This window comes from Candidatus Binatus sp. (genome assembly GCF_030646925.1).
GTDB lineage: Bacteria > Desulfobacterota > Binatia > Binatales > Binataceae > Binatus.
On sequence record NZ_JAUSKL010000004.1, the window covers coordinates 1 to 57671 of the forward strand.

45 protein-coding genes are annotated in these 57671 nt (G+C 60.8%); 28 read left to right on the forward strand and 17 right to left on the reverse strand.

Annotated features, from left to right (window positions below; all coding sequences use genetic code 11):
* Positions 1-80 precede the first annotated feature (80 nt).
* The 4 genes from Q7S58_RS00105 to Q7S58_RS00120 form a co-directional block, all read right to left on the reverse strand.
* Entirely contained in the window at positions 81-854 is a 774-nt protein-coding gene (locus Q7S58_RS00105) for an ABC transporter permease subunit (RefSeq protein ID WP_304819530.1), read from the reverse strand.
* An 18-nt stretch (positions 855-872) separates the two neighbouring features.
* Positions 873-1640 carry an ABC transporter ATP-binding protein gene (locus Q7S58_RS00110; protein WP_304819532.1) on the reverse strand — a complete coding sequence of 256 codons (768 nt, stop codon included), beginning with the start codon at positions 1638-1640 and terminating at the stop codon, positions 873-875.
* Positions 1641-1798: 158 nt separating this feature from the next.
* A complete protein-coding gene (locus tag Q7S58_RS00115) occupies positions 1799-2233 on the reverse strand; it encodes a type II toxin-antitoxin system death-on-curing family toxin (RefSeq protein ID WP_304819534.1) in 435 nt (144 codons plus the stop codon).
* Positions 2230-3012, reverse strand: coding sequence for a hypothetical protein (locus tag Q7S58_RS00120; protein ID WP_304819536.1), 783 nt, complete (start codon positions 3010-3012; stop codon positions 2230-2232). Before Q7S58_RS00120 ends, Q7S58_RS00115 begins: the two co-directional genes overlap by 4 nt.
* A 223-nt stretch (positions 3013-3235) precedes the next feature.
* Between Q7S58_RS00120 and polA the strand changes: the two genes are divergently transcribed.
* The 4 genes from polA to Q7S58_RS00140 are packed head-to-tail and all read left to right on the forward strand — an operon-like array spanning position 3236 to position 7546.
* Positions 3236-5824: a DNA polymerase I gene (polA, locus tag Q7S58_RS00125; protein WP_304819538.1), complete on the forward strand. Its 2589-nt coding sequence runs from the start codon at positions 3236-3238 to the stop codon at positions 5822-5824.
* A gap of 39 nt (positions 5825-5863) precedes the next feature.
* Positions 5864-6442 (forward strand): RNA polymerase sigma factor, encoded by a 579-nt coding sequence (locus Q7S58_RS00130; protein ID WP_304819540.1) that lies wholly within the window; start codon positions 5864-5866, stop codon positions 6440-6442.
* Between the two features lie 7 nt (positions 6443-6449).
* Positions 6450-7022, forward strand: a complete 573-nt coding sequence (locus tag Q7S58_RS00135) for an anti-sigma factor (protein ID WP_304819541.1) — start codon at positions 6450-6452, stop codon at positions 7020-7022.
* 8 nt (positions 7023-7030) lie between these two features.
* Positions 7031-7546 carry a hypothetical protein gene (locus tag Q7S58_RS00140; RefSeq protein ID WP_304819543.1) on the forward strand — a complete coding sequence of 172 codons (516 nt, stop codon included), beginning with the start codon at positions 7031-7033 and terminating at the stop codon, positions 7544-7546.
* A gap of 9 nt (positions 7547-7555) precedes the next feature.
* Here the strand turns inward: Q7S58_RS00140 and Q7S58_RS00145 are convergent, their stop codons facing one another.
* Complete coding sequence (locus Q7S58_RS00145; protein WP_304819545.1) at positions 7556-8212, reverse strand: NUDIX hydrolase N-terminal domain-containing protein; 657 nt, start codon at positions 8210-8212, stop codon at positions 7556-7558.
* Between the two features lie 483 nt (positions 8213-8695).
* Between Q7S58_RS00145 and Q7S58_RS00150 the strand changes: the two genes are divergently transcribed.
* Positions 8696-9556, forward strand: coding sequence for a hypothetical protein (locus Q7S58_RS00150; protein WP_304819547.1), 861 nt, complete (start codon positions 8696-8698; stop codon positions 9554-9556).
* A 790-nt stretch (positions 9557-10346) separates the two neighbouring features.
* Here the strand turns inward: Q7S58_RS00150 and Q7S58_RS00155 are convergent.
* The 3 genes from Q7S58_RS00155 to Q7S58_RS00165 form a co-directional block, all read right to left on the reverse strand.
* Positions 10347-10697: a response regulator gene (locus Q7S58_RS00155; RefSeq protein ID WP_370655428.1), complete on the reverse strand. Its 351-nt coding sequence runs from the start codon at positions 10695-10697 to the stop codon at positions 10347-10349.
* A 248-nt stretch (positions 10698-10945) separates the two neighbouring features.
* Positions 10946-11887: a UDP-glucuronic acid decarboxylase family protein gene (locus tag Q7S58_RS00160; protein ID WP_304819549.1), complete on the reverse strand. Its 942-nt coding sequence runs from the start codon at positions 11885-11887 to the stop codon at positions 10946-10948.
* Between the two features lie 28 nt (positions 11888-11915).
* Positions 11916-13097 carry a DegT/DnrJ/EryC1/StrS aminotransferase family protein gene (locus Q7S58_RS00165; RefSeq protein WP_304819552.1) on the reverse strand — a complete coding sequence of 394 codons (1182 nt, stop codon included), beginning with the start codon at positions 13095-13097 and terminating at the stop codon, positions 11916-11918.
* Between the two features lie 137 nt (positions 13098-13234).
* Between Q7S58_RS00165 and Q7S58_RS00170 the strand changes: the two genes are divergently transcribed.
* Positions 13235-14890 (forward strand): glycosyltransferase family 39 protein, encoded by a 1656-nt coding sequence (locus tag Q7S58_RS00170; RefSeq protein WP_304819554.1) that lies wholly within the window; start codon positions 13235-13237, stop codon positions 14888-14890.
* An 11-nt stretch (positions 14891-14901) separates the two neighbouring features.
* On the opposite strand, the gene Q7S58_RS00175 is transcribed toward Q7S58_RS00170, so the two are convergent.
* Both Q7S58_RS00175 and Q7S58_RS00180 read right to left on the reverse strand, forming a co-directional pair.
* Positions 14902-16059: a L,D-transpeptidase family protein gene (locus Q7S58_RS00175; RefSeq protein ID WP_304819556.1), complete on the reverse strand. Its 1158-nt coding sequence runs from the start codon at positions 16057-16059 to the stop codon at positions 14902-14904.
* 46 nt (positions 16060-16105) lie between these two features.
* Complete coding sequence (locus Q7S58_RS00180) at positions 16106-18292, reverse strand: ATP-dependent helicase (RefSeq protein ID WP_304819558.1); 2187 nt, start codon at positions 18290-18292, stop codon at positions 16106-16108.
* Positions 18293-18389: 97 nt separating this feature from the next.
* Here Q7S58_RS00180 and Q7S58_RS00185 point away from each other — a divergent pair, with 97 nt between their 5' ends.
* Positions 18390-18986, forward strand: a complete 597-nt coding sequence (locus Q7S58_RS00185; RefSeq protein WP_304819560.1) for an RlmE family RNA methyltransferase — start codon at positions 18390-18392, stop codon at positions 18984-18986.
* Between the two features lie 125 nt (positions 18987-19111).
* Here Q7S58_RS00185 and Q7S58_RS00190 read toward each other — a convergent pair whose 3' ends face one another.
* The gene (locus Q7S58_RS00190; RefSeq protein WP_304819561.1) at positions 19112-21535 is read right to left on the reverse strand and encodes an NHL repeat-containing protein; all 2424 of its coding nucleotides are present in this window, start codon (positions 21533-21535) and stop codon (positions 19112-19114) included.
* 66 nt (positions 21536-21601) lie between these two features.
* Positions 21602-22570 carry a HEAT repeat domain-containing protein gene (locus tag Q7S58_RS00195; protein WP_304819563.1) on the reverse strand — a complete coding sequence of 323 codons (969 nt, stop codon included), beginning with the start codon at positions 22568-22570 and terminating at the stop codon, positions 21602-21604.
* Between the two features lie 223 nt (positions 22571-22793).
* Here Q7S58_RS00195 and Q7S58_RS00200 point away from each other — a divergent pair, with 223 nt between their 5' ends.
* Complete coding sequence (locus Q7S58_RS00200) at positions 22794-23621, forward strand: bifunctional nuclease domain-containing protein (protein WP_304819565.1); 828 nt, start codon at positions 22794-22796, stop codon at positions 23619-23621.
* Here Q7S58_RS00200 and Q7S58_RS00205 read toward each other — a convergent pair whose 3' ends face one another.
* A complete protein-coding gene (locus tag Q7S58_RS00205) occupies positions 23622-25343 on the reverse strand; it encodes a DUF6178 family protein (protein ID WP_304819566.1) in 1722 nt (573 codons plus the stop codon).
* A gap of 130 nt (positions 25344-25473) precedes the next feature.
* On the opposite strand from Q7S58_RS00205, the gene thiD reads away from it, so the two are divergent.
* Positions 25474-26280 (forward strand): bifunctional hydroxymethylpyrimidine kinase/phosphomethylpyrimidine kinase, encoded by an 807-nt coding sequence (gene thiD / locus Q7S58_RS00210; RefSeq protein WP_304819568.1) that lies wholly within the window; start codon positions 25474-25476, stop codon positions 26278-26280.
* Between the two features lie 28 nt (positions 26281-26308).
* On the opposite strand, the gene Q7S58_RS00215 is transcribed toward thiD, so the two are convergent.
* On the reverse strand, positions 26309-26770 hold the full coding sequence (locus tag Q7S58_RS00215; protein ID WP_304819570.1) for a nitrate reductase associated protein: 462 nt from the start codon (positions 26768-26770) through the stop codon (positions 26309-26311).
* A gap of 129 nt (positions 26771-26899) precedes the next feature.
* Between Q7S58_RS00215 and Q7S58_RS00220 the strand changes: the two genes are divergently transcribed.
* From Q7S58_RS00220 to Q7S58_RS00270, 12 genes are all read left to right on the forward strand, one after another.
* On the forward strand, positions 26900-27403 hold the full coding sequence (locus Q7S58_RS00220) for a formate dehydrogenase subunit gamma (protein ID WP_304819572.1): 504 nt from the start codon (positions 26900-26902) through the stop codon (positions 27401-27403).
* On the forward strand, positions 27403-29028 hold the full coding sequence (locus Q7S58_RS00225) for an NADH-quinone oxidoreductase subunit NuoF (protein WP_304819574.1): 1626 nt from the start codon (positions 27403-27405) through the stop codon (positions 29026-29028). Before Q7S58_RS00220 ends, Q7S58_RS00225 begins: the two co-directional genes overlap by 1 nt.
* A complete protein-coding gene (fdhF, locus tag Q7S58_RS00230; protein WP_304819576.1) occupies positions 29009-31804 on the forward strand; it encodes a formate dehydrogenase subunit alpha in 2796 nt (931 codons plus the stop codon). The genes Q7S58_RS00225 and fdhF overlap by 20 nt, the downstream gene beginning before the upstream one ends.
* Before the next feature lie 20 nt (positions 31805-31824).
* On the forward strand, positions 31825-32070 hold the full coding sequence (locus Q7S58_RS00235; protein ID WP_304819578.1) for a formate dehydrogenase subunit delta: 246 nt from the start codon (positions 31825-31827) through the stop codon (positions 32068-32070).
* A gap of 4 nt (positions 32071-32074) precedes the next feature.
* Positions 32075-32899, forward strand: coding sequence for a formate dehydrogenase accessory sulfurtransferase FdhD (fdhD, locus tag Q7S58_RS00240; RefSeq protein ID WP_304819580.1), 825 nt, complete (start codon positions 32075-32077; stop codon positions 32897-32899).
* A gap of 114 nt (positions 32900-33013) precedes the next feature.
* Positions 33014-33319: a ribbon-helix-helix protein, CopG family gene (locus Q7S58_RS21930; protein ID WP_370655427.1), complete on the forward strand. Its 306-nt coding sequence runs from the start codon at positions 33014-33016 to the stop codon at positions 33317-33319.
* Positions 33264-33668: a type II toxin-antitoxin system VapC family toxin gene (locus tag Q7S58_RS00245; protein ID WP_304819582.1), complete on the forward strand. Its 405-nt coding sequence runs from the start codon at positions 33264-33266 to the stop codon at positions 33666-33668. The genes Q7S58_RS21930 and Q7S58_RS00245 overlap by 56 nt, the downstream gene beginning before the upstream one ends.
* A 141-nt stretch (positions 33669-33809) precedes the next feature.
* Entirely contained in the window at positions 33810-35564 is a 1755-nt protein-coding gene (locus tag Q7S58_RS00250) for a radical SAM protein (RefSeq protein WP_304819584.1), read from the forward strand.
* A gap of 30 nt (positions 35565-35594) precedes the next feature.
* Positions 35595-36374, forward strand: a complete 780-nt coding sequence (locus Q7S58_RS00255) for a hypothetical protein (protein ID WP_304819586.1) — start codon at positions 35595-35597, stop codon at positions 36372-36374.
* Between the two features lie 131 nt (positions 36375-36505).
* Entirely contained in the window at positions 36506-37744 is a 1239-nt protein-coding gene (locus Q7S58_RS00260; RefSeq protein ID WP_304819588.1) for an MFS transporter, read from the forward strand.
* 185 nt (positions 37745-37929) lie between these two features.
* Positions 37930-39498: a glycosyltransferase family 39 protein gene (locus tag Q7S58_RS00265; protein WP_304819590.1), complete on the forward strand. Its 1569-nt coding sequence runs from the start codon at positions 37930-37932 to the stop codon at positions 39496-39498.
* A gap of 208 nt (positions 39499-39706) precedes the next feature.
* Positions 39707-42889: a hypothetical protein gene (locus Q7S58_RS00270; protein WP_304819592.1), complete on the forward strand. Its 3183-nt coding sequence runs from the start codon at positions 39707-39709 to the stop codon at positions 42887-42889.
* Positions 42890-42938: 49 nt separating this feature from the next.
* On the opposite strand, the gene thiE is transcribed toward Q7S58_RS00270, so the two are convergent.
* From thiE to Q7S58_RS00285, 3 genes are all read right to left on the reverse strand, one after another.
* Positions 42939-43565 (reverse strand): thiamine phosphate synthase, encoded by a 627-nt coding sequence (thiE, locus tag Q7S58_RS00275; protein WP_304819594.1) that lies wholly within the window; start codon positions 43563-43565, stop codon positions 42939-42941.
* Positions 43562-45064 carry a sigma-54 dependent transcriptional regulator gene (locus Q7S58_RS00280; RefSeq protein ID WP_304819596.1) on the reverse strand — a complete coding sequence of 501 codons (1503 nt, stop codon included), beginning with the start codon at positions 45062-45064 and terminating at the stop codon, positions 43562-43564. The genes thiE and Q7S58_RS00280 overlap by 4 nt, the downstream gene beginning before the upstream one ends.
* 76 nt (positions 45065-45140) lie before the next feature.
* A complete protein-coding gene (locus Q7S58_RS00285; RefSeq protein ID WP_304819598.1) occupies positions 45141-46238 on the reverse strand; it encodes a nitrogen regulation protein NR(II) in 1098 nt (365 codons plus the stop codon).
* A 247-nt stretch (positions 46239-46485) separates the two neighbouring features.
* Here Q7S58_RS00285 and Q7S58_RS00290 point away from each other — a divergent pair, with 247 nt between their 5' ends.
* The 7 genes from Q7S58_RS00290 to ispF all read left to right on the forward strand — a co-directional run bounded on the left by Q7S58_RS00290 (position 46486) and on the right by ispF (position 57598).
* Positions 46486-47469: a transglycosylase SLT domain-containing protein gene (locus Q7S58_RS00290; protein ID WP_304819600.1), complete on the forward strand. Its 984-nt coding sequence runs from the start codon at positions 46486-46488 to the stop codon at positions 47467-47469.
* A gap of 680 nt (positions 47470-48149) precedes the next feature.
* Entirely contained in the window at positions 48150-48554 is a 405-nt protein-coding gene (locus tag Q7S58_RS00295; RefSeq protein ID WP_304819602.1) for a hypothetical protein, read from the forward strand.
* Positions 48518-49384, forward strand: a complete 867-nt coding sequence (locus Q7S58_RS00300; RefSeq protein WP_304819604.1) for a hypothetical protein — start codon at positions 48518-48520, stop codon at positions 49382-49384. The genes Q7S58_RS00295 and Q7S58_RS00300 overlap by 37 nt, the downstream gene beginning before the upstream one ends.
* Positions 49385-49429: 45 nt before the next feature.
* Positions 49430-53518 (forward strand): G8 domain-containing protein, encoded by a 4089-nt coding sequence (locus Q7S58_RS00305; RefSeq protein ID WP_304819606.1) that lies wholly within the window; start codon positions 49430-49432, stop codon positions 53516-53518.
* 183 nt (positions 53519-53701) lie between these two features.
* On the forward strand, positions 53702-55366 hold the full coding sequence (locus Q7S58_RS00310; RefSeq protein ID WP_304819608.1) for a thaumatin family protein: 1665 nt from the start codon (positions 53702-53704) through the stop codon (positions 55364-55366).
* Positions 55367-55515: 149 nt separating this feature from the next.
* A complete protein-coding gene (gene glp / locus Q7S58_RS00315; protein ID WP_304819610.1) occupies positions 55516-56799 on the forward strand; it encodes a gephyrin-like molybdotransferase Glp in 1284 nt (427 codons plus the stop codon).
* 319 nt (positions 56800-57118) lie between these two features.
* Positions 57119-57598: a 2-C-methyl-D-erythritol 2,4-cyclodiphosphate synthase gene (ispF, locus tag Q7S58_RS00320; protein ID WP_304819612.1), complete on the forward strand. Its 480-nt coding sequence runs from the start codon at positions 57119-57121 to the stop codon at positions 57596-57598.
* Positions 57599-57671: the final 73 nt, after the last annotated feature.

Here is a 57671-nt window from a genome sequence, read left to right on the forward strand (position 1 = left end):
TAATCGACCAGCCCGAAAGCGAGCAGTACCAGTCCGAGAATTCCGTACAGCGCCGACGATCTCCGCATCCAGATTTCCCGCTAACGCCAGCGCGCCGACTCGACCGAGCGTTGGGTCAAGAACAGCGCGACGAAGATGAGACTTACGAAGTAGACGATATCGCGCGTATCGATAATGCCGGTGACCATCTGCGAGAAATGCTCGGGCAGCGACATGTATCGAAGCAGGCCAAGGAACTGGGTGCCGCCGGCCTGGGCCGGCCATGAGATCACGAACAGCAAGAGCAACGCGCCGAAGCAGCTAATCGCCGCGATAATTTGATTTTGCGTCAGCGAGCTGGTGAAGAGTCCGATCGAGACGAACGAGACCGCGAGAAACGCGAGGCCGAGATAGCCGGAGAACATCACGCCGATCTCGGGATTGCCGAACATCACGAGGATCAGCGGAAAAATTCCCGCGAGCGCAATCATGATCAGCATGAAGGCGGCCGCCGCGATGAATTTGCCGGCGACGATCTCGCCGGTGCGAATCGGCGCAGTCAGCAGCAATTCGTACGTGCCGGTGCGCTTTTCCTCGGCAAAGCTGCGCATCGTGATGGCCGGCACCAGGATGACGAGCACGACCGCGAGGTTATGCAGCATCGGCTCGATCACGCGCTCGTTCAGATTGAGGCGCGAGAGCACGGCCGGATTCTGCATCGCGGAGTACGCCGTCAGCATCACCTCGAAGTACCTGAGCAGGGCGAAGAAAAAGAATCCGCCGAGCAGCAGGAACACCGTCATCACGACGTAGGCGACCGGCTGTACGAAATAGCCCGCGAGCTCCTTGCCCGCGATTGTGAGCGAATTTTTCATGAGCGCGATCCGGCGCGATCAGGCATGGCCGGCGCCAACCTCCTCCAGCGTCTCCTCCGCAGTCGAGCCGTCTTCGTGGCGCTCCTTGGTGATCGCTTTGAGGAAGATTTCCTCGAGCGAAGTCCCGGCGGGCAACTGTTTCAAAAATTCCTGCAGCACCACGTGGCCGTCAGCGATGATCACAACTTTGTCACAAATCTGCGAGACCTCGGGCAGGATATGCGTCGAGAGCACGACCGTGCGATCGCTCGACAAATTACGAATCAGCGTCCGAATCTCGTGAATCTGGCGCGGATCGAGACCGATCGTCGGTTCGTCGAGCACCAGCACCGGCGGATCGTGGATGAGCGCCTGTGCGAGGCCAACGCGCTGCCGATAGCCCTTCGAGAGCTGGCCGCAGATGCGATGCGACATGTCGGTCAGGCCGCATACTTCGAGCACGTGCTCGAGCGCGGACTCGACCCTCGCCTTGGGCACGCCGCGCAATTTCGCGACGAAGCGAAGATATGATTCGACCCGCATATCGGGGTAAAGCGGCGGATTTTCCGGCAGATAGCCAATTTTGCGGCGCGCCTCAAGCGACTGCGAGAAAATATCCAGGCCATCGATCAGCACGGTGCCCGCCGTCGCCGGCATAAAGCCGGTTATGATGCGCATCGTGGTGGTTTTGCCGGCGCCGTTGGGGCCGAGAAAGCCCAGGATCGAGCCGCTTTCCGCCTTGAATGATACGTCTTTTACCGCGACAAAATCGCCGTAAACTTTGGTTAGATTCTTAACCTCGATCATTCAGCTTGCCCGATACCCGCCCAACGCGCGATGCGTCGGCATCTTTCAGATTTTAATGACGTAGATGACTGCCCGTTGATTCAAATGCGCACAAGGCAACCGTCTAATTAAACTCCGCGAGTGGCACTGTCAATACGGCGTCTCGCGAAAGTAGTGTCCTAATTTGAGATTTGTAAGGCGGTGAGCCTAGGTGCGAGCCATACCGCCACATCAACAGCGTTTTTTACTAGGCTAGAGTCGTTCTCAACGACCGCGAGGCAGAACTCTTCAACTTCGTCATCCGTGGCACGTACGCCTAGCTCTAACGCCCGAAGAACTTCCATGCCCGCTGCCCACCCCACCCGCTTATTTCCATCAACGAAACAGTGGTTTTTTATCAGGTAATAAAGCAGGCAACCGGCGAAACATAAGCCTTGAACCGCATCCATATTTTCCGAGTACAGTTCTGCGCTCCACGCGGCCCCGAGGCTTCGTTCCACACATCCTTCCTTTGTCGCTTTGGTTGCGTCGCCGCCAAAACGCGCGATGCAGTCGCTATGGATTTGGCGTATGGTTTGTAGGGAAATCAGGTGCGCCCAAGGGTCGGCATTCACTGAGCGAGCCTCTTCAGGACGGTCTGCCAGCGGTCATATATCGCTGATTCGCGGGTAGAAGGTGTCGCCGCTGTCTTTGTATCTCGAAGTATGAGCAGGCGGTGCGCATTGTCCTGAAAGACGCCAAGTGCGGTCACTTCGGACTCGCGCAGACGGAGGGCCGCATCAACTTGCTCGGCAGTAGCTGCGAAAGTGATGCTTCCCGTTTCGGTCTTTATTCGGACCTCTGGCCTTCCCGGCGCAAATCCGACACCGATAACGTTTCCGGAATATTGAACGAGATACGGCGCTTCCATTGGCAACTCAGGAAGGACAGCTTCGCCAAATGACACCTCCTGCAAAACCGTTCCATTGAGGTGAAGAGAATACGTCTGTCGCGTGATTCCCTTTGGCAAAGCCTGCAAATATCGACGCACGCTGGCATTCTTCGCTACGCCTCGGCCTTCAGAGTCCAAGGCATCGAGAAGTTGCGTGCCAGCACTCTGCGCGAAGTCCAATAGTGGAAAGGTGCTGCCAAGTGGAGTCGAAAATGTAATTACGCTGTCAAATCCAGCGGAACCCTTCACGAGCTCGGCTATCTCAATATCTAGTTGGCGAGCAGCGTTCGCGAATCGACCTCCTCTGGCCTGTCTCTCCTCGAACACGTCGCCGACAAGATTGGTTGCGATCCGCCGCAGGCTGGCAAGCAGCAGCGGCAGCGACTCGCCAAACGCACTAAGACTCAGCCGGTTTTCAGCCAAACCGGGTGCGGTGCCGTCCCACTTAATTTTTAGCTCCACGGCCACAGCAGCTAGCCTAGTAGATGAACTTAATCAAGACCAGCGCCGATATTCGCCACCGCTAGTCGATCAACTGAATCAACCAGTTCTCCGAGCGACCAGGAATGGTCGATAACACCAGCCGCCATCGCTGCTTCATTCGCAAAGTTCGACGCACGCACACGGAATTGTAATGCGCTGCGACGTTTTGGTTTTGAGAACCGTATCGGATACTTTCCTTTGGATGGCCGCCGAGCGCAGAGAATTGATCCTGGTCGATGGCTCCGGGTACATCTTCCGGGCTTTTTTTGCATTGCCGCAGATGAATACCTCGCGGGGGATGCCGACCAACGCGGTCTTCGGTTTCATCCGGATGTTGCTCAAATTGCTGAAAGACGCGCGCCCGACTCATCTCGCGATCGTCTTCGATTCGCCAAAAAAAACCTTTCGCGACGACATGTTCGAGGACTACAAAAAAAATCGGGTCGAGACGCCGAACGATTTGCTGGTGCAGATTCCGTACATCTATCGAGCGGTCGAGGCTTTTCGAATCAAGAGTATCGTGCGCGACGGGGTCGAGGCCGACGACGTGATCGGCACGCTGGCGGGGCGGGCGGCGCGCAAGCAGTTCAACGTCACGCTGATCACGGCCGACAAGGACTTCATGCAGTTGGTGGCGCCGCACGTCACTATTTGGGAGACGATGCGCGACAAGCGGATTGGCGTGCGCGAAGTGCGCGATCGCTTCGGGGTAGAGCCGCTGGCGCTGGTCGATATCCAGGCGTTGACCGGCGACACGATCGACAATATTAAGGGCGTGCCCGGCGTCGGCGAGAAGACGGCGTCGGCGCTGGTGCAGAAATTCGGCTCGATCGCCGGCATCTACGAGAATCTCGATCGAATCGAGGAGAGCGGAATTCGCGGTGCGAAGAAGGTCGCGGCGCTGTTAGCGGAGCATCGCGCGACCGTCGATCTGGCGCGGCGCCTGGTGCGAATCGATACCGAAGTTCCGCTCGACGACGACCCGGAAGATTTCGCGTGGGCGGGCGTCGATGAAGCTGCGGCGGCGGAACTGCTCCGCGAGCTGGAGTTCAATTCTCTGCTGCGTGAGATTTCGCCGTCGCAGACAGAACTTCCGGGGTTTGCGAAGGCGGAAACCAAATCGGTCGCGGCCGGCGATCTCGACGAGGTGCTCGCGACGCTCAAAGCCGCGCCGCGCATCGCGATCGATCTAGGCACAGACAGCAACGGGCTGCCGCGCCTCGAACTTCTTGCTGGCGGGCAGATCTACGCGCTCGAGGGCGAGCGGATCGCGGCTGTCGCGCCGATCCTCGCGTCCGAGACGCCGCCGAAATCGGTGTACGATCTGAAAACGCAGATGCGCGCGCTCGCGAAGCTTGGAAGCGAGCTCAAAGGCGCCGATTTCGACGCGCTGCTGGCCGGCTTCCTGGTAAATTCGGGCAAGGCGGAGCCGACGCTCACCAATCTCTATCACGAATATCTCGCGCCGCTCGGCGGACGCGCCGCGCCCGGCACCAACGTCGAACTAATCAGCAATCTGCGCGAGGCGTTGCTCCCACGGCTCGAGAGCGACGGCCTGATGCCGATGTTCGTCGAGATCGAGATGCCGATAGCCGAAATTTTGGCGAAGATGGAGACCGACGGGATCGCGGTCGATCCGGAGGCGCTGCAGACGATCTCGCGCGAGTTCGCGACCCAACTCGAACGACTCGAGCGCGAGTGCTATCAACTCGCGGGCCGCGAATTTAATCTCAATTCTCCGATTCAACTGCGCGATGTCCTGTTCACCGAACTGAAACTGTCGCCGAAGGGACTCAAGAAAAGCAAGAGCGGGTTTTCGACCGACGCCGACACGCTCGAGAAGCTCGCCGCGATTCATCCGATGCCGCGCAAGCTGATCGAGTACCGCACCATCTCGAAACTCAAATCCACGTACGCCGACGCGCTGTCCGAACTGGTCGATACGAAAACTGGGCGCATCCATACGACGTTTCATCAGGCGCTGACCGCGACCGGACGCGTCAGTTCGAGCGATCCGAATCTGCAGAATATCCCGACCCGGAGCGAAGAAGGGCGGCGGATTCGGCGCGCGTTCATCCCCAAGCGGGGCAGCGTATTCGTCTCCGCCGACTATTCGCAGATCGATCTGCGCGTGCTGGCGCATCTGACCGGCGACAAGACGCTGGTCGATGCGTTCAACAGCGGCGAAGATATCCACATGCGAACCGCGACCGAAGTGCTCGGCGTGACGCCCGACAAGGTCGATGCGGAAGCGCGGCGCCTCGCGAAAGTGATAAACTTCGGCATCATCTACGGGATGGGGCCGCAGCGGCTGGCCGGCGAACTCGGGATTTCGCTGAGCGAGGCGTCGGATTACATCAAGCGCTATTTCGAGCGGCTGCCGGGTGTGCGCGCATGGCTCGATGAGACCGTCCGTAACGCGCGCGAGACCGGCTACGTCACCACGATGTATGGCCGGCGGCGCTATTTGCCCGAGCTGAATGCCGGGCCGGGCGGCGCGCGGGCGCAGGCCGAGCGAATCGCGATCAACACGCCGATCCAGGGGACGGCGGCCGACCTGATCAAGCTGGCAATGATCAAGCTTCACAAAGAACTGCTGCATCGCAAGCTGGATGCGCGGATGATTCTGCAGGTGCACGACGAATTGCTGCTGGAGGTGGACGAAAAGGCTCGCGAGGAGGCGGGCGAGCTGGCAAAACGCCGGATGGAGGACGTCGCGGAACTCAAAATTCCCCTCAAAGTGGACCTGAAATGGGGTCCGAACTGGGCCGAAATGCGCGGCTGGGCATAATGCCGCTGAATTTCGCCGCCTCACACTGCGTCTATTGAATTGAGAACACCGGGCCGCCAGGACGGCGACGAAGCCGAACTTATCGATCGGGCCAGAAACGGCGATTCCGAGGCGTTTGGCGTATTGGTCGAAAGGTATCAGCGCCGGGTGGTTGGGGTGGCCCTGGCGGTGGTGAAGAACCAGGATGATGCAATCGAGCTGGCCCAGGAAACGTTCGTACGGGCATTCGAGAATCTCAAGAACTTTGAATCAAGGTCCAGCTTTTCGACGTGGCTTTATCGGATTGCGGCGAACCTCTCGATTGATTTCTGGCGCCGCGAAGGACGGCATGTGATTCTTCGCGGCGAGGATGCGCAAAACGAGATAGATCGCCTGCCAAGTTTGCAAGGAGATAGCTTCAAGGCCGTCAGCCGCAGCGAGTTATCCGAGCGCTTGAAGAAGGCGCTCGAGCAGTTGACGCCGGAACATCGTGCAGTGATACTTCTACGCGAAGTCGAAGGATTGTCATACGACGAAATTAGCGAAACCTTGCAGTGTCCGCGCGGTACCGTCATGAGCAGGTTGCACTACGCTCGCAATCACCTGCGCGCAATCCTTCAGGACTTGTCCTTGAACTGAGCGAAATATGGCTGAATGTAGTGAAATAAGCCTTCTGCTCGGCGCCTTCGAGGACGGCGAACTCGAACCCAATGAAATGCAGGACGTCGCGTACCATCTCGCGCGATGCGAGCGGTGCACCGGGACGCTCGGCGACTTTACGACGATCGCTCGCGGGCTCCGCGATATTGCGCCGGAGCCGATGCTCGGCGGATTCGCCGCCGCGGTCGTCGCGCGAATCGACGCGTTGCCGCAACCGCCGTGGGCCCGGATTTCGAGATTCTTCGGCGGCAAGGATAGAATCCTCAGTGCCGGGTTCGCGTGGGGCACCGCGGCTGCGGCCGTCGCTGCGATCACGATGGTGCTGACTACGCCTTACGCGCGGCGTTATGCGGCCGAGCGCCCGCGACCGGCAGCTTCCGCCGTGAGCCACGAGATCGCCAAGGTCGAGCAAGACGCGGCATCGATGGCCGAGCAGATCGACGCGCGCGGGGAATCGCGGGCGGTTATCTCCCGTCTCGAAGCTGAGATACCGTCGGTCGCGGTGTGGAGCGAGCCCCGGTCAGATACCACGGTAATCTGGTTACCGGATCAGCCCTAAGGCCCGTGATGACTGGACGGCTGGGTAGTTTTGCAATCGTCGCCCTGACCCTCGCGCTGACGCCGCCAAGCGTCATGTGGGCAGGCTCGCCGCCGCGCCAGATCAATATCCGTGTCGATTCGGTGCTCGCCGCCGATACGCACGAGGGTGTCGATCCGCATCTGGCGTTGCTGAAGCACAAGCTCGAGGGACTTTTCAGCTACTCGACGTACAGCCTCGTCAGCCATCAGGATGGCGTCACAGAAACCGGCAAAATGATCGCGTTCGAACTGCCCGGCGGCAAGATCCTGCATATCCAGCCGCGCGCCGTCGATGGCGACATGATCGCGATGGAGATCGTGCTGTTCGACGGCACCCGGCCGATGATGACGACCGATCTGAAGCTGAAGGACAACGGCACGCTGATCGTCGGCGGACCGCGCTACGAGCAGGGGATGCTGATCATCTCGATCGGCGCGAGCACCGGCGCGCATGCAATCCCAGGGCATCAGATCGGAATTCCCGCCGAAGCCACCACCCGCTAGCGCACACTCTCACAACGGATCGAAATAGGGCGCGATGCGACCCTCGAAGTGAAACTCGCGGGCGAGCGCGATCCATTTGCGATCGACGCCGTGGAGCGGCTCGGGCAATCGATCGAGCGGGAAAAATGCCGCGGCGAGAGTCTCGAGCGGATGCGTCGTGAGCGTGCCGCCGAGGATTCGGCAGTAGAACAGAATCGAGTAGATGTGGCGGCCGGCGGCGCCGCGTTTGCGGCTGTCGATTACGGCGAGCAATCGCTCGGGCTCGACGATAAGTCCGGTCTCTTCCCGCGCTTCCTTGGCGGCATTTTCGGCGGGTGAGATGCCCACGTCGCAAAAGCCGGTCGGGTACCACCATTTGCCGGTCGGGCGCTGGATCATGAGAATTTCGTCGCGCTCGTTAAACGCAATCACGCCGCATCCGACGGCCGCGGTGACGTAGCCTTCGTAGCCGGAGATCACCTGATTGCGCCATCCGTGGCGAAGGAGTTCCGCTTCATCATCGCCGGCGCCGCCGATGACGGCATGCATCCGGGCGGCTTCCTTGAGCAGGGCGTCGTAGCGCTCGGAATCGAAGCCGTCGGGCTTGAAGGCGAGTCCGGTGCGCGCGATGGCGGCGATCTTTTCGACGAAGTGGGCGAGTTCGAGCAGCAGTTCTGAATCGGGCATCGCGCAATAGTCCTTTGTCGATGGCGTCGGGCGAACTGTATCATGGGCGCGCCGCGCGATGCGCCGATAGCGGTGATTGCTGCTGGCGCTCTTTGATTCCTCGACCGCTAGTCGGTCATCTCGCGTGAACGTTTCGTGTCATCCCGAGCGAGCGAAGCGACGAGGCGTGAAACCCGGATCCGGGATTTCTCGCTGCGCTCGAAATGACACGGAGGTGATCAGGTATCGGCGGCAGGTCGGAGGCCGTGCATTGACTGGCGGAGCGGCGGCACCCTCGTTCCGTCATCTTGAGCGGAGGCTGCCGGAGTCGAAAGATCCCGGACTTTTTCACTAGCGGGAGATCCGGCACCCTAACCTACCCGCCGCAGGAGCGGCGGGCCTCCTTGTATGTTGCCGAAGAGTGGGAAAGTGGTCTAGTCACGAGCTAGCGAAAATTCGTGGGCTCTCGGCATGCGCTTGAGCGACTGGCGATAGTGACTATCGATGAAGCTGATATTCAGCCGCAAGGGATTCGACGCGAAGTACGGCGGATGCGCGAGCCCGATCCTCGAGGATGGCTCATTATGTTCATTGCCGATCCCGGACCCAAATGCGCCGACGCGATTTCGCGACATCCAGCTCAAGGGTGCGTCGATCGCGCCGATGGTCGAGGCGCTGACGCGCGCAAGGATCACAGCGTCGGACGGCGCGCATCTCGATCCTGATTTGCGCGGGGAATCGATCGTGCGCGCGCCGGGATGGCGGCCAATCTTCGGACAGGCGGATGCGGCCGCGAGTCATCTGGCGAATAACGGGGTTGGTGCGGGCGATCTGTTTTTGTTCTTCGGATGGTTTCGACAAACGACCGGCGCCGGCTGCGCCATTTCGTTTGTGCCGGGTGCGCCGAATCTGCACGTGATCTTCGGCTGGATGGAAGTAGGGGCGGTTCATCCGATGAGTGATCGACTGATCGAGGCGATGCCGTGGGCGCGGATGCATCCGCATTTTGTGGAGCGCGAGCGTTATCGCAACAACACGGTTTACGTCGCGAGTGAGCGACTCGATTCGCTCGGCCTTGCGAGCGCGGGTGCTGGAGCATTCGATTGTATTCGGCCGGAGCTGATTCTTACGCAACTCGAGCCGTACCTCGGCAGATCGACGTGGCGGATGCCTGCGTGCTTCGAGCCGCGCGGACGCACTCTACTCACGCGGCATCAGGCTGGGCGATGGTCCTCGAATGGCGCGACTGTTCAATTGCGCTCGGTGCCGATCGGGCAGGAGTTTGTGCTGGATATCGGCGAGTATCCCGACGTGAAGTCTTGGGCGTGCAACCTGTTCACTTCCTTCACTTCGAAACAGTCGTAAATCAAAATCGAGACGCTGCAAACTGACAGAGTCAATGCGCTAGCTCTCTTGATTCCGCATGGCCGCTCCCAGAGCCATCGTCCGGGTTTCCAAGTTTGCGCGAAACATTGAGCCAATCGCGTGTCGTTCGCCTTCGGGCAAAATTTCCTTTTCGATCCAAGCGCATAACTGAAAGTTTTTTCATGCGCTTGTCACTATCGCCAAAAATGTTTAGCAAAGATCTAGTGATCGCGGCGAAAAATTCATGAGTCGACTAACCCGTTGAGTTCACAGGCAATTTCGGGGCCTCCTGGGCATCATGTGGACAGAACCAAGTGTTTTCGCAACGGAAACAGAATCGGTCCGGTCAAATCCTCCACAACTTTATGCACGTCGAAGATCGTCGAATCCACAACTCCTACCGTTACTGATAAAATCCTTAACAGACTTAGAATCACGACGAGTCACGGCATCTGCAGGAGGAGCTTTAGTCGGGACCATCGCTACAGTGGTTAGTTTGTAGAGACGCGGAAAACACCGCGCCCAAGGCGACCTTTGCGGGGTTGCAGCCTCGGGCGACGGATAACGAGGGGCGGGAGGAAGAGTCGTGAAACAATCCAAACCTTACCCGACGTGGCTACACTCAATAGCGCGTCGGCAACGCGGGCGCAAACCCGAAGGATCAAAAGATCGGATCAAGGAAGCGAGGGAGTGGCTTTCGCTGGCGATTCAGGTCTTCAAAATCGTCTGGGAACTGCTTCGACATCATTAGTTCCGTCGCATTGCTGTAGCGACTAGACCGACAAGCAAGTCACTTTGAGCGGCGGCGCTCGTCGTCTTTTCTGATCAGGCTGGCGATAATGGCGGTGAGTTCGGCGACGTCCACCGGCTTGATCACGTGCGCCTGGTAGCCGGCCTCGAGGATGTCGATCTTGTCGTCGATGCGGCCGTAAGCGGTCAGCGCCAGTCCGGGAATATCGCCGAGCGGGTTCGGTTTCTGTCGAATCTTGCGGATTAGCATCAAGCCGTCGGCGCCGGGCATCCCGATGTCCGAGATGATGACGTCGGGTTTGGTGCCGATCGGGCAGGAGTTTGTGCTGGATATCGGGAAGTATCCCGCAGTGAAGGAGTGGCTTCGCAGCTTGTTAAGCGGCGAAGCAATCGTAGATACGAAACCTCATCGATCGAACGCGACGCCATAGTTGCCGAATTGTCGCGAGCGCTGCCCTGGTAGGTGCCGTTGGGGCCGTAATACTGAGTAGTATCACTGGACTGTCTTGTGGTCCGAGCGCTCGCGATGGACGCAAGGCCGAGGAAAATCGCGATCAGAGCGAACCGCCGCATCATCATTGAGACAATGCAGACATCCGGTGGATCTTTGCAAATCGAACTTTGCGGTAGAATCGTGCGCTAGATGTGGGTCAGGCCCAGCACTTCGCGGAAGTGATCGATCGAGAGCCGCAAGCCGTCCTTCAGAGGAATTCTGGGCACCCAGTTGAGCACTTTGCGCGCGAGATCGATGTTCGGTTTGCGCCGCACGGGATCGTCGGGGCGGGCCGGCTTGATGATCACCTTCGACGAACTGCCGGATAGCTCGATGGCGAGGCTCGCGAGTTCATCAATGGTGAATTCGTCGGGATTGCCGATGTTGACCGGGCCGATGTGAGCTTCCTGGTTCATCATGCGGACGATCGCGTCGATAATGTCGTCCACGTAAGCGAACGAGCGAGTCTGCTTGCCGTCGCCGTAGATTTCGAGGTCCTCGCCGCGGAGCGCGGCGACGCAGAAGTTCGACACCACGCGGCCGTCGTTGATGGCCATCCGCGGGCCGTAAGTGTTGAAGATGCGGACGATGCGGATATCGACGTTGTTCTGCCGGTGATAGTCCATCATGAGGCATTCGGCGACGCGTTTGCCCTCGTCGTAGCATGAGCGCACGCCAATCGGGTTCACGTTGCCCCAATACTTTTCGGTCTGCGGATGCTCTTCGGGATCGCCGTAAACCTCGCTGGTCGAAGTGAGCAGGATGCGGGCGCGGACGCGTTTGGCAAGGCCCAGCATGTTGATGGTGCCCATCACACTGGTCTTGATGGTTTTGACGGGGTTGTACTGGTAGTGCACCGGCGAAGCGGGGCAGGCGAGATTAAAGATGCGATCTACTTCGAGCAGGATCGGCTCGACAATATCGTGGCGGATAAATTCGAAATTGCGTTGATCGAACAGGTGCTCGATGTTGGCGCGCTTGCCGCTGAAGTAGTTGTCCATGCAGATGACTTCATGGCCATCTTTCAGCAGGCGTTCGCAGAGGTGAGAGCCAAGGAATCCGGCGCCGCCGGTTACCAGAGTGCGCACAATTGATTACCTCGGATAGCGAAATTCATTAGCGGCGATTTTCCCGCACGATCGAGAGAACGGTTTCGATAACGTAGTTCACATCCTCGTCGCTCATCGCGTAGTAGATCGGCAACGAGAAACAGCGGCTGAAGACATCTTCGGCGACCGGAAAATCGCCGTTACGATAGCCGTAGGAGCGCTGATAATAGTGCATCGTGTGGAGCGGGATGCAGTGCACGGAGCATCCGACGCCGCGCTCGCGCAAAATTTCGACGAACTGGTTGCGGCCGATGCGGAGCCGCTCGGGCCGCAAGCGGAGCACGTACAGATGCCAGGCGTGCTCGATGCCGGGTTCTGAGTAGGGCGCCTGGAGACTCTCGTCGGCGCGAAACGCGTCGCTATACGCGCGCGCGATCTCAGTGCGGCGGCGCATAAATTCGTCCGAGCGCTTGAGCTGCGCGACGCCGATCGCGGCGTGCACGTCGGAGAGATTGTACTTGAATCCGAGGTCGTGGATTTCGTAGTACCACGATCCGCTTTGGTCGTAGCGCTTCCACGCGTCCTTGTTCATCCCGTGAAGGCTCGCGACTGCGATCTTCTCGGCGAGCGCGTCATCCTCGGTGGTGATCATCCCGCCCTCGGCGGTGGTAAAATTCTTGGTGGCGTAAAAACTGAAGCAAGTGAGGTCGCCGATCGCGCCGACCTTGGCCATCCCGCGGCCATCCATGTGGCGCGCGGAGCCGGCGGCATGGGCGGCATCCTCGACGATCTTGAGATCGTAGTCGCGGGCAATCTTGAGAATGCGATCCATGTCGCAAGTTTGTCCGGCGAAATGGACCGGCAGCAGCGCGCGGACTTTCTTGTTGGCGCCGCTTTCGAGTGCTTCCTCGATGCGGGCCGGATTGATGTTGAACGTGCCGGGATCGATATCGACGAAGACCGGACGCGCGCCGAGATAGCCGAGTATTTCGGCGGTGGCGGTGAAGGTGAAAGGGGTGGTGATGACTTCGTCGCCGGGGCCGATACCGAGCGCCCAAAGAGCAAGATGCAGCGCGCCGGTGCAATGCGCGACCGCGAGCGCGTGCTTCGCGCCGACGTACTCGGCGAATTCTTTTTCGAAGCGCTTGGCCTTGGGGCCGGTGGTAATCCAGCCGGAGCGCAGGGTGTCGAGAACTTCACGCTCCTCTTCGGGGCCAATCGAGGGGCGGTGAAAAGCTACTTGTCGCATTATGGAGAGTTGGGTGGAGTCGGCTTGGTGTTTGACGCTTCAGTCGCGGGTTAGTCTTTGGATTAGTCTTGGGGCTAATCTTGCGGTACTCGCCGTAGTATAAGGGATAGCTCAAAACGGGAGCAAGGCGGGGTTTGATGAGGCATGCACGATGGTTGGCGATCGCGCTGATCGCAGGCTGGTATGCGTTCGCGCTCGCATTGTTGTATCCGCTGGCCGACGCGCCTGTGGCGGATAGCTGGCTCTTCGCCGCGGCGGTGCGGCGATTCATGCATACCGGCGAGGTGCGATTCGCGGGCTTCACGCAGGTGATGCCGGTCGCGCAGGTAATCTATGGCGCGGCGTGGGCGCGCGGCTTCGGGGCCAATCCGATCTCGCTGGAAATGTCCACGGTGATGCTCGCGATTCTATGCGGCGTCGCATTTCATGCGTTGTTGCTCCGATGCGGTGCGCGTCCATGGCAGGCGCTGGCGGCAACTGGTTTGCTCATCTGCAACCCGTGTTTCACGTTTCTCAGTTTTTCGTTCATGACCGAGATTCCGTTTCTGTTGTTGCTGATCGGCGCATACCTGGCGTTTGCGAAAGCCGAGGGGGCGCATCGCACGGCGTGGCTCTGGCTCGCGGCGCTGCTGATCGTGATCGATTTCATGATTCGGCCGTTCGGCGCGATGGCGATTCTCGGATGCGTGGGCGCGATCCTGCTTTATCGCTACAGCGCCTATGGGTGGAATTTTGGCGACGTTAACGACACGGATGATCGACCGAGTCTTGCAGGGATTCTGGCGCCGTTCGTGGTAGCGTTTGCAGGCTGCGCTTTCATTTGGATTTGGCTGACTGTGCTGGGACCGAAACCGTGGAACCTGCAGCGCCACGAGAATCACTTCCGGTATCTGCTTTTGGTGTCAATCTCGAATTATCTGCGCGCAGGCGTTCTTGGACCGGCGCTGTATCTCGGTACGGTGCTCGCACCGATGTCGTTGTTACAACTTGCGAACGCACGATGGCGGCGAGTCGTGCTGATTGCGTCGTCGATTTTCGTGGCCTCGATGGTGCTGATGCATCTGGATCACAGCCTGCCGGAATACAGTTGCTTCGGCGGCTGGAGCAATGCGCTGACACTACGCGGGCTGTCCAACCGTTTTTTCTGGGAGAGCTACTGGCAATACGGGTTCATAGCTTTCGCAAGTCTTGGTGCCGGAGGGCTGATTCTTGCCTGCGTCCAGGTCGCGATGAAACTGCCGCGGGCGGCGCTCGCGATGGTAATCGGCGCGGCGATCTACTGGGCGGCGACGGTTCCGCTGTGGTTCTACAATGATCGCTACTACCTGGTGCTTGTGCCCGCGGGTGCGATCATGCTCGGGTTGGCGCCGCTGCCGCGTAGTCGGCTGATTGCGGGCGCCGGGTTCGCGATGATATTGGCGATGGGAATGATGTCGCTCGGCGGTACATTTGCGTACCAGCGCGGGCTCGGTGCGGTGCTCGCGGCGCGCGATGCGCTGGAGCGGCAGGGAGTCCCGCGGTCATCGATCGACGCGGGCTATGCGCTGAACGGCCAGGATCTCTATCGCTATCCGAAACATGGGATCGAGACGATGAAGTTCGAGGCGGGTATCCCGATGATCACATCGAAGCAGATCGCGGATTACACGATCGCGAGCGGGCCGATCGAGGGGACGCGGGCAGTGCGCGAGTTCACGTGGCCGGGACCATTCGGAATGGGCCAGCGCAAGATATTCGTGCTGAAACGAATCGACAAGATGCCCGCCGCTCCAAATCACGTGGGTAGCGACTAGCTCGAGATGCGTTAGCCGGCGGAGCCGGGGACAGTGCCGGGCGCCGGACCGGGCATGATGTAGGTCGGCACGCCGGACTTCTGCTCGATCGCTTTTTCGAGCTTCTGCATATCGACCTGATCCTCGATGCCGAGCCGCTCGACTTCCTTTTGCGCGTGCGCCCAGATGCCGGCGTAGCGACCGTACAGATCCTCGTGCACCTCGACGTAGAGCGCGTCGCCGCGCCATCCGAATTTCACCGGCTGATAGACGAACTGGCCCGGCGTGCCGATTTTCACCTTGTTGAACAGGCGCTGGATGTCTTCGGGGTAGAGCCGAACGCATCCGTGGCTGACTTCCATCCCGACGCCCCACGGGACGTTGGTGCCGTGCAGGGCGTAGGAGGGCAGCGTCAATTCGATGCGATAGCGGCCTAGCGGATTGTCGGGATCGGTACCGGAGACGACGTGTTCCGCTTCGCCGTCGCGCTCGAGATGTTCCTTGTAGATATTTTCGGGCACCACCCAAGTCGGGTTGCGGGTCTTGCCGCGCACGGTGAAGGCGCCGATCGGGGTTTTCCAATCGTAGCGGCCGAGCCCGACCGGGAAGGTGTAGACGACGGTCGGCACGATCGCGCCACCTGCGTGTTTCTTGCCCGCGACGTATGCGACGGGTGCGATGCCCTCGACATACGCGGCCGGCGTGACGCCCGTCTTGCGCTTCTTGTGGCGGACGCCGCCGGTCGGCGAGGGATAGTAGTAGTACACGCGCATCTCGGGGATGTTCAGCACGATTCCGACATGCGGCGTATCGGGCAGGATATGTTCGTCGGGCAGGACGATCTGGCGGCCGGCGGGCGGCGCCCACCAATCGATCTTGTCGTTGGCGTTCGAGATTTCCCGCGCGGTGACGCCGAACCATCGCCCGACATCGAGCAGCGTGTCGCCCTTCAAAAGCTGGTAAGTGATCAGATTACCGATGATGTTGTCTTTGCCGTGCGGCAGCGGATAGGCGTAGAGCGGTCGATGCTCGAATTCGTCCTCGGTCCATCCAGCGAGAGCGGGCGGAATCGCGACCAGCGCGACGAGCAGAGTGATCGAGAGCAATCTGATGGCGGACTTGATCAACTGCTGCAGCACGAGACTGCCGGGTTTTGCATTATCGAGCAGGTGATTTGCTAATTCGGCCAACGACATCCGCGCATCCCCCTCCGCCAAATCGATCATAACTGCCGCATCAATCGTCAATCAACCGCAGGTTGGCGAACTTGAGCACCAGCAATTTGACGCCGGCACGATCGAAATTGATCCAGACCTTGGCGACGGCGCCGCGGCCTTCGCGCTTGCGGATTACGCCGCGGCCGAAAGTCGGATGAATGACGCCGACGCCGACCGCGAGTCCGTCGGCATTGGCGGCGGGGCCGGGTTCAGGCATCTGGCTGTCGGTATAATCGACGTACGGCTCGCGCGAGAGCGGGCGAATCGGGCCGGCGCCGCGCTCGGGCTTGATGCGATTGATCAGCGAGCGATCGACTTCGCGCAAAAATCGCGATTCGCGCGATTCCTGGCGCACGCCGTAAATCTCGCGCGAGAGCGTGTTGGTCAGGTAGAGCAGTTTGCGCGCGCGGGTCATCCCGACGTAGCAGAGGCGGCGCTCCTCTTCGACTTCCTCGCCGCTGTCCTGCGAGCGGCTGTGCGGAAAGAGGCCTTCCTCCATGCCGGCGATGAAGACGACGGGATATTCGAGGCCCTTCGAGGTGTGGAGCGTCATCAGGGCGACGCGGCCGCCGGCGACGTCGAGTTGATCGGCGTCGCTGACAAGCGCGACGCGTTCGAGGAATTCGCCGAGGCCGCCGCCGCTCCGCTCGGCGTCGAAGGCGCCGGCCGCGGTGAGCATCTCGGCGAGATTTTGCTTGCGCGCGGGCGCGTCGGGCAGATTGTCGAGGTACGCCTCGAAGCCGCTGTGCGCGACGACCTGCTCGACGATCGCGCGAACGCTCAAATCGGACACGCGCGCCATCAGATCGCGCATCCAGGTGTAGAGGTTGCTCGCCTGCTTGGCGATTCGAAGCGCGACTTTGGAGTTGGTTTCGAGCCGGCCCATCGCTTCAAACGCGGTGATGCCTTCGTGCGCGGCGACTTCGGTCATCACTTCGATCGTTTTGGCGCCGATACCGCGGGTCGGCACGCCGACCATCCGCTCGAGTGCGGTCGCGTCGGCGGGGTTGGCAATCACGCGCAGATAGCTCAGCAGGTCCTTGACGTCGCGCTGTTCGTAGAAGCGAACGCCGCCAACGACGAAATAAGGGATGCGGCGGCGGACGAGCGCTTCCTCGAGCACGCGCGACTGGGCATTGACGCGGTAGAAGATCACGACGTCGGCGGGGCGCGAGCCGTTATTCGCGGTGAGGAGGCCAATCTCGCGCGCGATGAAATCCGCTTCGTCGCGTTCGTTGACTCCGGTGAAATACGTGACTGGCTCGCCGGTATCGTTCTCGGTCCAGAGATTTTTTATTTTGCGCTCGGTGTTATTGCGGATGACGGCGCCGGCAGTCGCGAGAATATTTTTGGTCGAGCGGTAATTTTGTTCGAGCTTGAAAATTTTCGCAGCCGGGTAGTCGCGCTCGAAATCGAGGATGTTGCGGATGTCTGCGCCGCGCCATCGATAGATGGACTGGTCTTCATCGCCGACCACGCACAGATTTCCGGTTTTAGCCGCGAGCGCTTTCACGATTAAATACTGGACGCGGTTGGTGTCCTGGTATTCATCGACCAGCAGATGGGCGGCGCGCCGATGCCATCGCTCGAGAACTTCGGGGAACTGCTCGAACAGCAGCCAGGTCTGGAGTTGCAGGTCGCTGAAGTCCATCGAATTTATCGAGCGGAGCCGCGCCTGGTAGAGCTGGTAGATGCGCGCGATCGATGCCTCGCGGCCGCCTTCGGTCTGCGCGAGCATCTCTTCGGGCGTGACAGCTTCGTTCTTGGCCTGCTCGATTCGCGAGCGGACGAGTTCAGGCGGCGGCGAATCGGCCAGCGCGGCATCCTCGAGCACGCGGCGCAGAGTGGTCATCGAATCTGTTTCGTCGAGGATCGAGAAGTTGCGATCGAAGCCGAGCGCGTGACCCTCCTGGCGCAGGATGCGCGCGCAGGCCGAATGAAACGTGCTGACCCACGGGAGTCGCGCCGCGTCGCCGACAATCGCAGCGATCCGCTCGCGCATCTCGTTGGCGGCCTTGTTGGTGAAGGTGACGGCGAGCACTTCGGCGGAAACGGCGGCGCGCTCGGCGAGCAGATGTGCGATACGATAGGTCAGCACGCGGGTCTTGCCGCTGCCGGCGCCGGCGAGAATCAGGATCGGGCCGCCGCCCGCGAGGACGGCATCGCGCTGTTCGGGATTCAGATCGTCGAGTTTCACGGATAACATGGGCGGTGCGAAGTTTCGAAGCCGCCGGGGGAGTGTTCAGGATACCGGCTTCGACGCGCGCCGAAAAGACGTCGCGGAAAAAGATCGGGATTTTTTGGTGGCGACCTACGAACCGTACGACAAATTTTATCGCAAGGCGAAGGCGATGGGATTGCCGTCGCGCGCCGCGTTCAAGATCGAGGAGATCATCGCGCGGCATCGGATGGCGCCAAAGGGCGCGCGGATCGTGGATTTAGGATGCGCGCCGGGCGGATGGCTCGCGATACTGGCGCGCGCGGTGGGCACGGGCGGGCGCGTAGTCGGCGTCGATCTGGCGCCGTGCCGCAACGTGTCGGCGGGCGCGATCGCGATCGTGGGCGACATCCTGAATGAATCGATCGCGGCGCGCGTCGCGAACGAGTTGGGCGGCGGCGCGGACCTCGTCACAAGCGATCTGGCGCCCAAGCTGACGGGAATCGCGGCGAGAGATCAGGCGCGATCGCGCGAACTGATCGACGCGGCGATCGAGTTTACGGCGCGCGTGCTGAAGCCGGGCGGCGCGATGGTCGCGAAGATGTTCATGGGCGAAGAATTCAAGGAAGTGATCGCGGAATTCAAGCAGCGATTTGGCGAGGTCGAGGTAATGCGGACCAAGGCGAGCCGTCCCGGGTCGTCGGAGCTATACGTGATCGCGCGAAATTTTAAGCGGCGCTAGGCGCGGAAAATCGGCGGGACTGGTGCGGCTGAAGAGTGCGGCAGTCCAAAGCGCTCCGGTCGTCGCGAATTTATCCTCGCGATTGATTTCGGGGCGCCCCAGACTGCCGCTAAGCGATCCGCCGCTTACGGAGTCAGGTACTGCAGGATGCGGTGATTCTCGCCATCGACGATGTACAGATTCTTGCTCGCGTCGGTCGCGACTCCGTCGGGCACGCACATCGTGTTGGGGCTCGGCGTGAAGATGCAAAAGCCCTGGTTAAAGAGACCGCCCTGGCCAAAGGACTTGTCAGCGATGGTGTCGCCGGGAGTGTTGTACTTGAGCCCGCGATTGTTCGACTTATCCACGATATACACGTTGCCCGAGCTGTCCACTGCGACGTTTTGCGGCTCCTTGAGGCTCTTGGCGCTGATACCGCCGTTGTTGCCGGTATTGGTGGTGAAGACGTTCAATTGGCCGAAGACCCTGTCTGCACTGACACCGCTTACGATCGGCGTGAAGTATTCGAGCGCCCGATTGTTCCCATTGTCCGCCACGTACAAGTTGTTGGAACCGTCAACCGCGACGCCCCACGGATTGCACAGAGTGATCGATGACGGACCTGCTCCCCGGTTACACAGGGTGGATACAAAATTGGCCTGCCCGAAAACCCGGTCGGCGGTGGTATTGGTGGTCAGAGGCGTGTTGTATTCGAGCATACGATCGTTCGCGCTGTCCGAGATATAGACGTTGCCGCCGGAGTCGACAGCGACTCCAAGCGGAATGCAAAGGCTGTTGGCAGTAACTCCACCGTTGTTGCATGTACCGGTAGTGAAGCTGCCTAACTGGCCGAAGACCTTGTCGGCCGAGACGCCGCTAACGAATGGGGTGTTGAACTCGAGCACCCGGTTGTTGCTGCTATCGACCACGTACAGGTTGCCGGCCGAGTCAACCGCGACAGCGATCGGAAGGTTCAGGGTAGTTGGCTTGATTCCGCCATTATTGGGAGTTCTTACCAGACCGTTCGGTTGTCCGAACACCAGGTTAGCCGCCGCATGGGTAGTGAATGCGGAGATGTTGTTCCAGGCCAGCACTCGGTTGTTACCGTAGTCCGCGACGTACACACGGTTGGGGACGACCGTCTTATCGATCGCGATGCCGCCATTGTTGAAAGCGGTATCCAACCCCAGGGCGTCCACAAGGTTCTGCGCGTTGGTGGTGAACAGCACCTGGCTAACCACTCCGTCGGCGATTGTGTCGGTGGTGACCGGAGTGGTGAAGCTAAGCTCGCGATTGTTGCCGCAATCGGCAACATAAAGGTTGTTGCCAGTATCGACGGAAACTCCCATCGGAGTGCAGATGCTCGAGGCACTGACACCGCCGAGGTTGCATATGGCGGAGGAGAAGCTGCCGCCCTGGCCAAACACCTTGTCGGCGGTGGTGCCGCTCACAAATGGCGTATTGATCTCCAACACGCGAGTGTTGCCGGTATCGGCGATGTAAACGTTGCCCAAACCGTCAACCGCGACGTCGTTCGGCTTGCACAAGGTGGCAGCGGTAACGATAACTCCGTCATCGTTGCATATGGAACTAGTGAAGCTATTGTGTTGACCGAAGACCCTGTCGGCGCCGGTGCCGCTACCGATCGGCGTGTTGTACTCGAGCACGCGGTCGTTGTCGGTGTCAGCCACGTAAATGTTGCTTGAAGCATCGGACGCGACACTTCTGGGGTGGCAGAGTCCGACGTTGTTTACGCCGCTGATGTTGCAGGTTGCCGAGCTAAGGTTATTAAGCTGTCCGAACACGCGGTCGCCGCTGGTGTCACCCGACCCGGTGACGCCGGTGATAGTTTCCGGGGTGTTAAACTCGAGTACGCGGTTGTTGTCCCGGTCCGCGATATACAAATTGTCTGACTTATCGACTCCAACTCCGGTCGGATTGCAAAGGCTGTCAGAGCTAGGAGCGGCTGAACCCGCATTGCAATCCTTGGTGGCAAAGGTGCCGAACTGGCCGAATATGTCGTCGGCAATCCGATCAGTAGTGAAAGGGGCGTTGTACTCCAGCACGCGATTGTTGCCGCTGTCTGCAACATAGAGGCGGCCGGCGCTATCAACTGCAACACTGGTAGGCGTGCAGAGGGAAGAAGCGCTTGGGAGGTTAGTGTTCAGGTTGCAGCCGCCAGTGAAGCGGGTAGGTTGCCCAATCACGATGTTGGCCGCAGCATGGCTGGCGAAGGCTGAGATGTTGGTCCAGCCAAGTACCCGATGGTTACCGCTATCAACGGCAAAGACCCGGTTGGGGCTGATGCTTCTGTCGATCGCGACATCGCCCAGCAGGAGACCGGTGGTGTTAACCCCGCGTTCGTCGCGGAAGTTCTGTTGGTTCTCGACGAAATTTACTTGGCCCAGCACTCCGTCGGCGGTGTTGTCACCGGCCGAACCTGGGGGAAGGTAGGGCCTGGTGCCGGAGCCGGCCGATGCGGATGACACGCTCATCGCGGTCGCGCACACGAGAATCGCCGCGGAAAGGACGGTCAGCTTCCACCAATTGAACTTACGTTGTGGTTTCATGTGATCCTCTTCGTCGACCTTTTAGCGCCTGCCAGGCGCCTTGTTACAAAGCACTACCGACCGCAGTTATGGGGTGGGGTTCATCTGGTCCAGCAGTTCCCGCGCGCGGGACTGTACCTCGCTATCGGGACTGCCAAGAGCCTGAGTAAGCCCGGCTTCCCCGTCTGCTCCTCTTTGTGAAAGAAACTCGAGCGCCTGAAGGCGGATCGACGGATCTCGATCCCTGGTTGCTTCGACCATCAGCGCCACCGTCTGGGGCTCGGTCTGGCTCACCAGTCCGGTAAGCGCGGCCTGCCTTACTGCGAGAGCCGGATCCTTGAGGGCGGCGCCCAGCGTGGCGGTCGAATCGGGAGCGTCGATATCGGCCAGGACCTGAAGTCCGCTCAGCCGCCGGTCTAGATCGGTGCTGGTGGCGGCGGCGATCGCGAGGCGCTTGGCGTGATCGGGATCTTTGCTCGACAGCAGTTGCAGCGCGACGGATTGCGCGACGGGATCACCCTTCGCGGCGGCGCGGCGCAGCGCGCCTAGATCGCCGCGGTCGGCCGCCTCGTGCAGGTTGTCGGCTTCCGCGACCGCGTACTCGTCGGGCGTGAGCGGTCTTTTTGGCAACGGTTTTTCGTCCGACGACTTGTCGATCACGGACGATTCGCGCGCGCTTGACGGCGCCGAATCGCCGAGCACCATCACGACCAGATGCTCATCGCCGTTAGCGCCGGCTCCATTTTCAAGTATCGCGTAGTTCACGTTGCCGAGGAGTTTTTTTACCGCGTCGCGAAGCAGCAGGTCGGAAAACTGGCCGCGGCTCTCGCGCTTAAGGGCCTTGATACCTGTGACTTCGAGGCCCGTCTGCCGGGCGACTTCCGCGAGCACGTCGCGCAGCGGCGCGCCGTTCGCGACAACGCTGAGACGATTCTGCTGCCATCGGACGCTAAACGATTTGTCTGCGGATGCGGCCTCGACGATAGCAGGCAGGAAAAAGAAAAGGATGAGCAACGGCAATCCGAGCGCGTCGAGGAACTTCTGCCTACTAATCATTGTCTAAACGGTTCAAAGATATATATGGAGAGGACGAATCTATATTTCGTTCAGTTGAGATTGTCAAAGCAACGCAGCGTCACGATTGTGAAAAAAAGACAGGAATTGAATGCGGAAGCTTAAGCGACCCAATTGGCGTTCGGCCGTGGCGGTAAGATCGTCATCCGGCTGAGCTATCGCGGCGCAGTGGACATTGGTCCAGCGGTGCGCGAGAGTTTTAATCATGAGAGCCGTGGGCGGAAGGATGGTCTGTCTGCTGTGGCTGGCAGGATTGCTGGCGGCGTGCGCATGCGGCCGCTCCGCTCAGCCTTCGAGCGCGACGCAAACGAGTGGCGGTGAATCAGGCGAAGTGCGGGTGCGCGTGACCAGCGTCGGCTTCGATCGCGCGACCGGGGCGCACTACGTGATGCTGCATGACGACGGGCAGGCGCGCGAACTGCCGATCATGATTGGCGACACCGAGGCGCAGGCAATCCTGCTGGCGCTGCACAATATCAAGCCGGATCGTCCGCTCACGCAGGATCTGCTGCGATCGGTGATCGAGGAGACCGGCAATCGGCTCGATCGAATATTGATCAGCGAGATGCGCGACGAAGTATTCTACGCGAAGATTTACCTCGACAAGGGCAAGGTGACGATCGACAGCAGGCCGAGCGATGCGATTGCGCTGGCGATGGCGTCGAAGGCGCCGATCTACGTCAATAGCAAGCTGTTCGAGGATGCGGACATCGCGATCATTCCGGCGGGCAAGGTGCCGAAGACACAGCACGTGCTCGGGATGACGGTCGAGCAACTGACGCCGGAACTGGCAGAATACTTCGGCGGGTCGGGGGCCGGAGTGCTGGTATCTGAAGTCGATGCATCCGCGAAAAAGGCGGGCGTGCTACGCGGCGACATCGTGATGAGGGTTGGCAATCATCTGATCTTAGGGCTCGACAAATTCGACGCAGAGGTGGCAGCCGCGAAAGGTCAGGATACGCTGCATCTCACGATCCTGCGCGACGGAACATCGCGTACGGTGACGCTCGAAAATCGGGCCGCCGCGAATTAATCAGGCATTGGCGCTGCGGACGAGAACGCTCGCGATAAAGCGAGCGTCGATCTCGCGCTCGTTGCCTAGCTCGGCAAATTCGTCTTCCAGCAAATTCAGGCAGGAGTTAAGAAACGCCGCGGTGCGGCTGCGCGCGCCGGAATCGAGCCGCTCGGTCAGGGCGGAATCGACCAGGCGGCGGAAGTCGTCATTGAGGCGCGCGGGACGGCCGTGATTGGTCATGATCGCGTCGCGCATCGCAGTCAGGCGGACGTCCTCGATCGGCTCGATGGCGAGGCGGCGGTCGAGCGCCATCCGTGCGAGCGCGGTGAGGAGCAGTTGGCTGAGCCGGATTTCCCGCGCGGCCATCTGCGCGCGGAAGTTGGGCGACGCGATATCGATCGCGAACAGGTGCTTGAAGAGTTCGGCGGCGGACTCGACTTGATCGATAATCGCGTAGCTGAGATGGAGGTCGCGCATGATGCGGAAATCGCGGTAATCGACGCCGCCGGCGCCGTCGAGCGCGCTGTAAAACCGCGGCTGGCGCTCGAGAAAACCGGCGAGCGCCTCGCGATATGGCGAATCGAGATAAGAAATTTCGCGGGCTTTGACCGAAGTCAGGCCGAGTTTCGCGAGCGCCTGTCCGGCGCGCGTGCGCAGATCGATCGTGAGGCTGACGCCGAGGCGAAAGAGCAGTTTCAGATGGGTATCGCGCAGATGCTCGATAGCGCTTTGCAGATCGCCGCCGGCGAGATGCTCGAGCGCGAGGTTCAAGTAGTTGTGGGTCATCTCGACCGCGACGTGAACGGCCTCGAGGTCGCCGAAATCGATCGAGCGGGCGACCAGGACTTCGTTCGACACCATCGCCATCTCGCCCTTGAGTTGGCGCTTGCCCTGCATCGCGAAGCCCGCGGTGAGCGCGGTATTGAACAGCGAACTTTCGTAACCGGTGAGCGCGGGCGACATCTCGGGCGCGATCAATTCGGTATCGGGCGGCAATTCGGCGCGGCTGGGTTTTTCGTGCGCGGCGCGAATCTTGAGAAATTGCGCGGGATTCAGATAGGCGAAGACGTTTTGCGCTTCGAAGAAATCGGGGAAGCCGCGGTCGCTGAGCCGCGTGCAGCGGAACTGATAGGCCTGTTCTTCGAGTTCGGCCTCGACGCCCCAGTAGATTTCCTCCATCAGCGCAGCGAAATAGGTGTAGTCGCGTTCGAAGGCTTCATCGAGGAAATCGGAGATGTGCTGCGAAATTGCGTCGTGGAGGATGAACTCGATGAGATAGTTTTCGTCGAACTGCACGAAGCGATTCGACGGCGCGTCCGGCGACGACGCGGGATCGTCGAGGCGATGCACCTTGATGTAGCCGCGCAGCAGGAGCGACATCATTTCCATATCGAGTTGCATCAGGCCGTCGGCCATCCGGCGGCGACCGCCTTCGGACATCGCTTCGATCCACTCGCGCATCCGATCGACGTTGGGACGATCGCGATTCCAGCAATCGAGATCGAACAGCGACATTACTTGCTCGGGCAGCGCGAGGCTCAGCAAGTCACCGGCGTCGGCGGTGCCGATTTCCTTGAGCGTGTAGAAGAGCGTTTCGGGCGAGAAAGATTGGACGAGGCGTTCGGCTTCGGGCGCGGAGAGAATGAGATCGCGCTTCTGGCGCGCAGGGAGGCCATACAGGAACTCGAGCTTTTCCTGGAACGGCAAATTCAGAAATTCGGATTCGCCTCTTACCGCCATAGTTCACGCCGCAGCCGTTGCCGCATTGAGGCAAAGTAGCGCGCCGTTCTGGGATGGATCAACCGAGCCCTGATCTTTCGCGGCGGCGCGGCATTGGATATGATCGTTGGAACCAGATGAGAGCCCTTCCTTGCCCTTGAAAAACTCGCAGAGACCAATCGCACTGACAATTTCGGGCAGCGATCCGGGCGGCGGCGCAGGCTTGCAGGCCGACTTGAAGACGTTCGCGGCGCTCGGCGTGTACGGCTATTCGGTGCTGACGCAGGTGATCGCGCAAAACAGCACGCACGTCACCGACTACGAACACGCGTCGGAAGATATCGTCAGGCATCAGCTCGAGACGCTGCTCGAGGAGAGCATGCCGATCGCGATGAAGACCGGCGCGCTCGCCAATGCCGATATCGTGAAAACAGTGGCGCGCGCGATCGAGGAGCTCAAGCTGCCAGCGCCGGTAGTCGATCCGGTGCTGGTGTCGAGCAGCGGCGCGCGGCTGCTGGGAACGAAGGGCAAGCGCGCGATTCGGAAGAATCTGCTGCCGCTGGCGCGTATCGTCACGCCGAATATTCCGGAGGCCGAGGCGCTCGCGCGGATCGATATCGATTCCGATGCGGCGCTGCGCGAAGCGGCGAAAAAGATCGTCAAGATGGGCGCGCAGGCGGTGGTGATCAAGGGCGGGCATAGCAAGGAAGACAAGTCGGCGAACGATTTGCTCTACGACGGGAAGAACTTCATCGAGCTGAAGGCGCCGCGAATCGCGGGCGACGGCGCGCACGGAACCGGATGCGCGTTTTCGGCGGCAATCGCGGCGTATCTGGCGCGCGGCGAGAGTCTTGAGGAATCGGTCCGCGGCGCGAAGCGTTACGTCACGGCGGCACTCAAGAACAGTTTCAAGCTGGGCAAGGGACGCGCGCTACTGGAGCATTTCGCGCGCGTGTGACGGTCGCGACGTATCGTAGTCCGCGCGGCTAGCGCGCGGCTGGCACCTGAAATTCCTTGAGCGCAGCGCCGAGGTTATGACTCGGTTTCGAATCCGCACCCATCTTCATCAACGCAAAACGTTCGTCGCCGTCGAGCCGCGACCAGATCGAATCGTTCAAATCGAAGCCCGTTTCACGCGCGCGCGCAACCAATAATTCAGGGGGCGTCGAAGGCGGTTCCGCGCCGGCGCGCTGAGTATCGGTCAAGGATTTCGGCTCGGTACCGAAACGTCGGAGCATCGCCTCGCGGATGAAGACCGCAAGCGCGTCGCATTCGTCGGGTGAATTGGACGGCAGGTGACAAATAGCCAGCCGCTCGCCGCGATCGAGCGCCTTCCACGATTCGAGGCCGACCTTGAGGCCGACGCGATCGAGCTTGCGGCGCACCGCCATCGGAACGCATTGCAGGCTCTCGTGAATCTCGTCTTCGAATTTGAATTTGCGAATCATCAGCGCACCTGAAAAAACAGAGTTGTTACAAGGTTGCATTATGAAACTGGCGCAATCAAGCGGGCGGCTCGCAGGCTGGTTCGTGTTTGCGTGCGTCAATCGTGGTATAGCCAAATTGAGAGTAGCGGGATGAGCGCAGAGCATTCGACAAACGGCGGCGGATCGAATCCGCAGGAGATCCAGGCGATCGCGGAGCGCTTCGCGGATACGCCGGGCGGTCTGATGCCGTTGCTGCATGCGGTGCAGGAACGCGTCGGATATGTGCCTGCGGAAGCGGTGCCGATTATCGCGCGCGCGATGAATCTTTCTCGCGCCGAAGTGCACGGCGTGATCAGCTTTTATCATGACTTCAAGCGCGCGCCGCGCGGCCGCAATGTGATTCGCGTTTGCCGCGCCGAATCGTGCCAGGCGATGGGTGCGGTCGAATTGGCGTCGCACATTCAGCATAGGCTGGGGATCGGGTTCGGCGAGACGAGCAAGGACGGCGCGTTCACGCTCGAGCCGGTGTTTTGCCTGGGCAACTGTGCCTGCTCGCCAGCAATCGTCGTTGGCGACGATATTTACGGGCGCGTGACGAAGGCGCGCTTCGACGAAATTCTCGCGCGGATGGCTCGCGGAATCGGGCAATCGTGATGGCGACGACGATTTACATACCGCGCGATTCGAGCGCGATCTCGCTCGGCGCAAACGAAGTAGCCGACGCAATCCGCGCTGAGGCGTCGCGCCGCGGTATCGACGTGCGAATCGTGCGCAACGGATCGCGCGGGATGTTCGCGCACGAGCCGATGGTCGAAGTCGCCACCGCGAATGGCCGAATCGCGTACGGACCGGTCAAGCCGAGCGACGTCGCGTCGATGTTCGACGCTGACTTTATTTCGGGATGCGAGCATCAGTTGCGGATTGGTGTCGCTGAAAAAATTCCGTATCTGAAATCGCAGACGCGCCTGACGTTCGCGCGCATTGGGGTGATCGATCCAGTTTCGCTCGACGATTACGTCGCGCACGGCGGGTATCGCGGGCTCAAGCGCGCGCTCGCGATGAGCTCGGAAAATGTTATCGCGGAAGTCACCAGGTCGGGCCTTCGAGGACGCGGCGGCGCGGGCTTCCCGACCGGAATCAAGTGGAAGACGGCGTTCGATGCGCCGGCGACGCCGAAGTACGTCGTGTGCAATGCGGACGAAGGCGACTCGGGCACGTTTTCGGATCGGATGCTGATGGAAGGCGACCCGTTCACGCTGATCGAGGGCATGACGGTCGCGGCGATCGCGATTGGCGCGCGGCGCGGTTACATCTATTTGCGCTCGGAATATCCGCATGCGAAGCGCGCGCTCGCGGAAGCGATCGCGGCGGCCTACGCGAAGAATTATTTGGGCAACGACGTCGCAGGATCGAAGCATTCGTTCGAGCTGGAAGTGCGGATCGGCGCAGGCGCGTATATCTGCGGCGAGGAAACCGCGATGCTCGAGAGTATCGAGGGCAGGCGCGGGATGGTGCGCGCGAAGCCGCCGATACCGGCGATTGAGGGACTGTTCGGCAAGCCGACGATCATCAACAACGTGATCTCGTTTGCGACGGTGCCGATTATCATGGAACGCGGAGCGGAGTTCTATCGTGAGTTCGGCGGCGGTAATTCGCGCGGCACGATTCCGCTGCAACTCGCGGGCAACGCGAAAAATCCCGGGCTGATCGAAATGCCGATGGGCGCGACGCTGCGCGAAATCGTCTATGGTTATGGCGGCGGCACGGCGAGCGGAAAACGGGTGCGTGCGGTGCAGGTCGGCGGGCCGCTCGGCGCGTATTTCAGCGAATCAATGCTCGACGTCGAGCTTGATTATGAGTCAATCGCGGCGCGGGGCGGTATCCTCGGCCATGGCGGGATCGTGGTGTTCGACGAGACGGCCGACATGGCGCAGATGGCGCGCTACGCGATGGAATTTTGCGCAATCGAATCGTGCGGGAAATGCACGCCGTGCCGGATTGGATCGACGCGCGGCGCGGAAGTGATCGACGACATTATCAATCGGCGCCGTAGCCGCGAGAGCCTGGAGATCCTGCGCGACCTTTGCGATACGATGAAGTATGGATCGCTCTGCCTGCTCGGTGGACTCACGCCGCTGCCGGTGCTGAGCGCGCTCAAATTTTTTCCGGAGGACTTCGGGCTCGACGAGGCTGACGTCGAGTTTATCGGGCCGGACCTCACGGTTTCAACGATGCGAACTTCGAACGCGGTGACATCGAATGCGATCGCGCCAAGATAGCGATTTCTCGACCCCGCGCCGCGAGTCGGCGCGAACCGTCACGCTGGAGATCGACGGCCGTCCGGTCGCGGTGCCCGAAGGAACGTCGGTGATTCGCGCCGCGGCGGAGGCGGGTATCAACATTCCGAAACTGTGCGCGACCGATTCGCTCGAGCCGTTCGGATCGTGCCGGCTCTGCCTGGTCGAAATCGAAGGACAAAAAGGTTACCCGGCCTCGTGCACGACGCCGGTGCGCGACGGCTTGAAGGTTCGCACCGAGAGTCCGGCGCTCGCGCGGCTGCGCCGCGGCGTGATGGAACTCTATATTTCGGATCATCCGCTCGATTGCCTCACCTGTCCGGCGAACGGCAATTGCGAATTGCAGGACATGGCGGGTGCAGTCGGGCTGCGCGAGGTGCGTTATCGCGCCGGCGCGAATCATCTGCACGCGGAAAAAGACACGTCGAATCCGTATTTCACCTTCGATCCGTCGAAGTGCATCGTGTGTTCGCGATGCGTCCGTGCGTGCGAGGAAGTGCAGGGCACGTATGCGCTGACGATCGATGGGCGCGGTTTTTCGTCGGTAGTCTCGCCGGGACAAAAGCAATCGTTCGCCGCGTCCGAATGCGTTTCGTGCGGCGCCTGCGTGCAGGCGTGTCCGACGGCGACGCTGATGGAAAATTCGGTGATCGAGCTCGGACAGCCGGAGCATAGCGTGGTCACGACGTGTGGCTATTGCGGCGTCGGCTGCTCGTTCCGCGCGGAGATGAAAGGCGACCTGGTGGCGCGGATGGCGCCGAATCCCAACGGGCAGGCGAATCATGGGCATTCGTGCGTCAAGGGCCGCTTCGCGTGGGGCTATGCGACGCATCCCGATCGAGTCATGCGGCCGATGATTCGCAAATCGATCGATCAGCCGTGGAACGAAGTCTCGTGGGACGAAGCGATCGCTTACGCGGCGTCGGAGTTCAAGCGAATCCAGCAAAAATACGGACGCGGCTCGATCGGCGCGATCACGTCGTCGCGATGCACCAACGAGGAAACGTTCCTGGTGCAGAAACTGGTGCGCGCGGTGTTCGGCAACAACAACGTCGATACCTGCGCGCGCGTTTGTCATTCGCCGACCGGCTACGGACTCAAGACCGCGTTCGGCACTTCGGCGACGACGCAGGATTTCGATTCGGTGATGCAAGCCGACGTGATGATGGTGATCGGCGCCAACGTGACGGAAGGGCATCCGGTGTTCGCGGCGCAGATGAAGCGGCGGCTCCGCCAGGGCGCGCGGCTTATCGTGATCGATCCGCGGGTGACGGAGATCGTGCGATTGCCGCACGTGGCGGCGTCGTATCATTTGCAGCTCAAGCCGGGGACCAACGTCGCGCTCATCAACGCGATCGCGCACGTGATCGTCACCGAAGATTTGATTGATGAGAAATTCGTGGCGGAGCGATGCGATCCGCGCGAGTTCGAAACGTGGAAGCGATTTATCGCGGACGAGCGCAACTCGCCGGAAGCGGCGGAGAAAATCACGGGCGTCGCGGCGGAGCAGATTCGCGGCGCCGCGCGGATGTATGCGAATGCGCCGAACGGCGCGATCTATTACGGACTCGGCGTCACGGAGCATAGCCAGGGCAGCACGATGGTGCTCGGGATCGCGAACCTCGCGATGATCACCGGCAATATCGGGCGGCTCGGCGTCGGGGTGAATCCGCTGCGCGGGCAGAACAACGTGCAAGGCGCGTGTGACATGGGATCGTTCCCGCATGAGTTCAGCGGCTATCGGCATATTTCGGATCCGGTGGTGCGCGCGACCTTCGACGCGGCGTGGGGCGTGCAGGTCGATCCGGAGCCGGGCCTGCGGATTCCGAACATGTTCGACGCGGCGCTCGACGGCAGCTTCATGGGGCTGTACGTGCAGGGCGAAGACGTCGCGCAATCGGAGCCGAACGGCAAGCACGTCACCGCGGCGTTGCAGGCGATGGAATGCATCGTGGTGCAGGATTTGTTCATGAATGAGACCGCGCAGTACGCGCACGTTTTTCTGCCGGGCTCGTCGTTCCTCGAAAAGAACGGCACGTTTACCAACAGCGAGCGGCGAATCTCGATGGTGCGGAAGGTGACGGCGCCAATAGCTGGCAAGGAAGACTGGGAAATCACCTGCGAACTCGCGACGGCGCTCGGCTATCCGATGAAGTATCGGCATCCGTCGGAAATCATGGATGAGATCGCGCGGCTGACGCCGACCTTTTCGGGCGTGAGTTACGCAAAGCTCGAGCGGCTCGGCTCGGTGCAATGGCCGTGTAATGACAAGGCGCCGGCGGGCACGCCGGTGATGCATATCGGCGAGTTCGTGCGCGGCAAGGGCAAGCTCTCGATTACTGAGTATGTACCAACTGAGGAACGGACGAATAGCCAGTTCCCGCTGATACTGACTACCGGTCGAATACTAACTCAATATAATGTTGGTACTCAGACGCGGCGAACGGCGAATGCCTCGATGCACGCGGAAGATCGGCTCGAGATTCATCCGGCGGACGCGGAACTGCGCGGGATTCGCGACGGCGACATGGTCGCGGTCGCAGCGCGGCGCGGCGAGACGCGGCTCCGCGCGTCGATCACGGAGCGGGTGCAGCCGGGCGTGGTGTACACGACGTTTCATCATCCGGAATCGCACACCAACGACCTGATGAGCGAGCATTCGGACTGGGCGACCAACTGCCCTGAGTACAAGGTGACCGCGGTGCAGGTCAAGGCGCTGGCGGCGTCGGAGCAGGCGCGCGCGGCCGCGGGCGGCTGACGACTTCGCGCGAAAAACAGGTGGATATCGAGCACCTCGTCATGATGGCCAACGATATCGGCGCATACTTTGCGGGATATCCTAGCCATGATGAAGCGGTCGTCGCGATTGAGCATCATCTGAGGCATTTCTGGGAACCGCGGATGCGGCGCGATCTGATCGAATACGCGGCGCGCGGCGGCGCGGGACTGAAGCCACTGGTGCGCGAAGCGATCGACCTGATGGCGCGACAAACCGGACCCGAAGCGGAAGACCGCAACGACTAGAATCGTGGCGATCGATTCGACAGATCGGATTCGCCGGCGCGACATCGTGAAATGGCAGCGCGGGCGGACCTCGCCGCGCGCGGAAGATCTGGCGGTCGAAGAGCCGCTCGAGATCCGGCTCGGCGGGCGGCGCTTCACGCTCACGATGCGCACGCCGGGGCACGACGAGGAACTCGCGGCGGGATTTTTATTCGCCGAGGGATTCATCGATCAGGCGTCGGAGCTGGGCGAAATTCGCCGCGTGCGCGGGCGCAAGGGCGAGCCGGAGCCGAACGCGATTGACGTGATTTTGAATGTACCCGCGGAGCGAATGCGCGCGCGCCTCAAGCGAAATTTTGTGATGAGCTCGAGCTGCGGGGTGTGCGGCAAGACCAGTATCGATTCGATTCGGCGGCGCGTCGAAAGTCCGGCGGATTCGGCGGTCGTCTCGCCGGCCGTGCTGCTTACGCTCGCCGCGAAGCTGCGCGAGGGCCAGCAGATTTTTGCTGCGACCGGAGGACTGCACGGCGCCGCGATCTTCGATCTCGACGGCGCGATGCTCGCGATTCGCGAGGACGTCGGCCGTCACAACGCAGTCGACAAGGCGATCGGGTATGCGCTCGCGAATGCGATGCTGCCGTTGTCGCGGCATCTGATGATGGTGAGCGGGCGGCTGAGCTTCGAGATCGTGCAGAAGGCCGCCGCCGCGGGCGTGCCGATCCTCGCGGCGGTGTCGGCGCCGTCGTCGCTGGCGGTCGAGCTGGCCGACGAGATCGGCACCACGCTGGTGGGATTTCTGCGCAACGGCAGCTTCAATATCTACACGCGCCCGGATCGAATCTCGGGATGAGCGATCAGCAGGCATGGCATAGCCGCCGGAACGATCTGGCGCTGAGCGCCGCTTCATTGCCCGCGCCGCTTCGATGTAATACGACGTGTAATACGGTAGAAGAAAATGGCTACAATGAGCATACGACTCGACGCGGAAACGACGGTGTCTATCGAGCGTTTGGCGCGCGAGAAGGGAAAGAGCAAGTCCGAGATCGTGCGCGACGCGCTTCGCCAATACGCCAAGCGCGACGGCGTTCGTTCTCATCATGGCGAAACCCTTTACGATCGAATCAAGGACATCGTCGGAAGCTGCAGTGGCGGCGATGCAGCCCTGTCAGTGGACACGGGTCGAAAGTACGCGGAAATGCTGTGGGAGGAGCGCCGTGCAAAGCTTGCTCGTGGACGCCGGCCCCCTAATCGCGCTCATCGATCGAGATGATCCTTGGCATGCTGCGTGCCGAGACGCTGTAGAGATTCAGGACCGGCTGCTAACCGTGTGGCCTGCCTTTGCTGAAGCTATGTACATGCTGGGCAAGATCGGCGGTCAGGACCAGCTATTTGAACTCGTCGATCGGCATGCGATTGGGTTCGCGTCTCTTGGCCCGGCGGATTTTCCGCGGATGCGCGAACTGATGCGCAAGTATCGCGACTTGCCGATGGATCTTGCGGACGCCGCGTTGGTGCGCGTGGCGGAGCGGGAAAAGATCAGTCGGATCTTCACGACCGACCGGGGCGATTTCGAACTCTACCGGCCGCATCGGCTCGGACGTTTCCGTATACTCCCTTAGATGATTCAATCGCCATCTGGCGCGGCCCCTTGAGCGTGCGGAAGGCGCGGCGATAACCTATAGAGTCATGCCGACTCAATTTCTAGCGACTCGGCCCTCCGGCCCGAGTCGGCTTCGCGTTAAATCAGGCCGGGTTCGCTGATGTATCCGCGAAGGCGGGCGCTCGAGCGAATCGCACGCGAGAAAGTTCTGTACGACCGCCATCCCGGCGGCGACATCGCAGTCTGCGTGATCTACCCGAATCAGTATCGGCTCGGGATGGCGAATCTCGGCTTCCAGGCGGTGTTCCATATTTTCGAATCGGACCCGCGCGTCGCGGCAGATCGCGCATTTCTGCCCGATCCCGACGAGCGCGAGCAATTCGCGACCGGCGCCGAGCGGCTGGTGTCGTTCGAGCGCGGGCGGCCGCTTTCGGATTTCGACATCCTGGCGTTCTCGATTTCGTTCGAGACCGACTACCTGAATGTTTTGCGAGTGCTGAAGATAGCCGGGATTCCGGCGCGGCGTTGCGATCGCGCGGGGCGAAGTTTTCCGCTGATCGTTGCGGGCGGCTCGGCAGTTTTTTTGAATCCGGAGCCGATCGCCGACTTTATCGATCTGTTTCTGATCGGCGAAGGCGAAGAGATGGTGCCCGAGTTTCTCGAGCGCTATCAGATGACGCGCGGCGCGCCCAATCAAATGCGCGAACTGGCGAGCGTCGAGGGTGCGTACGTTCCTGAATACTACGCGCCGGTGTACGACGAGACCGGCCGCCTGCAATCGGTGGCGTACTCGGGACCGGGCGGCGCGCAGGTGAATCGCCGCCTTATTCGCGACTTGAATCGATTCCCGACGTCGTCGTTGATTCTCACCGACGAATCAGTCTTCGGCGACATGTTTTTGGTCGAGGCGAGCCGCGGCTGCCAGTGGGGATGCCGCTTTTGCGCGGCGGGATTCATGTACCGGCCGATTCGTTATCGCAAGCCGGAGAATCTGATCGCCGAAGCGGAACGCGGACTTGGCGAGCGCCGCGTGATCGGACTTGTCGGCGCGGAGATGGCGAGCGTGCCGGGAGTGGCGGAGATCGCGTCGAGGATCGCGGATAAGGGCGGGCGGCTTTCGCCGTCATCGCTGAAGGCGGATTGCATCTCGCCGGCGTTGGCGTCGGCGCTCGCGCGCGGCGGAAATCAGACGGTGACGGTGGCGCCGGAGGCCGGCAGCGAGCGGATGCGCAAGGTCATCAACAAGAATCTCACCGAGGTGGAGATTCTGCGCGCGGCCGAGATGATGCTCGGCGAGGGCGTCGCGCACCTGAAATTTTATTTCATGATCGGACTCCCCGAGGAGCGCGACGAGGATGTGGTCGCGATCGCGGAGTTGGTGGAAAAAGTGCTGACGCGGGCGCGCGCGCGGCGCACGCGAATCGGCTCGGTGACGGTGTCGCTCAATCCGTTCGTGCCGAAGCCTTGGACGCCGTTTCAATGGGATCCGATGCGCGACGCGCGTGAAATCAAGCGCAAGGTTGCGATGCTGCGCTCACGCGTGATGCGGCTGGGGCAGGTGGAACTCGACGCGGAATCGCCGCGCGATGCGTACTTTCAGACGCTGGTGTCGCGCGGAGATCGGCGCGTCGCGGGAATTTTAGAGCGGCTGGAAGCGTCGGGCGCGGAAGGCGCCGGAGCGATCTGGCACGAACTGCAAAAGATTCAGCGCGAGGCGCGCGACCGCGCGAGCGATTTGCCCGATCCGGATTTTTACGTGACGCGCAGCTACGATCATGACGAGTTGCTGCCGTGGGATTTTATCGATCATCATATCTACAAGTGGTTTTTGGCCGCGGAACGAAAGAAAGCGCATTTTGAGCATCAGAGTCCGCCTTGCGATGTCGTCCGATGCACTGTGTGTGGGGCGTGTTGATGGGTGGGAGAAGTAGAGGGCGGCTGGCAGATGGTTCGACCTATCGCGCTAAATTTTAATCGCGATTTTTGCGGCGGGATACGGCGGGCGGTGGTTGCGGCGATCGTGCTGATCGCGGCGGCGGCGATCGGTGGCGCTTCGCCGCGTGCATTCGCGGCGGGCATGGCGGAGGAGGACGTGCCGGCGACGTCGGTCGTGCCGGATTCGACGGAAAGCGCGCCGGCGCCTCCGAGCCTACCGCCGGCGAGCAAGCCGAAGACGAAAGCGGCGGCGCATCCATCGGCGGAGGGGGCCACCGGCGTGGAAGAAACCGCACCGCCGGCTGCGCCGAAACACACGACCTCGAGCACCTCGCGGACCCGCACGGCGACGAGTCATCATACGTCGAGCCATACCAGCGCGGCGCCGCAGCACGTCGAAGTCGAGTCGGCAAACGCGCGTCTCAAACTGGTCCAGGACACGCCGGCGTTTTCGTCGCCGTCGAAGAAGAGCCGGCATCTCGAGCAACTCCATATCGACAAGTTCGTCAATGTGACCGGCAGCACCAGGTACTTTCTGCAGGTGAAGCTCAAGAATGGCGAAGTGGCGTACGTCGAGCCGGCAGCGGTTAGCCTGATCAAAACTACCGACAAGATTTTTCAGCTCACGCACAACGCGGCGGTGCTCGAGAAGCCGAATCGATGGGCCAAGAAAGTTGCCGAAGTGCATCAGCCGCACAACGTCCACGTGATCGGAATCGCGCTCGACTACATGATGATCAAGATGAAGAGCGGGCTGGTAGGATTCATCCCGGTGTCGGCGCTGCAGTAGAAGGTCGTGCACCTGTGCGATTGATGCCAGCGTCGGCGCGCGATGCTCCCCCTCGACGATGGCCGCGCGATGCGGTTATAAGTCTCAGCGGAAGTCCCAAGTGAGCGCGACCTCCGGCCGGAGATTTATCGATGACGCAGCGGGAACGACAGGGATGGATCATTGTTGCGAGCCTTTTCGTAACGCTAGTGCTGGTCTTCGGCTCGGGTTACAACACGGGCGGCCTGTTTTTCCCGCATCTGCTGAAACACTTCGGATGGAAGCGTGCGCAGTTGTCGATGCTGCAAGGCGCGGCGCTGCCACTCTCGGCGGGACTTAGCGCGCCGCTGATCGGCTGGATGCTCGATCGAGTCGAGGCGCGCATCGTGATGGTCGCGGGCACCGTGCTGACGGCGGCTGCATTTCTGGTTGCGAGCCGGGTCGATTCATTCGGGCCGCTGTTCGGCGCCTACGTGATGCTGGGCGGGGGAATCGGCGCTGCGACGCTGCTCCCGTGCTCGCTGGTGATCGCGAACTGGTTTGGCGCGCGGCGCGGACTGGCGCTGGGTCTGACTTTCGCCGGTACGTCGCTCGGTGGCGCGCTGATGACGATGGTCGGCAGCCGGGCGATCGCGTATGGCGGATGGCGCGCGGGTTACGTCGCGCTCGCGATCCCGATGATCGTGATCGTGATCCCGCTGATCATAATCGTGGTTCGGACGCGGCCGCCGCAGGCCGATGGTATCAGCGTTTCGCAGGCGAGCGACGCGTTGCCGGGCTTCGAACTGCGGGAGGCGTTTCGCACGCGATCGTTCTGGACGATCGCGGCGGCGCAGTTCTTCTTTGCGGCGGTGGCGGCCGGCGCGGGACTGCATCTGATCACCTATCTCACCGAGCTTGGCTACACGCCGTCGTTCGCGGCGGGGGTGATGAGCGTCGGATTTATTTTTGCGGGCGCGGGCAAACTCGGCATGGGGATCATTGCGGATCGGATCAGCGCGCGGGTCGCGCTCTCGATCAATTTTCTGCTCGCGGGCGCGGGGATGCTGCTGATCTTCGGCGCGGGCCAAATCGTGGTGCTGGTGCCGTTCGTGCTGATCTTCGGACTCACGCTCGGCGCGCCGCTGGTGCTGGTGCCGATGCTGGTGGCGGAGTCGCTCGGCCTGAAGCGCTTCGGGTCGATCGGCGGAATCGCGGGCGTGTTCAATACGATTGGCGCGTTCGTGGGACCGGTGGGGGCGGGAAAAATCTACGATGTCACCGGCAGCTACGTCTTTGCTTTCGAGGCGTTCGTGGTGATGTGCGTGCTCGGCGCGATCGCAGCGTACGCTACGATGTCGTTCGAGTCGGAGCAGGAGCGGGCGGCGACGGCCGCCGCCGCGGCCGCGTGATGCGGGCCAGGTGCGCCATCGAGAGAAGCATCGACGCGCCTATCAAGACTTGCTCAATTTTGATTCGGGCTGGCCGCATGATTACGAATCGCGAAGGCACAACTCTTGCGCTTCTCCGCCATCGTGCAAATCAGACCTGAGAAGCATCGAAAGAAGCGGCTATCGATCGAGGTCGCAGCAAGATCATGACTGCGGCAGGTGCAGGCGCGAGCCTTCAGGTCCGCAGCGAAACGAGTGCGTCGCGGCCGGGCTGGCGGCTTGTCGTCGGCTTCGCGGGCGCAACGATCCTGATTCACTTCCTTACCAACGGTGGATACGGATACTTCCGCGACGAGCTTTACTTCATCGCTTGCGGTGAGCATCTGGCGGCGGGCTACGTCGATTTGCCGCCGATGGTCGCGCTGATCGCGAAGCTGAGCCGCGCGACGATGGGCGATTCGCTGTTCGCGATCCGATTTTCCCCCGCCCTGGCAGGCGGCGCGACCGTCGCGATCGCGGGACTCCTCGCGTGGGAACTCGGCGGTGGATTCTTCGCGCAGGCGCTCGCGATGCTGGCGGCGTTGACCGTGCCGGTTTATCTCGCATTGGGGAACATGCTCACGATGAATGCGTTCGATCCGATCTTCTGGATGGGATGCGCGTGGGCGCTGATCAGAATGATCAAGAGCGGCGACTTGCGCTGGTGGTTGGTTTTTGGATTGTCGGCGGGACTCGGGCTGGAGAACAAGGAATCGATCGTGTTCTTAGGCGCTGCGTTGTTGATTGGGCTAGCGCTGACGCCGCAGCGCAGGCTTCTAACTACCAGGTGGCTATGGCCGGGCGGGATGGTTGCGCTCGCGATCGCGCTGCCGACGGTGATCTGGCAACTGGCGCATCAGATGCCGATGTACGAGGAATTGAGCAACGTCAAGGGCGGCTCGAAGAATACTCCGCTCACGCTCTTCAGTTTCTTCGGCGGCCAGATGCTGCTGATGTCGCCGCTCACGCTGCCGATCTGGCTGAGTGGACTTTACTTTTTCCTGCTAAGTGAGCGGGGGCGCGAGTTGCGCGCGATCGGATGGGCATACGTTGTAGTCTACGGCGCGTTTGTGGTGCTGAAGGGTAAGGTTTACTACATCGCGCCGTTTTATCCCGTTTTGCTTGCGCCAGGCGCGGTGCAACTGGAGAGCGTGAGTTATGCTTTCTGGCGGCCTGCGGTCCGCTATGCGCTGCCATCGATCGTTGCGATCGGCGGAATAGTATTCGCGCCGATGACACTGCCGATACTACCGGTCGAGACCTTCATCAGGTATCAGCGGGCGCTGGGCTTTGCGCAGGTGAGGACTGAAACGCGCGAGCTGGCCGACTTGCCGCAGACGTTTGCCGACATGTTCGGCTGGCCCGAGATGGTAGCCACGATCGCCAGGGTTTACTGGAGCCTGCCGCCCGAGGAGCGCAAGGAAGCAGCCATCTATGCGAGGAACTATGGCGAGGCCGCGGCGATCGATTTCTTCGGACCGCGCTATGGTTTGCCGAAGTCGATCAGCGGTCACATGGCCTACTACCTGTGGGGGCCTGGCGATAGTTCAGGCAAGGTGCTGATAACCGTCGGATCGCGGGAAGAAGGACTAAAGCGTGCCTACGCCAAAGTCGAGAAGGTGGCGATGGTAGGTACTCGCTACTCGATGCCTGACGAGCATGTGCCGGTCTTTCTGTGCCGCGAATCTACGTTGCCTATTCAGCAGATGTGGCCGCTCACTAAGGTGTATCAATAGCGCCATTACTGCCTGGTGCTAACCGTTCAGACTGATTCGCCCCGTTTTTGTCCTGAACTGTTCAGCCTTATATCGCACAATTCTAGCTGTCAGATTGTGAAATCGCGCTCGATCCTCATCTCGGGCCGTGTCGCAACGTTTGTCCTGCCGGAACGGACCGTCCTTGTTCGGGAGAACTACGACAAAAGTTCAGACAGGTACCTAGCTGATGGCATCGAAATTTTGCGGCGGACCAGGTTTCAAGGTAGCGGCGGCTTTGCTCGCCGCAGTCGCGTTGACTATAGCGCTGGCGGAAGCCCAAAGCTTACCGCCGCCAGGGGCTTATCGACCGATTCCAAACTTTACGGGCGTAGGCGCCGGGTTGTTGTTTCGCACGGCCATCAACGACCGCTTTTCGGGCGTCGAGCCAATCGCGCCGACCCTGATCAGTATCGCGTTCGCGGATCTTCCCCAGGAAGAAGATGGCGGGGAGTTTTATTGCCATGATTGCCAGGCTACGACTCCTTGCACCGGCGGCGGCGCAGGCGCATGGGTCTTCGGCGAGCGCGGCGTGTGGAACTGCGTCGCGGGCTCGTTCGATGAGACCACGGGCGGCGATCTAAGCGGGCCATTCAGCAATGCAACCGTCAATACGGTACAGGCAGGTAAGACCCCGGTTACATCGAGCTATCGAGGAGCTCTTAGCTTGACCGGGAACTCCGGCGACGGCAGCGATCAGATTTCGGGCGTGAGTGTCAACGGCGCGATCAATCCGCGCGCCTTTGGCGCCGTGGGTCTTACGACGGCGAGCGCCTGTTCAACCGTGGCCAACTCGAACCTCGTCACGATCTCGCCGGCTGGCGATTTCCAAAACGGACAGGCCGTGATGTGCGCGCACGCGGGAGCCGCGAACACGGCGACCGCGCCTTCGGCGCTAACGGTGCTTGCGACGGATGTGAGCGGTGCTGGCGCGACGACCTGGACTTATAACATCTGTACCTTCGACGCGGTCACCGGCCAGATGAGCGGGTGCGTGACTCAGACCGCGACCAACGCGGCGACCCTCAATTCCGCGCTGAGCGGTGAAAACAATCTGCTGCATTGGACGAAAGGAACGGGCGGCACCGCGACGGTCATCTACAATCAAACCGGCGTGATTGGGTTGATCCCACTTGGCGTCACTTCGTTTCGCGACGTCGGCCAGGGAATCGAATCCTTCAATGAGATACCAGCAACGCCTCCAACGGGCCCGCTCAATCAACGTCTTTCGACGACAATAACCAGCGGAGAAGGAACCACGTCCTTACTGCTGGCAACTGCTGCGACAGCCGGGATCAGCGGACAGTATTTCAGCCACGACGACACTGCCGCGATCCAGTCGGCGTTCGCGGCGGCACAGAGTAACCAGACGACGCTGCGTTTTCCGACCGGCAAGTACAACTATTTCGGCGCCGGGCTGAGCGGGGCCTCGCAGAAGTTTCTCTCAATCGAGGGGGAACCGCCGCTGAAGTCGATCTCGAGCGACCCTGCCAGCCAGTCCGCCATCTACCTCGCGGCGGGCGGCTATTTTATCGACAATTCGGCTGCAATTGTACAGGTCCAGTTGCGCAACATGACCTTTGTGGGCGGCCTCGGGGCGTTCCGCTCGACCTCGACTGGAGCGGTCGGCGTTGGGGAAAGGAAATTCTACAACAATGCCTTTCTGGACTTCACGGGCTGCGCGGTCTGCTGGAACGAAGCCGATTCTCCGTACCACTACGTCGAGAACAACAATTTTCGCGGCCTCGATTCGAACGCGACAATCGGCTACGGCTACGCCGGCAACAACGATTCGAGTCATTTCGTAAATAATACTCTCAACCGGGTGCGAATCGGCATAGCGGACGCGGGGAAGGGACTCGGACGGAATTACGTCAACAGCAATTTCATCCGCAGTTCAACCGCGCCTTTTTCGCGCGCGGACATTTGGTTTTCCAACACCGGTATATCCTCGGCTGCAACAGTGACCCGGGAGCGATTCGCCAACGAAAATATCAAGGCGGGCGATTATCACGTGCTGGTTGCGGATGCCGATTCTGCGACCCTGGTCGGCGATCAATTTCCCCTCGCTCCGCACGCGAATTACGGCGCCGGCGAAATAATCCTTGACGGCGCGATCACCAGCGGAGGGGCGGCGCTGACGTCGAACACGGCGCATTTCCTGACTTCGGCCCATATCAGTGACTGGGTGCGGATAAAGGGCGCTGGCACGCAGGGCACCTGCGTGTGCGAACTGGTAGGACAGATCAATTCAATCGACAGCGATGTGCAGGTCACGCTCGATAGCTCGACCCCGAATGCGAGCGCCACGGTTAGCAGTGCGATGGTGTTTTTCGGGACGGCATCAAGCAAGGAATTTCAACAGATTGCGGTGACTGATAGTTGGATCGCGGAAGGAGCAGTAACCCCGCAAACGTCCCTTGTTTACACCACCGCGCGAACGATGATGGGCTGGTCCATCACAGGCAACACGCTTTACACTCCGAGCATCAACGGCCCGCTTCTCCAGTACCTCCCGCTGTCGGCGACCAACGCCCGCTCCAACCTCAATCTGATAGCAAACAACAACGGAGCCTCGATGGGGGCCAGTACCGACCCGTCGCAGGGAATGTACGCCTCTAACAACATATCGCCGGTTATGCTGGTCGATCCGCTGATTCAGATGACGACATGGAATCAGCCGCCGCCTTATCAAACGACGACTAACAATGCGGGCGCAATCGACTACCTGCCCGGCACAACCATCAATTCATTTTCGCTCTCGACGGGCGTAACCAGGTCGGCGATTACGGACCGCTCCGGCGGCTCAGACGCCGCGGAAGTGAATTTCACCTCAAGCACCAACCCGGTGACTCTCATATTCAAGACGTTCACGCCGTCGGTTCTCGGGCTGTCGTGGGTTACTTTCGACTTCAAGAAGGCGAGCAGCTCAGCGCTGACGCATTTCTTCGTGTCAGTAGCGAAGAGCTCCAGTCCCGGCTGCTGCGCCGGTGGTGTGATCGCGAGCCGGCAAATCGACATTCCCGAGACTGGCGAATGGTACACGCTATCTATCCCGTTCGTTCCAACCGATACGACCACTTCGATCAACCTGTCGTTTCAAGCTGTAGGCGTCGATCCGAGCATCGAGACCGGCAGCATCGATATTGGACGCGTGCATGTGTATCAACACGAAACGCCAGTTGACCTGAGCATCCTTCAAACCAGCGCGGCGGGAATCGAATATGGCCTTCCCAGCGTCGCGATGGGAGGAGGAGCCGCGCCGACGCTGGGCACGATCGGGGGGGGCGGTCCGGCGACGGCGGGCCAGAACTCGTGGCTGAAGCTATTCGATTCGACCGGCGCTGCGATCTACGTCCCGATCTGGAAGTAGCCGGCGCGCCCGATTACGTGAGCGTCGTGGATTGAGGGCGCATCTTATCTCAGCCGGGCCGCGGCGGCTTGAGCGCGAGGATCGAGCGGACCTTGGCTGCGATGTCGGATGCGTTCAGAACGTCGGTGATGATCGCGGCGGCATCCGCGCCTGCCGAGAGGACCTCGGGTATCGACGCCTCGGTGATCCCGCCGATCGCGACGATCGGCAGGCGCACCGCGGCGCGTACGGCGCGCAAATTAGCGAGTCCCTGGCCCGCGACATTCTGCTTCAATCCACCGGGGTACATCGGGCCGAATCCGATGTAGTCCGCGCCACCGCGCTCGGCGGCGAGAGCCTGCTCGACGGTGTGGGTGGAAATGCCGATGAGCAATTCGCGGCCGACCAACAGACGCGCAGCTTCCAGCGGAAGATCGGTCTGGCCGAGGTGGACGCCATGCGCCTCGGCGAGCATCGCGATATCGACGCGGTCATTCACGATCAGAATCGCGCTGCGCTGGCGGCATCGCGATGCGATCGCGCGGGCGGCGGCGAGCAGCTCGCGCGCCGGCGTATCCTTCATCCGGAGCTGCATGACGCGCGCGCCGGCGTCGAGGTACGTGTCGGCCAGCGCGACGGGGTCGTGCCCGTTCGCCGAATCGACCATCGCGTAAAAATGCGAGGGGATAAGAGTCATTCGGCAGGATACTTGGTGAGGATGATTTTGTGGTCGGTGATTTTTTTGCGCAGCGTGTTGCGATTGAGCCCGAGCATCCGGGCGGCGCGCACCTGGTTGCCGCCGGAGCGTTTGAGGGCGAGTTCGACCAGCGGACGTTCGATTTCGGCGACGAGGCGATGATAGAGGTCGCGCGGTTCTTCGCCGCCGGGCGCGTCGAACCAGGTTGCGATGCGCCCCGAGATGATTTCGGAAAGCGTTCCGCTGTCGGACGCCGAGGAATTGGAGGCTGCGGCTGCTCCCGGGCGCGTGAGCTCGATATCTTCGCCGCGAATCGTGCTGCCGGGAGCGAGCAGCGCCGCGCGCATCACGTTGTTCTCGAGTTCGCGCACGTTGCCGGGCCAATTGTAGGAGGCGAGCTTGGCGCGCGCTTCGGGGCTGATGGTGGTGGCGCGCGCGCCCATCTCCTGCGAGGCCTTGCCGACAAAGTAATCCGTGAGCTCGGCGATATCTTCGCGGCGTTCGCGCAGCGCGGGCATCTGGATCGGAATCACACGCAGCCGGAAGTAGAGATCCTCGCGGAACTTGCGCGCGGCGACCAGGGTCTCGAGGTCCTGATTGGTCGCGGCGATCACGCGCGCCTTGAGTTTGAGCGTTTCGACGCTGCCGACGCGATTGAATTCGCGCTCTTGCAGCACGCGGAGCAGCTTCGGCTGCAACTCGATCGGCAGGTCGCCGATTTCGTCGAGGAAGATGGTGCCCTGGTCGGCCATCTCGAATTTGCCGGCGCGGCGTTCGGTCGCGCCGGTGAACGAACCGCGCTCGTGGCCGAACAGTTCGCTTTCGAGCAGGCCCTGCGGAATCGCGGAGCAATTGACCGCGACGAACGGCGAGCGCCATCGCGCCGATTTGAAGTGAATCGCGCGCGCGACCAGTTCCTTGCCGGTGCCGCTCTCGCCGCTCAGCAGAACTGTCGCGTCGTTGGTGACGACGCGGCCGATCAGCTTATAGACTTCCTGCATCGCAGGACTGCGGCCGATGATCTCGCCGCCGACGAGTTGGCGATTGACTTCGTCTTTGAGGCGATCGAGGTCGGCGGCTTGCGAAGCGACCTCGACCGCGCGCTTGACCGCGGCGGCCACCAGATCGAGGTTGGCGAACGGCTTGGTGAGGTAGTCGTGCGCGCCCCGCTTCATCGCTTCGACGGCGTTGTTCATCGTGCTGGCGGCGGTGATCACGATGATCAAACTGCGCAGCGCTTCGGCGTGCGCAGTCGAGAGCACCTCGAGGCCGCCGCTGCCGGGCATAATGATATCGAGCAGGGCGACGTCGAAGCGGTTGGTGCGGAGTGCAGCCAGCGCGGCGCCGCTATCGATCGCTTCCTCGACGCGATAGCCGTCGGCCTCGAGGCGATGACGCAGGACGAGGCGGATGGCCGGATCGTCGTCGGCGATCAGGACGGCGGCGGAGTTGCCGGAATCTTTGAGTCGTTCGACGAAGTTAGGGTCCGTTACACCCATGTTAGAGCTCACGGAGAGACATCGTAACAAGAAGTGCAATCTTGTCGCGAACGGCGGAGAGCATCTTTTTTGGAACTCAACTGTTCGACGAAAGCGAAATCGGCAGGATCGCCTTGAAGGTCATCCCGTCGCTCGATGCGGCGTTGCCCTTGGCGCGATCGACGACGCCGCGTTGCGCCCACAATCTACCGCCGTGAAGCGCGATAATCCGCTGGCAGAGCACGAGTCCGAGGCCGGTCCCGGCGGGCTTGGTGGTGAAGAAGGGAGTGAAAAGCTGGGACAGTTGCTCTTCGGAGATGCCGGCGCCGCTATCGCTCACCTCGACGCCGAGGAACTGGCGGCGACGGCCCTCGGCAGCCATCCGGAATTCGGTTTCGATGCGTGTATGGAGCCGGATCGTGCCGGAGGAACCGATCGCCTCGGCGGCATTCTTGATCAGATTGAGGAAGGCGCGCACCAGCGCGCCCTCGTCGCCGACCACCGCGGGCAGACTCGGGTCGAAGTCCTGAATCAGCACGACACCCTCGGGCGGCTGGGGAAACAGGCCGGCCAGCCGCAGCGCCTGATGCAATACCTGGTGGATGTTCACGTCGTCCTGGGCCAGCGGTTGCGGTCCGCTGACGGCGAGCACCTGTTCGACCAGCGACGCGATGCGATTGACGCCGTCGAGGATGACGCCGCAATACTGCTGGCCCCTTTCGTCGCGCGGGAACATCCCGGCCAGCAACTCAGCGGCGCCCTTGATGCCGGTGAGCGGGTTTTTGACCTCGTGCGCGAGTCCGGCGGGCGATAGCCGCAGGTTGAGGTCACCGGTGGTCGCGGCGCTGGCGGCGCCTTTCTCATGCGACAGGTCGTGCAAAAGGACGATTGCGCCGGTGGTCAGGCCCGCTTCGTCGCGAAGCGGGGAGACTTCGGCGCGGACCGAAAGCTTGCGCGGGGCCATCGCCAGGATCGATTCGGGATCGCCGAGGTCCTGACCGCTGGCGAGGCACAACGCGACCATCCGAGCCAGCCACTCATTCTGCCGGATGAGCTCGCCGACGGTCGCTTCGCCGACCGGTGATGCGCCGAGCATCGTCTCGGCGGCCGGGTTGGCGAATTGCGGGCTCATCTGGGGCGAGAGCACGACGATCGCGTCGGTCAGGTTATCGACGATGTCGCGCCAGAGATTCATTTTGAGATGGTACTTGGAGAGCCGACCGGGGCGATCGTGTCGCCTGGATGAAGATAACACAAAGGTGAGTTGAGGCTAAAGGAAGGATCGAAAAATCGAGCGTTCGATTCCGCAATCGCGCTGAGTTTTACAAGAATTATTCAAACTCGTTCAATGGATGCATTAGATTTTTTAATGGCTTATCCACCCGCGAAGGGTTGATCCTCCTCGCCTCGGTGGGTAGCGTTGGCAAGGTTTTGCGGGGAGTATGCGGACGGCGAAGTTTATCAAGGGCATTTGTATGGTACTGGCGGCGAGCTTGATGCTCCTCGTTGGCGGCCCCATTTCCGCTTTTGCCGACGAATCGTTCACCAGCCCCACGCGGGGATTGCTCGATCCTCCGGCGCCCAGCCTGACCAGGCAATCGAGCGGATTCGAACTCGAAACGCCGGCTGAGCAAGGTGCGGCGCCAATCAACCGATTCGTGTTGCGAGCGCCGAAGCCGGTGGCGCCGTTTCCGATCCAGATGAGCCGGTACGTGAAGCGATACCTGAGCGATTACCTGACCGCGCCCGACGCGCTGCAGGACTCGTTCGATCGCAGCCAGCCGTACCTGCCGGAAATGGTGAGGGTGCTGCGTAGTTACGGCTTGCCCGACGACCTGGTTTACCTGGCCTTTGCGGAAAGCGAGTTTTCCAAGAAGGGCAAGGGACCCTGGCAGTTTAACCTTGATACGGCGCGCCGATTCGGCTTGCACGTGGATTCGTACGTCGATGAGCGGCGCGACCCGGTGCTTTCGACCAAGGCCGCGGCGGAGTACCTCGCGACGTTGCACGACGCCGCTGGCGACGACTGGCCGATGACGGTGGTGGGATGGAACAACGGGGACCAGTCGATCGATCGGTACTGGTCGTTGCGAGGCCCGAACTTCGAGAAATTCGGTAATCGGCTGCCGCGGCGCACCAAGATGCTACTGGGCCGGTTCATGGCGGTTACCTATATAGCCCGGCACGCGGAAAGCTACGGTATCACGACCATCAAGCTCGACGTGCCGCCGCCGTATCAGACGCTGCGAGTTCACGGCGGCACTGCGCTCAGCCGAATTGCGCTGGATCACGGCACCACGCTGAAGCGCATCCATGAGCTAAATCCGGCGTTGCTGCGGGACGTAGTTCCTGCCTACGGGCGCAGCTACAGCGTCCGGATTCCGATCGAGCAGCGCGCCAGTTCGGGACTCGCCACGCACTTCTAGATTCCTCAATTAGATTCGGCAAATTTGGTTTGGTTTCACGAAGTACGACCGAAACATCGGCGGCTGAAAACGTCGCTTGAGCGGGAACGAATCGAAGATGAATGGATTTCGCGTCCAAAGCGCGAATAAATTGCGCTTGGCTGCTGAATGATGATCTGGCATCATCGAGTCGTCGCAAATTGTCTTTGAGCAAATTCTACTAGATTCACATCGAAATGGGGCATTCAGAGGTTTCGTTCCTTCGCGAGTCTCAAAACCAAGCCCGAAAACGATGGTTGCACGCTGGCGCGATTACTCCGGACGGCGGGGCGGAGCACGTTCCAAGGCAGCGCGCCCAGGGTTAGCAACGCAATTTATACATCGCTTCTAGTCTCCAGATGGACTGATGCTTCTTCGCAAGGTACGTCGATGGTCTTTCTCGTGAATGGACGCTGGAGGGGTGGGAGAACTGATGGATATCGAGCGAGTAGTCGCGCATTCGAGGGGTGGTCTGGGGGCACGGCAGAAACGGAAGATCGCCACTAAAATTGCAACGGCAGTTGGCGCGGCGATCTTGTGGGCGGTCGCACTGGCAGGATGCAACAGCGGCGGAGGAGGCGCGGTGAGCCCGGCGGGCCAAGCCGGGGTCCGCGACGAATTCGAGCATCATCGCGGTCGATTGCATCACGCAAAGGGCGTATGTGCCGCTGCCCGGCCTGAACGACAATCTGCACGGACAAGTCGCAGTGCTCGATTTGAGCGTCGATCCCGACCAGGCCAACCCGCTGATTACGATCATCGATATCGGACAAATCGCGTTGCCGCGAGCGGCGGCGGTGCATCTTGAAAGCGGTACCGTGCTGGTGCTGGTGGACAACGTGCTCGATACGGGCGTGCTGCTGCTGATCAATGAGGCCGACAACTCGCTCAGCGCGATTGCTTTCCCGACCGGCAGCCGTCCCGGCGAAAACTCGGGCGTGGTGGTCGATCCGGAAAACCTGACCGCGCTGATCTCGATGACCGACTCGGTCGATGATTGCACGGCTGGACTCGGCGGATGCACCAGGCGGTGTTCAATCTCACCTCGCGCACATTTGGTCCGCTGATTTTGACGTTGTTCGACGTGGATAGTTTCGCGCTGAACTTTTCGGACAACGTGGCGCTCTTTTCGTCCGATCTGGTTACGCCGCAACTTTTGGCGGTGAACGTACCGAAGGCGGACGTCTGCTCGATTATCGACAAGAACGTGGAGAATCTCAACGCCGATCCGGACGGGATCGCGGTGGATCCGACCACCAATATCTGGGTCGCGGGGAACTTCGAATCGCCACTCGCTTCGGTGATCAATTTTAACGGTTCGACCTTTACTGGCAGCGGCACTCTGACCTGCACGCTGACGGAGGCCGGCACGCCGCCCAATTCGATTAATCACGACACGGGGACTGGCGCATCGGGGATGGCGGGGGTGGCGATCAATCCGCGGACGCATCAGGCGCTCGTGACGGCGGTGGACGGCAATCAGATCGCGCTGCTAAGCCTCCCGAAGAAGACACTGACGCAAATAACGGCCGCGGACGTCAGCAGCGTGAGCGCCACTATCCCGCCGGATCCGGAGGGCACAGACTTCAACGCGGCAGAATTTCCGTACGGTGTCGTAATCGATAGTTGTCAAAATCGGGGCTACGTACTGGACGACAGCCGGAGCTTTCTGGCGCAGGTGGATCTGAAGACTCTCCAGAAGCATCCCGAGGTGATCGGCACGGCGCTGCCTGCGGGCACCTGCGCCGGCGTATCCACCTCGTTCCAATGTGACAACGGCAACGGAGTGCGATTCTATCCGCTACCCGGGGCGTCGAGCAGTTCATCGATTCCGCTGCCAGCACAGTTTTCCGATGAACCTTACAAGCGCCGGAAGAGCGCGAAGTATCGAAACTAACAAGTCAAATTTGATCGTCCATCTTTTCGGATGAGGGCAGCTTCGATGACCAAACCTAGTTTCACGAAAGGATCAGAAGTGCCGGGTATTTCCAGCGAAGGAAGGCAATTGCCGCGGCGCCTGTCGTTCAGAGCGTCGCTTGTCTGGCTTAGCCTGCTCGCGATGCTACTGGTCCCGCTGAACGTTATGAGTGGCAGCCGCCTTCCCGGCGAACGTCGCGCGCATCATGGCGCTCGCCATCACCACCGTGGTCGTGATGGAGTACCGACTGACCCTCCCCCGCGGACAGGTCGTTTAGCAGCGGCAGAATGCGAGGTGCCCTCCGGATTGGCAAAGCTGTCCAAGTGTATCGGCAGCGATACGGCCAAAACGGTGATAATCGGGGGCGCAACTGGAACGGGAGACTGCGCCGGCAGCGGCGTCACTGCCTATGTAGATCAGGCGGCGATGACGATGGGGCGGATCACGATTAACGCTGGCAGCGCACTCAAGGTGTTCGATCGGACAGCGCAATTGCCTGTGAAAGTCCATACTACCGGTATGGATGTGTTCGGCACCTTTGAAGTTGGTAACCCGGTGTGCCCGATCGGCACCATCAATCCTGCGACGGTGGTGAAGTTTACCTTCAAAGGACCTAAAGATCCCACCTGCACCAACAACAGTTGTCCCGGCTATACCAAGGGAATCCAGGTCGAGAAGGGCGGTACGCTTCGGATGTTTGGGGCGAAAGGAGCGCCTGCCAAAGGTGTGAGTTGGACCAATCTCGCAGACGCGGCAGGTCCGATAACCTACGACGCGGCCCACAACGTCAAGCGCCCGGCGAAATCACCCACCCAGATCGTGGTGGCTGACGACGTAACAGTGAAACCGAACGCATGGCAGGCGAACGATGTGATAGCGGTCGCAGGCACTGGCTTCAGTCCGTTCGAGACCGAGTTCGTAACTATTCTGAGCTTCGGCGCACTGACGGCGGCAGGCCGGATCGTTAACCTTTCACCATTCACGCCGCTCAAGTTCTACCATTTCGGTTCGTTGCCGCCGACCAAGGGGACAGTCAGCACCTGCAAGGACAAGAATGGCGCGCTGGTTCCGGCTTCTTTTTGCGACAAGGAGGATAGGAACTTTGGCGTTGACGAGCGAGCCGAAGTGGCGCTTATCAGCCGCAACATCAAGCTAAACTCGGACACGCCGGCCGCGGGAATTGACAATCATTGGGGCGGAGAAACGCGGTTCATCGCGGGCTTTGCGGAGGTATCGATCCAGGGAGTCGAAATCGAGAAGTTTGGCAAGGAAAAGCTTGGGAGCTATCCTTTGCATTTCCATATGGATGGCGACGTGGTGAAGAGCGGATCGAAGGTGCTGCTCAACGCGAATAGCATCCATCATAGCTACAACAAGTGCATCACCGTACATTCGACCCAGAATCTGACTATCACGAATAACGTGTGCGCGCGGATCGTCGGGCACATCTTCTACGAGGAAATCGGCGACGAGGATAACATCACGTTCACCCACAATTTGGGCCTGGGCGCGATGAGCAATTCGTTCGACATCAACGACTCCTTCAACGCGACCGATAACACCGGATACAAGAGGGACGGCCTGATCAAGGCTTACTGGTGGCCGGGCGACTACCTGGTCGATCCACTCAACCTGGCTACCAACAAACTGCCGTTCGATGCGTTCAAGATTCGCGACACCGACGATCCGTCGAATGGGACGGCGGGCCAATGCTTCAAGTTTGGCGATCCGAACGGTGCCGATAACGGCTCCTTTCTTCCAGCTGACCCATCGACCCCTCCATGTAAATCGACAGACTACTACCTCGAGCCCCCATCAGGATTCTGGATTGTCAATCCGAGTGCCAAGCTGAGTGCCAATTCGATAGGTGGGTGCCAGGGAGAAGGCAAGGGCTACTGGTACGTGCCACCTTCGAGAGGACCCTTGGGCAGCAAGAAATTCATCCCGGTCGGCACCTACGCCGGCTTAGGCGATCCGCACGGAGAATTCACCGACAATCGCGTTCACGGCTGCGATTCCGGACTCTACAGCGGTGACCAGCAGGATATCACAGCGGAAGCGCTGCAGCCCTATCAGAACGGAGTAAAGTCGTCGACCAGCCATCCGGTGGTCGGAGAATTCACCGGAATCGTAGCGACGCGTAACCGCAATCGGGGGCTTTGGTTGCGACCTAATTTCTACACCGTAAGGGATGCCCGGCTCGCGACTAATCGGGATAGCGTGTCGCTGGTGACTTCCGGAGGCCCTGACGGCAACTATCCCGGAATCTATTCGCTGTTTAAAGATGCGGTAGTAGTAGGAGTCAGCCAGAATAACGTCGATCGTTTTGGACCATGCCCGGGCATCAGGAATATTGCCAATTTTTCCCAGGCAGGCGGCGGTAGATTCGGTTGCATCGACAAGACAACCGCCAAGAAAGGCTCGACAGGCACCGGCGGCGACCTAATCGGCAACGGTTACCCCGACAACCGATGGAACCTGGCCGGATACATGATCTATGACGGTCCGGCGCTGATATTCCATGACCGCTTCGTCAATTTCAAAGTCGATCCAACCAATCTGCTGACGACCACCGACGCAGCTTTTCTCAGCACTCCGCCGCCGCCAACTCCTCCGCCTCCTAGCGGAGTGTACGAAGGTGATGCCGCGTTGGGATGGTTTCAGGGCAATCAAAGCTCCTATCCGACCGCGACCGCAAGTAAGGACCTGGTCTGGGACAAGACGGATTTTCGGCATCAGGTATATACTGATCAGGTCAAGATTTCCGGCTTCCTGGATGGCGACAAGAACACTGCAATTATCGATCTCGACGGGACGCTTAGCCGCTACAAGGTCAAGGCAATCAGCGATACGACCTTGGACGGGCACCTGCATCCAATTTCGCTCAACAACCTGGAGCTGAATGCCGCGGGCGGCGATCCCGGCGGTTCAGTTGATGAGTGCCAGGCAACTGGGAAACAGGATGCGAAGCTCGAGGGACGCGCCAGCGCGAACCTGTCGCCAGGAGAAGTAGGAGCGCTCGAATTCGAGGCGCTATTTCCGAATCCGCCCGCACCGGACGCGAAGGTTGATGACAAACGGCACGAGCAGAAAATTTCATTCACCAAGGACTCGACAGAATTCAGCGGAGCGCTCCTTCAACATCCAGTCATGGTTCTGGACGGCCGCGATGCGCAAGGGATTTGGGAGCCTAAGGTGCAGTCTGGTTATGGCTACACCGTAAGCGCGAGCGCGGGCCTCCCTGCGGTCGTGCATGTAGGCTTGGCGGACGTCGTGAAGCCTAACATCACGGAAGACACGCCTTTCTACGTGCGGGTGGGTATCTGCTATCAAGGCACTGGCACCAACGCACAGAATGGACATCCTAAGGAAGGCGCTTTAACCGTTACTCAAGGCTACAGATCTTGGGGCGGAGGTGGCGTCGATCCTGCCGATCAGCTAATCAGGACGGCCTACAACCAGTTGGATGGCCAGGCCAATGGACTGACCAAGACCGAGTCTTGCTTCAATATTGACCATCAAAACTATGTCAAGAACCAGACCTGTCCATCGGTTGGAGTGTTTCCGTTGCTGAGTGATACCTGCCCGGCGGGTGCGGACAAGAAAGACACCACGCGCAAGCTGTGCATCTACTCGAAGAAGACCTTGGAAGAGGCCGATTCGACCTGTACCAATCCCTCGTGTCTCGTTTCCGGAGGGAAGCCGGTGCTGGACAAGTATTTCTATGATCCGACTACGGGCTGGCTCTTCTTCAACGTCGCACAGACCAGGGCCAACGCGCTCGGACCTTCGCCGCTGGGTGCATGTACGGGAGCAACCACAGATCCGTACTTTTGTCCCTCGAAGACAGGAGGCGAGAGTTACTATGTGTGTCCGGCTGAGGGGTGCTTTAGCTACGCCGTCACTTTGAACGATCCAAGCTGGGCTCCGGCGGCGTCCAACTGTCCGGATCCTTACGTCGCATACGGCACTCCGGCGACACCAACGCTCGATGGCAAACTGGTATCGGTTATCGATAGCAGCACAGTGACTCGGGTTCAGGACGCGGGAAAGGACGGTAAGTTCCCGCACTACAATCCGGCCGCCGAGCCGAAGGACTGCGTAACGCCGTAGTGACGAGATCTAGCAGGGTGTGGCATGAGGTCGAACGATTAACCCCGCAAACGGGCGTCGAGCGCACCCAGGATTGAAATTCGGATGCAAGCGAAGTTTGGGAGAAATATCGAACGTTTGGCTGGAGCATCGAGTATGGTGACTCTTCGAGGTCTGACAACCTGGCGCAACGGGCGAAGTCGAGTGAGTTACTCGATTGTAAGTGTCGCGCTGCTGGCGATGGCATTCGGTTGGGCTATCCAGCTTGCAGGACCTAGTAGCGCCCGCGCTGACGAGCTAACTGAGGTAGCGAACCGATCGCTGAATGAACCAGGAATCTTCTCAACGGCAGAGCCGTCGGTTCAGGCAGAAGTTGCAGGCCAGCCGCAGAGACGTCTGAAGGGCGCGCCGCCTGATCCTTGTTTGAAGAACCTGCCGGTTCCGGTGCCGCAAGGCGGAGCGCATCGAGTGATCCAGTTGGTCAACTGTTCGAGCCAGACCATGCTGGGAGCTGCGAACGCCGCTGCGAGATTCGGAACACCACTCACTCCGGTATTGCCGCGCGAGAAGACCTGGGTGCTGAAACCTGCGGGATCGCCCAACAACGCAAACGTTCTGACCATCGACATACCGCCGCAATGGGAAAATACCAAACCCGAAGGCAGTGTAGGTCCACGGCTCTGGGCGAGAACTGGTTGTCGATATGATGTCGCGTCGGATCGGGCGCAGTGCGAGACAGGCGGCTGCGGCGGCAAGTACGATTGCAGCAAGGCCAAGCTGGGAGCATCAGTCGGGACAACAGTTTCGGAGTGGACCTTCTACGAGCCAGTTGAGAGCGGCGATCACAAGATCAAGTACTTCAAGGATTCCCCGGATATCAGCGCGGTGGATGGAGTGAATCTGAACATGGACATCCAGCCGCTCGGCGGCAGCCCAAAAGATCCGTTTGACGCGCAAGGCGGTCACGATATCGGATGGCTGGCGGAAAACTACCCGCTCAGCCAACACGGCAAGGATCTTCGGGCAGCGGGCAAATGCGACCCCGATTTTCGGCTCAAGCGATCGGATCTCACGACCGGCTTGTATGCATTTGTGATCGTAGCGAACGACCGCAAACCGAAGGGAGGAGATGGGACGGTGGCCTGCTTCTCGAATTGCGCTAGATACGCCTACCCGACACCGCCGGATAAGAGCTGCGACGCCAGCGATCGCGATTCGAAGTGCTATAAGTGGAAGGCTTTTTGTCTCGGCGATCCTACGCAATACGGCCAGAAGTGCACTAAAGACAGTGACTGTCCGGTGGCGGGTTCGTGTTGGGATAATCCAGGCTCTAAACTCGACCATACCTGCCAGGGCCGGGCATTCATCAAGAAGAACACCTGTCCCGAAAAAGTTTGTACCTTTCCTTACAACTATAGAGATCCGGTCAACGGTACAGTCTTCAAATCCACACAGCCTCCGTTCGGCAATTGCGACGATGTCAGCACGGACAAGCGCGACTGCATCGGCGACGACACCATTCACGAGGTATTGCCCAAGGCGTATTCGTGGCCCAACGATCCGCAGGTTTACGGTGGCGACGCGAAAGCCTACCGAGTCATCATCGCGCCAGGCGGCACCAACATCCCGATTACGCCCTTGGCACCCATTCCGGTATGCAGCACGCTGCCCGGGATATACGACTATTCCAAGTGGTATGGAGGGGCGGGGAAGTGCATAAACGGGAACACCGACTGCCATCCCTGCGACATCGAGCTAAACAAAAACGGCGCGGTGTTCGGGGTAGCGCGTCCGAGACCTGATTCGTGGTCTTGCAACCTTCCTCCCGCGGCTTCCGGGAACGACGGGGTTATCTGCAAGTGGAAGTAGCCGGACCGCAACCAGCTCGGCGAAGTAAGTAAGAACAGCTAGAAAGAGGTGTGCGGCAGGGATCGATTACTGCCGCACACTTCATTTCGGGCAGATCAATTCCGGGATGTTTCAATCATTCGCGCCGCGCGGGTATCCTGAAGGACCAGATGATCAGCGCTGACGAAGCTCTCCAAATCGTGCTCGACAATGTGAGTCCGCTCGGCGTCGAGCGGGTCGCGATGGTCGATGCGCTCGGCAGGATGCTGGCCGAGGAGATCCGCTCCTCGCGCGATATCCCGGGCTTCGACAACTCCGCGATGGATGGCTACGCGGTGCGCGCGGCCGATATCGCGAGTGCGTCGGAGAGCAATCCGGTCAGGCTGGCCGTGGTCGAGACCGTGGGCGCGGGGCAGATACCGACGCGCCGGGTCAAGGCCGGAGAGGCGGTGCGCACGATGACCGGTGCGCCGATCGCGGAAGGCGCCGACGCGATAATCCAGGTCGAGCGCACGCGCGGCGGCGGCGATAGCGTCGAGATCCTGGCGCCGGCCGAGGCGCGATCGTTCATCCGGCCGCGCGGCGAGGATCTCAAGCTTGGGCAGTTGGTGATGTCGGTGGGGAAACGGCTCACGCCGGCGGACCTCGGGATGCTCGCGTCGGTGAATCGCGCGATGGTCGAGGTGAATCGGCGTCCGCGGGTCGCAATCGTTGCGACGGGCGACGAGCTGGTGGATGTCGATCAGCCGCCCGTGGGCGCGCAGGTCGTGAACTCGAGCGCATACGCGTTGGCGGGTGCGACGCTTGAATGCGGCGGCCTGCCGACGATCCTGAAAGTGGCGCGCGACGAGCGCGACGAGATCACCGCGCGGCTCGCCGAGGCGATGACGTTCGACGTGGTGCTCTCGACCGGCGGCGTGTCGGTCGGGCAGTTCGATCACGTCAAGGGCGCGCTCGACGCGCTCGGGATGAAGCAGTTGTTTCATGGCGTCGCACAGCGGCCGGGGCGTCCGCTCAAGTTCGGCACTTGTGGCTACCGGCCGATTTTCGGTTTGCCGGGGAATCCGGTCTCGACGCTGGTCTGCTTCTATCTTTACGCGCGCCCCGCGATTCTGAAGATGGGCGGCCGGCGCGACGTTGGGCTGCCGCGGGTGCGGGCGCGATGCGGCGTCGATATCAAAATCGCGAAGGACCTGACCGAGTTTGTGCGAGTGAAGCTCGCGCGCGACGGCGATCAAATCGTGGCGACGCCGACCGGCAATCAGGGGTCGGGAATTTTGAGTTCGATGTCGCTGTCGGACGGGCTGCTGATCGGACCGGCGGCGACGAATCTACTCGAAAAAGGCGCTCAGGCGATGGTCTTGTTGGTCGGCGGAACCGAAACGCTGGGCGCGGACGCGGGCGGCGCGGTGACGGAAGACACGCTGTTTACGTCGCGGCGCCAGAGCCATTGAATGACCAGCGTCACGGCGGCGCCGAAGATCGCGGAAGCGAGGATCAGGCTCGACACTCTCATCCCGACGAAGACGCCGAACGGCAACAGGTAGAACTTGATCAGGTCGAACTGATAGTTCGCGTAGATGACGTACAAAACCCAGAGGACGAGGATGGCGCCTAAGATGAATCTGGGGGTTTTGACAAATGCGGGCATCGCGGCGCGGCCTCCTGAGGGTGCGATGTGAAAAGCTTGTCCGCTGAAATCGCGCTTGTCAACGCAGCGACATGGGGTGGAAATGCCGATGCAGCCAAATTCACTGCGGCCGAAGGAGATCGATGCGGTTCCGCGTAGGCAACGGATTCGACTTTCATCCGCTCGAAGCGGGCCGGCGGCTGGTGCTCGGCGGAGTCGAGATCGCGCATGAGAAGGGGCTGCGCGGGCATTCGGACGCCGACGTAGCGGCGCACGCGCTCGCCAACGCGATCCTGGGGGCGATCGGTGCGGGCGACTTGGGGCGTCATTTCCCGGACAGCGATCCGCAGTACAAGGATGCGGACTCGATCGCGCTGCTCGCGCAGGTCGGCAAACTTGCGCGCGAGCGCGGATGGCGCCTCGGCAACGCGGACCTTACGATATTTGCGCAGGCACCGCGCCTGAAGCCGTACCTGGATGCGATGCGCGGGCGAATCGCGGCGGCGCTCGAGGCGGACCAATCGACGATCAATGTGAAGGCGTCGAGTCCGGAAGGAATCGGCGCGCTGGGTCGCGGCGACGGAATGGCGGCGGCGGCAATCGTGATGCTCGAGGCGGATTAACGAGCCGCGAGCATCGTCGCGACGCAGCGGTAGGATGGCGGTGCAGTCGAATCACGGCATCTGAGCTGCTGGC

Bases quoted from the DNA above. Each gene is read 5' to 3' on its own strand.
- Q7S58_RS00105 (WP_304819530.1), bottom strand. From the start codon at position 854: ATGAAAAATTCGCTCACAATCGCGGGCAAGGAGCTCGCGGGCTATTTC.
- Q7S58_RS00110 (WP_304819532.1), bottom strand. From the start codon at position 1,640: ATGATCGAGGTTAAGAATCTAACCAAAGTTTACGGCGATTTTGTCGCG.
- polA (WP_304819538.1), top strand. From the start codon at position 3,236: ATGGCCGCCGAGCGCAGAGAATTGATCCTGGTCGATGGCTCCGGGTAC.
- Q7S58_RS00135 (WP_304819541.1), top strand. From the start codon at position 6,450: ATGGCTGAATGTAGTGAAATAAGCCTTCTGCTCGGCGCCTTCGAGGAC.
- Q7S58_RS00140 (WP_304819543.1), top strand. From the start codon at position 7,031: ATGACTGGACGGCTGGGTAGTTTTGCAATCGTCGCCCTGACCCTCGCG.
- Q7S58_RS00145 (WP_304819545.1), bottom strand. From the start codon at position 8,212: ATGCCCGATTCAGAACTGCTGCTCGAACTCGCCCACTTCGTCGAAAAG.
- Q7S58_RS00150 (WP_304819547.1), top strand. From the start codon at position 8,696: ATGAAGCTGATATTCAGCCGCAAGGGATTCGACGCGAAGTACGGCGGA.
- Q7S58_RS00165 (WP_304819552.1), bottom strand. From the start codon at position 13,097: ATGCGACAAGTAGCTTTTCACCGCCCCTCGATTGGCCCCGAAGAGGAG.
- Q7S58_RS00170 (WP_304819554.1), top strand. From the start codon at position 13,235: ATGAGGCATGCACGATGGTTGGCGATCGCGCTGATCGCAGGCTGGTAT.
- Q7S58_RS00180 (WP_304819558.1), bottom strand. From the start codon at position 18,292: ATGTTATCCGTGAAACTCGACGATCTGAATCCCGAACAGCGCGATGCC.
- Q7S58_RS00190 (WP_304819561.1), bottom strand. From the start codon at position 21,535: ATGAAACCACAACGTAAGTTCAATTGGTGGAAGCTGACCGTCCTTTCC.
- Q7S58_RS00195 (WP_304819563.1), bottom strand. From the start codon at position 22,570: ATGATTAGTAGGCAGAAGTTCCTCGACGCGCTCGGATTGCCGTTGCTC.
- Q7S58_RS00200 (WP_304819565.1), top strand. From the start codon at position 22,794: ATGAGAGCCGTGGGCGGAAGGATGGTCTGTCTGCTGTGGCTGGCAGGA.
- Q7S58_RS00205 (WP_304819566.1), bottom strand. From the start codon at position 25,343: ATGGCGGTAAGAGGCGAATCCGAATTTCTGAATTTGCCGTTCCAGGAA.
- Q7S58_RS00215 (WP_304819570.1), bottom strand. From the start codon at position 26,770: ATGATTCGCAAATTCAAATTCGAAGACGAGATTCACGAGAGCCTGCAA.
- Q7S58_RS00220 (WP_304819572.1), top strand. From the start codon at position 26,900: ATGAGCGCAGAGCATTCGACAAACGGCGGCGGATCGAATCCGCAGGAG.
- Q7S58_RS00225 (WP_304819574.1), top strand. From the start codon at position 27,403: ATGGCGACGACGATTTACATACCGCGCGATTCGAGCGCGATCTCGCTC.
- fdhF (WP_304819576.1), top strand. From the start codon at position 29,009: ATGCGATCGCGCCAAGATAGCGATTTCTCGACCCCGCGCCGCGAGTCG.
- Q7S58_RS21930 (WP_370655427.1), top strand. From the start codon at position 33,014: ATGAGCATACGACTCGACGCGGAAACGACGGTGTCTATCGAGCGTTTG.
- Q7S58_RS00250 (WP_304819584.1), top strand. From the start codon at position 33,810: ATGTATCCGCGAAGGCGGGCGCTCGAGCGAATCGCACGCGAGAAAGTT.
- Q7S58_RS00255 (WP_304819586.1), top strand. From the start codon at position 35,595: ATGGTTCGACCTATCGCGCTAAATTTTAATCGCGATTTTTGCGGCGGG.
- Q7S58_RS00260 (WP_304819588.1), top strand. From the start codon at position 36,506: ATGACGCAGCGGGAACGACAGGGATGGATCATTGTTGCGAGCCTTTTC.
- Q7S58_RS00265 (WP_304819590.1), top strand. From the start codon at position 37,930: ATGACTGCGGCAGGTGCAGGCGCGAGCCTTCAGGTCCGCAGCGAAACG.
- Q7S58_RS00270 (WP_304819592.1), top strand. From the start codon at position 39,707: ATGGCATCGAAATTTTGCGGCGGACCAGGTTTCAAGGTAGCGGCGGCT.
- thiE (WP_304819594.1), bottom strand. From the start codon at position 43,565: ATGACTCTTATCCCCTCGCATTTTTACGCGATGGTCGATTCGGCGAAC.
- Q7S58_RS00280 (WP_304819596.1), bottom strand. From the start codon at position 45,064: ATGGGTGTAACGGACCCTAACTTCGTCGAACGACTCAAAGATTCCGGC.
- Q7S58_RS00285 (WP_304819598.1), bottom strand. From the start codon at position 46,238: ATGAATCTCTGGCGCGACATCGTCGATAACCTGACCGACGCGATCGTC.
- Q7S58_RS00290 (WP_304819600.1), top strand. From the start codon at position 46,486: ATGCGGACGGCGAAGTTTATCAAGGGCATTTGTATGGTACTGGCGGCG.
- Q7S58_RS00305 (WP_304819606.1), top strand. From the start codon at position 49,430: ATGACCAAACCTAGTTTCACGAAAGGATCAGAAGTGCCGGGTATTTCC.
- glp (WP_304819610.1), top strand. From the start codon at position 55,516: ATGATCAGCGCTGACGAAGCTCTCCAAATCGTGCTCGACAATGTGAGT.
- ispF (WP_304819612.1), top strand. From the start codon at position 57,119: ATGCGGTTCCGCGTAGGCAACGGATTCGACTTTCATCCGCTCGAAGCG.